Source organism: Sphingobium fuliginis (assembly GCF_004152845.1).
Classification (GTDB): domain Bacteria; phylum Pseudomonadota; class Alphaproteobacteria; order Sphingomonadales; family Sphingomonadaceae; genus Sphingobium; species Sphingobium fuliginis.
The window spans coordinates 779838-835912 of the sequence record NZ_SEON01000001.1; the positions used below are offsets into that span (position 1 = coordinate 779838).

The window sequence follows — 56075 nt, forward strand, 5'->3', positions numbered from 1 at the left end:
GATGGAGCAAGGGGCAAGAGTGGAGAGCGGACGTTGATGTTGGTCTGGGTAAAGCATGCTCCTGCGCAGGAGCACCGCGCGCCTAATGGCGGAACCCGACTATCTCCGTCGCCCCACACCCAGCCATCCTGACCCGCCTCGCACCCTCAGGATGCCATGGAACGAGGCACGGCGCGCAATGTCGACGGATTGATCGCCTGGACGAATTCCACCCCCAGCCGGTCGTCCTTGGACCATCGCGCGATAGCGTTGACGGTCTGGTTGTCGCCCAGTTCGATGGCGAACAGCGTGCCCTCCGGCACGTTCCACAGGCCCTCCAACTGCGCACCCGTGGCGGAGATGTTGCGGATGCGCCCGGTATAGACATGACCGTCATGGTGCACGGCCACGGTACGCAACATGGTCTTGCGTTCCGTCCGGCTCGACTGGAAGCCCTGCGGCGCGACCACGCCGCCATGGCGATGTTGCTGTACCAGCACGTCCGCCGCCGGCAGCGGGCGGCCATAGACATAGCCCTGGATATGGCTGCACCCCAGGTTGCGGATCAGCGCGAGTTCATCCTGCGTCTCCGCCCCTTCGGCCGTGGTGTCCATGCCCAGCGCTTCGGCCAGGCTGACGATCGCCTTGATGATCGCGCTGTTGGGGCTGCCCTTGATCGCGGCGCCGCGCACGAAGCTCTGGTCGATCTTGATCTTGTCGAACGGCGCTTTCTTGAGATAGCCGAGCGAGGAATAGCCGGTGCCGAAATCGTCGAGCGCCAGTCGCACCCCGATGCCCTTCAGCCGGGAGAACATCGAGTCCGTGCCATCATCGTCGTTCAGGAACACGCTTTCGGTGATCTCCAGCTCCAGTCGCTGGGCCGCCAGCCCGGAGGCGGCGAGCGCATTCATGACGATCGAGGGCAGGCCGTGATTGGCGAACTGGATCGGGGAGACGTTGACGGCCACCCTAACCCCGTCGGCCCATTGCGCCGCATCGCGGCAGGCGGTGCGGAGCACCCATTCACCGATCGGGCCGATCAGGCCGCTTTCCTCCGCAATGGGGATAAACAGCGTGGGAGAGATCGCGCCGCGCACCGGATGCTGCCAGCGCAGCAGCGCTTCATAGCCGGTAATCTGCTCGGTCCGGGAGGAAACCACCGGCTGATAGACGAGGTGCAGGGCGTTTTCGACCAGCGCCTTGCGCAGATCCTCCTCCAACTGGCGGCGATCCTCGGCATCGGCATGCATCTCCGGGGAATAGAAGCGATAGATGCCGCGCCCGTCCCCCTTGGCGGCGTAGAGCGCAAGATCGGCATTGCGGATAAGCTCCTCGGCCGTCACGCCATCCTGCGGGCAGAAGGAAATGCCGATCGACACCCCGATGACGACCGCCGTTCCCTCCACCGTATAGGGCTGGGACACATCGGTGATGATCGCCCGCGCCAGATGGTCCAGGGTGATCTTGTCGGGTCGGCCGGGCAGCAGGATCTTGAATTCATCGCCGCCCTGGCGTCCGACCAGCCCCTTGTTGCCGACCACGCGCCGGATACGCTCGCTGACCTGGCGCAGCAGCGCATCGCCAGCCGGATGGCCCAGCGTGTCGTTGACGATCTTGAACCGGTCGAGGTCCAGCATCATCAGCGTGCAGTCACGCGGCTGCCCGTTCTTGCCCGCGACCGCCTGCTCCAGCGAGCGCATCATCTGCACCCGGTTGGCAAGGCCGGTCAGCGAATCATATTGGGCGAGCCGTGTCACCTCCGCCTGGCTGCGGCGCATTTCGGTAAGGTCCGTGCCGCTGCCCCGGAAGCCGTGGAACTGGCCGAATTCGTTGAACACCGGCTGGCCGGAGATCGACCACCAGCGTTCGTCCTTCGCCATAGCGGCGCGGACGGGAATTTCGGCAAAGCCGGTGCGCGCCGACAGGTGGAACCCCAATGTGCGCTCGCCATCGCCATCCTGCCGGTCGCCGGGACGGATGATTTCCGTGATCGGGCGGCCGATCAGCGCATCGTTGCCCAGCCCCAAGGTGCGGGCCAATGTGTCGGAAATATAGACGATGCACCCGTGGCGGTCGGTTTCCCAGAACCAGCCGCGACCTGACTGTTCATAGTCATGGAGCAGCCGGTCGGAGCGCTGGGCCCTCAGATCCCGCTGATGGAAGGCGATGGCGCGGTTCATGTCGGCATGCGCCTGGCGCAGCGCGGCGACCAGCATCGCGGCTATGCAACTGATCAACAGGCCGACCTGCGCGAAATCGCCCCGATGCAGGATGGAGGCGATCAGCAGGCCGCAGAAATAGCTGACACCCAACAGGCGCCGGTCGCCGAAGATCGACACGGCCATAAACGCGACCGCCATTTCCGCGGCCAGATTGCGCGAAGGCTCGCCGGCGATCAGCGACGGCCCCAGCATCAGGCTGAAGCTGAGGCCCGAGAGCAGCACCATCGGCAGCATCAGCCATTTCTGGTGATGTGGCCGCAAAAGCTGGAACCGGGCTCCGCGCGGCACGACGATGGCAACGCCGTCGACCAGCAGCATGGCCGCCAGGGCAACGGCATGGCCGACATTGCCCTCATCATAGAAAGGCACATGCAGCAGAGCGGTGATGCAGAGCTTCCCCAGCAGGACAAGCGGCCAGAGCCGGGCAATATGGACGAAGGTGCCGGAAATCCAGGAAGCGTCGACGGCAGCCCCGCTTTCGGCAAGGCCAAGCGCCGCGACCAGATCGGTCCGCCGCGTATGCAGTTCTGCCAGGTTCGCCCGCAAGGAAGTCATATTCCCTGCGTAACGACAAGAGATTGAAAGAAACTTACCCGACAGGCAAGGTCTGCGGCGGGTGGTTTCCCGCCACTAATCCCCGCCCCTGAAGGGGAGGGGAAGCGTCAATGTCCGCAACCGGGCAAAACCCTCAAACGCGCATGGGCATCAGCACATAGAGCGCGGGGCTGCGATCATCTTCGCGGATCAGCGTCGGCGCAGCGGCGTCGGCCAGGTGCAGTTCGACCAGATCACTGTCGATCTGGCCCAGGATGTCGAGCAGATAACGCGCGTTGAAACCGATGTCGAAGCCCTCGCCCTGGAAGGCCCCGGGGACTTCCTCGGCTGCCGTGCCGTTTTCCGGGCTGGTGACGGAAAGGGTGATCTTGTCGCGGTCCAGCGTCATCTTGACGGCGCGGGTCTTTTCGGTGGCGATGGTCGCCACGCGGTCCACGCCTTCCTCGAAGCTGCGCGGATCGATCTTCAGCAGCTTGTCGTTGGCGGTCGGGATGACGCGGCTGTAATCAGGGAAGGTGCCATCGATCAGCTTGCTGGTCAGGATGGCGCTGCCCAGGCCGAAGCGGATCTTGCTCGCCGACAGCGAAATCTGCACAGAGCCTTCCACCTCGTCGAGCAGCTTGCGCAGTTCCCCGATGCACTTCCTCGGCACGATGATGCCCGGCATGCCGTCCGCGCCGTCGGGTCGCGGCACGGTGACGCGCGCCAGGCGATGGCCGTCGGTCGCCGCCGCCTTCAGCACGGGCTGTCCCTCGTCCGAAACGTGGAAATAGATGCCGTTCAGATAATAGCGCGTCTCTTCGGTCGAGATGGCGAAGCGCGTCTTGTCGATGATCTGCTTCAGCGTTTCGGCGGGCAGTTCGAAGCTGGTCGGCAGGTCGCCTTCCGCGATCACCGGGAAGTCGTCGCGCGGCAGGGTCGACAGGTTGAAGCGGGCGCGGCCTGCCTGGATCAGCATCTTGCCCTCGGCCGCCTGCAGCGAGACCTGGCTGCCTTCGGGCAGCTTGCGCGCGATGTCGAACAGGGTGTGCGCCGAAATGGTGGTCGCGCCGGGCTGTTCCACCTGGGCGGCGACGCTTTCGACGATCTGGAGGTCGAGGTCGGTCGCCATCAGCTTGATCGCGCCATCGGCCGATGCTTCGATCAGCACGTTGGACAGGATCGGAATCGTGTTGCGCCGCTCGACCACCGACTGGACGTGGCTGAGGCTCTTGAGCAGCGTTGCGCGTTCGATGGTGGCCTTCATGTCCCTGTTCTGTCCGTTTCTTTTCTGCGCAAAGCCCGAACTCGGTCGAATCCGGGCGACAATGATGGATGATCCTTCATAGCCGCTGTGACGGCCCCTGCAAGCGCTGGGTGATCGTTTCGTTTGCCAAAGGGTTGCAAAAGGGAACAGCATGCGCTTTGCCGGGGATGTGAAAGCTCCATGGCCCCTCGCCCTCCCCCTGATGATCATGGCCACGGCCGCGCAGGCGCGGGACTCTCTGGGCGTGTTCGAGGCGTGGGGGGCGTTTCGCGATCCGACCCCATCCCAATCCGGTGGCCCCCGTTGCTATGCGATCGCCATGCCCGTCGCAGCGGGATCGGAGGGCTTTGCGGCGGTCGGGAGCTGGCCGCGCCAATCGGTGCGGGGGCAGGTGCATTTCCGCTTGAGCAGGATGCGAATGGGGGACGCTGCGGTGATTCTGAATGTGGGGGATCGGCGCTTTACGCTGGTGGCGGGGCAGGTGGATGCCTGGGCGCCCGATGCGCGGGCGGATGCGGCAATCATCGCGGCGATGCGCTCCGCCACCAGCATGAGTGTGCAGACGCGGGATGCGCGTGGGCGGGGCTTCGCGGACACCTATGCGTTGCGCGGGGCGGCCACGGCGATCGATGCCGCGGCGCTGGGGTGCGCGCGATTACGGTGAGGGGCGTGCGCCATTCACCGCCCTTCCAAAATCCTCCAAAATCCGCTATGGGCGCGGGCATGCAGACAGCCGCCAACCCCTTGATGCCGATTCCCGGCGCTATCGACCCTGTGCCCGTGCCCCGCGCGGTGACGCCTCGTGAGGATGGGCGCGTCGACCTGATGGGGCTGTCGCGGCCGCAGATCAAGGGCGTGCTGGAGGAATCGGGGCTCGATACCAGGCAGGCGAAACTGCGGTCCAAGCAATTGTTCCACTGGCTCTACCATCGCGGCGAGACCGATTTCGACGCCATGACCGACCTTGCCAAGCCGATGCGCGGCTGGATGGCGGAGCGCTTCGTCATCGGTCGTCCGCAGGTCGTGGAGGCGCAGGTCTCAAGCGACGGCACGCGCAAATGGCTGCTGCGCTCCGACGACGGGCAGGATTATGAGATGGTGTTCATCCCGGACGCGGACCGGGGGACGCTGTGCGTGTCGAGCCAGGTGGGCTGCACGCTCAACTGCCGTTTCTGCCATACGGGCACGATGCGGCTCGTGCGCAACCTGACGCCGGGCGAGATTGTGGGCCAGGTGATGCTGGCGCGCGATGCATTGGGCGAGTGGCCCAAGGGCAGCATGGCGTCCGCCAATGACGATGAAGCCGACGATGCGCCGCAATATACGACCGATGGCCGCATGCTGACCAACATCGTGATGATGGGCATGGGCGAGCCGCTCTATAATTTCGACCATGTGCGCGATGCGCTGAAGGTCGTGATGGACGGCGATGGACTTGCCCTGTCGAAGCGGCGCATCACCCTCTCCACCTCCGGCGTTGTGCCGATGATGGCGCGGGCGGGCGAGGAGATCGGCGTCAACCTCGCCGTGTCGCTGCACGCCGTGACGAAGGATGTGCGCGACGAGCTAGTGCCGCTCAACAGGAAGTTCGGCATCGATCAGCTTTTGCAGGCCTGCGCCGACTATCCGGGGGCGAACAATGCGCGGCGCATCACCTTCGAATATGTCATGATCAAGGACAAGAATGACAGCGACGAGGATGCGCGCGAGCTGGTCCGGCTGCTTCGCCAGTACAAGCTGCCGGCGAAGGTCAATCTGATCCCGTTCAACCCCTGGCCGGGCACGGATTATGAATGTTCGGCGCCCGAGCGGATCAGGCGCTTTTCCGACATCGTGTTCGAAGGCGGGATTTCCGCGCCGGTGCGCACACCGCGCGGGCGGGACATCATGGCCGCCTGCGGCCAGCTCAAGTCCGCTTCCGAGAAGAAAAGCCGGGCGGAGCTGGACCGGCTGGAGGCGGAGAAGCAAGCGGCGCTCGGATAGAGCGGGGCCGATGACCTGCGCCTTTGCGGCGCGAGATGCAAACCCCGCCCGGACGGCGGGGTTTTTCTTGTCGGCCTCGTCCGGGCGGCATGAAAGGATGGATGACAATGACGGACGAAGAGATCGAGCGGATCGCCAGCGGCTTTTGCGCGCGGACGCTGCCCAAGGAGGAGTGGACGCATGGCGCGCATTTCGCGACGGCCCTGTGGCTCATGCTGCGGCGGACGGACATGCTGGCCGAGCGGGACATGCCCGGGATGATCGCGGCCTATAACGAGAGCATGGGCGGCGTGAACAGCGACAGCGCCGGCTATCATGAGACGATTACCATGGCATCGCTGAAGGCGGCGCGGGCAGTGCTGGCGGGCTTGCCGGGCGAACCGTCGCCGGCGGAGGCCTTTGCGGCGCTGATGCGTTCGCCCATGGCCGACAAGGACTGGCTGTTCGCCTATTGGTCGCGCGAGCGGCTGATGTCGACGGAAGCGCGGCGGCGCTGGGTGGAACCGGACCTGACGCCTCTCCCCTGGGCTTAGGGTTTGTGCTGTTTCTGTTGGGCCGTGTTCCTGTGAAGGCAGGAAAAATGGGGCGTATCATTGGAACGGTGTGAGCAAGCATAGGAAAAGGGCGGCCCCAGCCGGGACCGCCCTTTCCTGTTCTATCCGAGAGGAATTAGAAGCGGAAGCCGATGCCGACGACACCGGCATCGCGGCCGCCAAAGTCAGCTTCATATTCGGTGCGCTGATATTCAGCAGAGATGTAGGTGTTGCCGGTCACCGCGAATTCCACGCCGCCTCCGTAACGAACGCCTTCCAGGTTGCCGAAGTCGCCCTCAACCTTGCCTTCGAAGCGGGTGGTGGCATAGCCGACCTTGCCGAAGGCCAGAACGCGCGGAGTAACGACATAACCGAGGCGAATCGAAGCAGCCAGATCGCGGCTCACGTCCGTGCCGAAATTGTCATCGGCAGTGGAATCGCCGAACGACACTTCAGGGCCGAAAGTAATGCGCGGTGCGACAGCCAGATCGTAACCGGTGCTGACGCCATAGCTGAAGCCTTCTTCGCCGCCAACTTTGTCGTAGCCCAGCGTCACGCCGGCGCGCGGGCCGGTGAAGGGCGCGGCGTCCTGAGCGAAAGCGGGAGCGGAAACGGCGGCAGCAGCAAGGGCTGCGAAAATCACAGTCTTCATAAAATCCTCATGTCATCAGAAACGAACAGTCCGGTGATGTGGACTGCCGCTTGTTCTTTTTACGGGGATGACGTTGCGTGTCGTTATTTCATCGTCATTTGGAATACCGAGATAATTCGGTTCATCCCCCCGTCCTGCACGCAGCGACATGCATCGCTGACGGCGCGCATATGTAACGCGATCGTGATTGTTGCAATATGGATATGAACTTTACAAATGTATGATGCTTTTCCGCAACAGTATGAGTTTGCATGAAAATGGGGCGGCCCCAGCGGGACCGCCCCTTGTCATACCCAGCGGCACCCAACTCAGAAGCGGAAGCCGATCCCCACCACGCCCGCATCGCGGCCGCCGAAATTGTCTTCATATTCGGTCCGCTGATACTCGGCCGAAATATAGGTGCGCGGAGTCACCGAATATTCGAGGCCACCGCCATAGCGCACGCCTTCCAGCGTCTGGTGGTCGCCAGGGACTTCGAAGCGGCTGTTGGCGTATCCGACCTTGCCGAACGCCAGCACCTGCGGCGTCACGACATAGCCAAGGCGCACCGATGCGGCGAAATCGCGGCTCGCATCCACGCCACTGAACTTCGCCGTGGACTCGCTGAGCGAGACTTCCGGACCGAAGGTCACATGCGGGGTGACGGCCAGATCATAGCCGGTCGACACGCCATAGCTGAAGCCGTCGTCGCCCTGAACCTTGTCATAGCCCATGGTAATGCCGGCGCGCGGACCAGTAAAAGGCGCGGCATCCTGAGCAAAGGCAGGAACAGAAACGGTGGCAGCAGCAATCGCTGCGATAATCGCAGTTTTCATGGTATTCCTCATGACTTGTTCGATACCCTGAACCGGGTGAGATCGATTTATGTTCTCAATCGGTTTTTAAAAGAGACGGATCTAATAAATATTTTCATATCATCCCTATTGAACTTACAGGGCATCTATCCATAGGAGCTTCAAAAATCCGGAAACTTTACTCGATCCCGGCAGCGGCGCTTATGGACCCGCAATCTGGCTCCCACATGAACGGGATCATGAAAAATGATTCATGCGCGTAACGGCATCGTCCTTTTTGACGCTGTTGGTGCAAAAGGGTAACAGCAGCCTATGGAGAGCGCCTCATCCGAGCCGATAGCCGCCGAACCGAAGCTGGTGCTGCGCCACAAAGGACCGACGCGCCTGTGGCATTGGCTGAATGCGCTGCTGCTCTACGTGCTGTTCGCCAGCGGGCTTGGCATCTTCAATGCGCATCCCCGGCTTTATTGGGGGCATTATGGCGCGAATCTCGACCGCCCGTGGCTGGTGCTGGAGCGGTTCGGAAGCTGGATCACGCTGCCCGCCCACTATAATCTGGCGATGTCGCGGCACTGGCATCTGAGCGCCGCGCCGATCTTTGCCTTCGCGCTGCTCTTCTACATGGTCTGGAGCCTGTTCGGCGGGCATCTGGCGCGCGACCTGGCCTTCCGGCGCGACGAACTGGCGCCGCGCCATGTCTGGCAGGACATAAAGGACCATGTCCGGCTGCGTTTCCCAACCGGCGAAGCGGCGCTGCGCTACAATATGTTGCAAAAGGCCAGCTATATCGGCGTGATCTTCGTCGCGCTGCCGATCCTGATCCTGACGGGCCTCACCATGTCGCCAGGCATGAACGCGGCATGGCCCTGGCTGGTCGACCTGTTCGGCGGGCGCCAGTCGGCACGCTCGATCCATTTCATCACGGCCTTCATGCTCGTCGCCTTCTTCCTGGTGCATATGCTGATGGTGGTGCTGGCCGGGCCCCTGAACGAAATCCGCTCGATGATCAGCGGACGCTATCGCGTGCCGGAGGCGCGGCGATGAGCCTGATCCTCGACCGTCGGACCCTGGTACTGGGCGCCGCCGCGACGCTGGCGGGATGCGACCGGCTGGCGAAGAACGAGACGGTGCGCGAGGCGCTGTTTTCCGCCGGGAATTTCCACAAATGGGCGCAGCGCAGCCTGATGGCCCGCGACGCGCTGGCGCGGGAATTCCGGCCGGACCAGATTTCTCCCTTCTTCCGCCCCAACGGTACCGCCAATCCGAACACAGCCGAATATAAGGCGCTGTGGCGCAACGGCTTTGCCGACTGGCGGCTGCATGTGACCGGACTGGTGGGACGGCCGCTTTCCCTCTCCTTGGCGCAGCTCCACGCCCTGCCCCATCGGGAGCAGATCACGCGCCACGACTGCGTCGAGGGGTGGAGCGCCATCGGCAAATGGCGCGGCGTGCCGTTGAAGCCGATCCTCGACGCGGCGCGGCTGCGGGACGGGGCGCGGTACATCGTCTTCCACTGCGCCGACGATATGGGCGGCGGGCGCGGCTATTATGAAAGCATCGATCTGGAGGACGCCTTCCACCCGCAGACGATCCTCGCCTTCGCGCTCAACGACGAACCCCTGCGCGTGGCCAATGGCGCGCCGCTCCGGCTGCGGGTGGAGCGGCAACTGGGCTACAAGCAGGCGAAATATCTGATGAAGATTGAAGCGGTTGCGAGTCTTGACGGCATAGGCGGCGGCAAGGGCGGCTATTGGGAGGACCGCGCCGGCTATGACTGGTATGCGGGCATTTGACGGCAGCGGAATGACCTGACAGGGTGGCCCTATGAAATTGTTCGATCGCGTCATCAAGCGGCTGGTCACGCGGGGCCAGCTCAGCATCTATTATCATGACGGCAGGAAGATCACGGTCGGAACCCCCGAACCGGGCTTTCCGTCGCTGGCGCTGAAATTCCACGATGCGCGTGTGCCGTTCGACATCGTCAGGGACCCGCGCCTCGGCATGGCGGAGGCCTTCATCGATGGGCGCGTCGCGATAGAGGGCGGCGGGATCATGGAACTGATCTCGCTCATCCGCATGAACAATGCCTGGGAAACGGGCAAGTCGATCAGCGATCTCGGCTCCGTCAAGCGCGGCTTCAAGGCGATCCGGCGCAAGCTCTGGGCCGCCAATCACCGGGCGCGGGCGAAGGCCAATGTGGCGCATCATTACGACCTGTCGGGCGCTCTCTACGCCCTCTTCCTCGATCGGGACCGGCAATATAGCTGCGCCTATTTCCCCGATGCCGACAATGAGGCGGGGATCAGCCTGGAACAGGCGCAGGAGGACAAGAAGGCGCATATCGCGGCCAAGCTGCACCTGAAGCCGGGCATGAAGGTGCTCGACATAGGCTGCGGCTGGGGTGGCATGGCGCTGTACCTGCATCGCACCTGCGGCGTCGACGTGACTGGCATCACCCTGTCTGAAGAGCAGCTCAAGGTCGCGCGCCAGCGGGCGCAGGATGCCGGCGTGGCCGACCATGTGCGCTTCGAACTGATCGATTATCGCGACATGGACGGGCCGTTCGACCGCATCGTGTCGGTCGGCATGTTCGAGCATGTCGGGACCAAGGATTACCGCACCTTCTACACCAAGTGCCGCGACCTGCTGACCCCGGACGGGGTGATGCTGGTCCACACCATCGGCCGGGTCGACGGGCCGGGCATCACCGACGCCTTCACCCAGAAATATATCTTCCCCGGCGGCTACATCCCCGCCCTGTCGGAGATGATCCAGGGCAACGAGGGCACCCGCCTGATGGTCACGGATGTCGAGGTGCTGCGCATCCATTACGGCCTTACCATCCGCGAATGGTACAAGCGGACGCTGGCGCACAAGGCGGACATCGTCGCCCTGTACGACGAGCGGTTCTTCCGCCTCTGGACCTTCTATCTGGCCGGTGCGGCCACGGTGTTCGAACATGGCGGCATGGTGAATTACCAGGTCCAATATGTCCGCGACCGCCGCAGCCTGCCGATCACGCGCGACTATATGCTGGAGGCGGAAAGCGCCCTGCGGGGCCGATGATCCATCCATGAATATTGGCTGACGACGCCGTTCCCGGACGGTTCAGTAAGGCCGGTGCATCTTCCCTTCATGACCCCGGCGACGGGCGTGCATGCTGAGGAGAGAAAGACATGAACATCTTGTGGAAGGGCGCTGCCGCCCTGGGCCTGGCGATCACCGCCATGGGGGCGAGCGTGGCCCCTGCACAGGCGCAATATTATGGCGGCTATGGCTATCGCGACGGGTATCGCGGAGACCGTTGGGACGATAGGCGCTGGGACGGCAGGCGCGACTGGCGCCATGACGACCGCCGCTATTGGCGCGGCGACCGGCGCTCCTGGCGCGGGCATTACCGCCAGCGTTGCTGGACCGAATGGCGCTACAATCATTACCGCGACCGGCGCGTGAAGGTTCGGGTCTGCAATTGATCTGACCGCATCGGCTGGTTGATGCCATGCGATCCTCCCTGCGCGCAGCGTGGGGAGGGTGCAGGAGAGGCACCCGCCTCTGTTCGACACCCGCGAAGTGAATGGGGAGGGGAAGCTGCGCGGGTTGCGCCATTTTCCTCTCCACCCGTTTCGCCATCGACTGGCAATTGCGCCCGGCATCCGCTTGCGGCATTTTGACGCGATGACCGATCCCATGCCCGTCATTCAGAGCCTGCTGTCGGGCCTGCCCATCTTCCTGCTGCACCTGGGTTCCGCAACCTTGGCCTGGCTGGCGGCGCTGGCGCTTTATATGTGGATCACGCCGCATGACGAATTCGCACTGATCCGGGCAGGCAATGCTGCCGCGGCGATCTCGCTGGGCGGGGCGGCGATCGGGTTGGCGGTGCCGTTGGGCTTTTGCCTCGCGGGCTCGGTGAATGTCTGGGACATCATGATCTGGGGCAGCGTGACGCTGATCCTGCAACTCATCGCCTTCCGCGTGGTCGATTTCCTGCTGGGCTCGCTGCCGACCCGCATCGAGGCGGACGAACGGTCCGCCGCCATCTTCCTCGCCATGATGAAGGTCGCCATCGCCTGCCTGACCGCCGGCGCGGTCGCGGGTTGAGCCGTGGCGGGCCGGCGCTTCGGCTGTCTGCCCGGCCTGCTCGGCATCATCCTCGCCCTGCTGTGGATCAGCGAGGTCATCAGGCCAACGCCGCTGCATGTCGAGGCTTTCGACCCGCGCTCGCCGCGCCGTCCGATGCCGCAATGGAGCGATGAGAGCTTCGTCATCGAGGAACGGACGGAGGCGCCCGCCGACAGCATGGGCACGACCTTCGCCATCGACCGGGACGGCGCATGGCTGACCGCCGAGCATGTCACCCATGGCTGCACCCGGGTCGGCATAGAGCAGGGCGGCTTCGCCCGCCCCGTGTCGCGCCTGGTGGAAAGCCGGGAAGCGGATGCCGCGCTGGTGCGCGGGGGCGTGGCGAGCGACCACGCCCTGCCGCTGTCGGACCGCATGCCGCCGCCCGGATCGGTCGGCTATCATATGGGCTTTCCGGGCGGACAGCCGACGCTCGTCATATCCGAACTGATCGGCGCCGCCCGCGCCCGGCGCGGCGCAGGCGAGGAGACGCAGCCCGTGCTCGCCTGGGCGGAGCATGCGCGCATTCCGATGGGTGACGGCACGCTGTCGGGCATCAGCGGCGGTCCGGTCTTTGCCGAGGACGGCCATGTCGTCGGCGTCAACAGCGCCGCCACCGACCGGCGCGGACGCATATTGACCACGGCGCCCGATGCCATGATGCGGCTGGTCATCGCCAGCCGGGCGGTGGGGGAACGGCCGGTCGCCTATCCCTTCCTGGATCTGGCCGATGCGCATGCCCGCTTCGAATCCTGGCTGGCGCAGGGGGTGATCCGGCGCATCTTCTGCGATGTCGACGATGGACCGCAGCAGTTGACGGCGGGCAGGCCTAAGGGCTAGGTCGCGCCAGATTGACAGGATTTGGACCATCATGAGCGATACGCCCCCCGACCGCCTTTCCACCAACCCGAAGAGCCCCTTTTTCGACATGGACGTGCTCCAGCGGGGCATCGGCATCCGCTTCAAGGACCGCGTCCGCAACGATGTCGAGGAATATTGCATTTCCGAAGGATGGATTCGCGTGGCGGCGGGCAAGACCCGCGACCGCCACGGCCAGCCGCTGACGATCAAGCTCTCCGGGCCGGTCGAGGCGTGGTTCGAGAATGCGGACGAGGGCGCCGGGGAAGCAGCGGACAAGGCGGAATAGGGTTTCGCCTGCGCTGAAGAAAAAAGGGCGCCGCCTCGCCAGAGGGCCGCGCCCTTTAATTCAGCCGCGTTCCGATGAGACGAGAGGCTCATGAGAGCCCGTTCGGACGCCGTGTTTTCAGGATAGCCGGGACCGGGTTGCTGCCCGCGCGGGAGCATCGGGCCGCTTCAACGCAGCGCCGCGTCTCGCTTCACGTCCGCGATGATGTCGCGCAGCGAACGGGCGGAAGGCGCCGCATCGGCATAGCGGATGGCACGCAGGTCGACCGCCAGCCGCGGCTGGGCAGCGGACCTGCGCAACGGAGCGCTATCCTCCTCCGGATCGTCCTTGGTCACCGTCATGCTGGCGAAGCGCGTGCTGACGCCCAGCGCCGGATCGGTCCGGAACTCGCGCAATTGCGGCTTGTCGGGATAGATGAAGCCGAAGGTCGGGTTGCTGCGCGCGCCCATCCGGTTGGTCGGGCTGTGCCAGACGCGCACCTCGCTCCAGTCGCCTTCTTCGGATACGTCGACTGCGAGAACATCCTCCTCGATCGCGCCGGGCACCGACCAGTTGGCATGCCGGATCAGCACGCGCCGGTCGTCCAGCACCCTGCTGACCACCGCGACATGGCCCAGCACCATCGGGCCGACGGGACGGAAGGCCAGCACCGCTCCCCTGCGGGGCGCATGCCCGCGCTTATAATGGTTTTCCGCCTGGTCCCACCAGGTCAGCGCGTCGCCATAGATCTGGACGCCCGACACGGTGCGCGCATAGGGCACGCATTGCAGCACGGTCGCGCCCAGCACAGGCGTCGTTGTCAGGCCAGCCAGCAGCAAGGCCGCCCAGCGCATCATTCCCACTTTCATGCGACCCCAAAAGTCTCAGAATCGCCCCACCGCCGACGAAATTAGGCGGCGGCCATTAGGAAATGGTTAAAATGTCAGAAAGCACCCCGCGCGGCGTCGGAGCCTGCCGTCGCGCGATCCGCCATGGCGATCTGCACCGGAGCGTCGCTCGCCTTGTGCGCGTAGATGAAGCCTTTGGCGGGGTTCGGCCGCAGACCCAGATCCCCGATCGGGCCATACCAGACGCGCACATCGGTCCAGTCATTGTTCGGGGACACGTCGATGGCGCGGACATTGCGCTCTACGCCGCCGCGATAGGACCAGTTGGCATGGGTCAACAGCACTTCGCGTTCGCTGACCACCTTGCTGACCATGGCGACATGGCCGACCGGCATCGAACGGCTCGCCGAGAAGGCAAGGACGGCGCCGACACGGGGTTCATGGCCGCGTTCATAGCGGCCATCGGCCTGACCCCACCAGGTGTTGGCATTGCCATATAGCTCGATACCGGAAACCTGCCGGGCGAAGGGCGCGCACTGGAGGACGCCGGCAGCGGCCGGGGTCGTGATCAGGGCACCGAGTGCAAGCGTTGCCGCTGCGACAATAGCGCGAAAACCACCGATCATAGGAATGCGACCCCCGACTATTTGAACGACTTAACCCCGTGCCATGCTTTAGGGCAGACGCCGGACGCGTTGAAAAGCAGCCAGCGACGAGTCGTTGTTGCGGCGCGTCAATCTGCGGAACGAAAGACGTGCCCCGCCGTTACGCAAAACCGGCTGGCCACAGGCAAGCCGTTGAAAAGTGCGGATTCCGTCCCCGTCATCCAGACCTGGCCGCCGGTTTCCCGCAGCCGGTCGAACAGCGCGGCCCGCCGCGACGGGTCGAGATGCGCCGCCACTTCGTCGAGCAGCAGCACCGGCGGCTGGCCGCGATGAGCCGCCACCAGAGCCGCATGGGCGAGGAGGATGGAGAGCAGCAGCGCCTTCTGCTCGCCGGTCGAACAGAGCGCAGCAGCCTGCGCCTTGGCGGCGTGAACGACGGCAAGGTCCTGCCGGTGCGGGCCGGACAAGGTGCGACCGGCAGCGGCATCGCGGCGGCGTTCGCGGGCCAGGCGAAGCCCCAGGGGCTCGTCGCCCTCCCCCTCCCCCTCGATCGCCAGCAGCGGACGGGCGAAGGGATGGTCGGGCTGGTCCTCCAGCGCGGCCTGCAAGCGGCCGACCAGATCGGCGCGCGCGACGGCAAGCGCCGCGCCATGCTCGTCCATCTGCGTTTCAAGCGCGCTCAGCCAGGAAGGATCGGCGGCGGACAGATCGTTAAGCAGCCGGTTGCGCGCCCGCATCGCCGCCTCGTAGCGGGCGCTGTGCGCGGCATGGGCGGGGTGAAGCGCCAGCGTCAGCCGGTCCAGGAAACGACGCCGCCCGCCGGGACTGTCCATGAACAGCCGGTCCATGGCCGGCGTCAACCACACGATGGACAGATGATCCGCCAGCGCATTGGCGGAGGAGGCGACGCCCCCGATCCGCACCTGACGCCGGTCGGGGGCCGAAGCGAGAACCCCTGTACCCAGCATCACGCCGTCCACTTCCGCCGCTATGCCGAAACCGCCCGCCCCGTCCTGCCGGACCATGTCGCGCAGGGCCGCGCCGCGCAGGCCGCGTCCCGGCGCCAACATCGACACGGCTTCCAATATGTTGGTCTTGCCCGCGCCATTATCCCCGGTCAGCACGATGAAACTGTGATCGGGCATGATCAGCGCATCCGCATGATTGCGGAAATCGCTCAAGGTAAGACGGCCGATCATGAGGCGGCTCTAACCAGTGCGGCGGCTTTGGGAAAGCTTGGAGTAAGCATTCCGCGCTCCTCCGCAGGCAGGAACCCAATTCTGCCGCCCGATCCCGTTTCCCGCCTTCGCAGGAACAGGCCGAAGATCAACTACACCGCTTCCGCGTCACCGCCCGGCCGTCGTCGATCACCGTCAACTCCCGCCCGCTGGCCGAGGGCCGCAATTCCAGCTTCCTGTTCCAGCTCTGCCCTTCGCCGGTGAAGGCCGCGTCGATGCGGATGCGGCCGTCTGGGCCGTGTGACACGCCGGTCGCCTTCCCCTCGCTCTCCAGAAAGACCAGGCTGGTCGGCGTGATCGTCAGCTCCAGCTCGGTCGCGCGGTCGGCACAGCTTTCGTCCAGGCCCGTCCATCGCCCCTGCACGCTGGCGGGGATGGTCGACCCCACCGGCACGGGCTTGGATGGAATCTCCGGCGCGGGTTCAGCGGTCTGGATACCGTTCGCGCCTTCCGGCACCTGCTGCACTTCGTTCATCGCTTCGTCGACGATATTGGTGGCTATCCCGGGCTGATCGCCCGGCTTGTCGCCGCACGCCGCAAGGACGAGCAGCGGCAGGAGAATCATCGCGCGCATGGGAGGAAAACCGGCATTCGGCCAATGGGTTCCGGCCAGCGCGCGTTCCTGCTTCATCCCTGCCACACTCCTTCTCGGCCACTTCTCAGCCACGGCTTATGCCATGGCGCGCCGGAAAGGGGCTGACTTTTCTTCCCCCGCGATCCGGCTGGGCCACTGGCGGACTTGCGCGCGGCGAACGTTGCAGTCATCACCATGGCCGAAGGGATGGACTATCGGAAGCCCCCCACCGCCTGAATGAAGAGGAAGCCGATGATGAGAAGCCTGAAGATCGCTCTCGCCCTTGCCGCTGCCGCCGTCGGTTCGCAGGCCGCCATGGCGGCGCTGGCCGTCGGGGCCAAGGCGCCCGACTTCACCACCCGCGGCGCGCTGGCGGGGAAGACCTTCACCCTGACCCTGTCGCACCAGTTGAAGCGCGGGCCGGTGGTGCTTTATTTCTTCCCCAAGGCGTTCACCCCCGGCTGCTCCGCCGAAGCGCGGGAATTCGCCGAACATATCGAGGATTTCAGGAAGGCTGGCGCGACCGTGATCGGCATGTCGGCCGATCCGGTGGACGATCTGGTCGCCTTCTCCACCAAGGAATGCGCGGGCAAGTTCGCCGTGGCGTCGGCTGGTCCCAACATCGTGTCGGGCTATGACGTGGCGCTGAAGATGCGGCCGGGCATGACCGACCGCACTTCCTATGTCATCGCGCCCAGCGGCCGCATCGCCTTCGTCCATAGCGAGATGAACTATGCCGGCCATGTGAAGAGCACGCTCGCCGCCGTCGAGGCGATGAAGCAGAAATAAGGGCAGCCGCCGCCCTGCAAAGCCGTCATGCCGAACTTGCTTCAGCATGGCGGTAAAGAATGAACATATGGCAAGGGCGCCGCTTTCAGCTCAGCCCAAGCCGAACGATCCCTATCGCTTCACATATTTGCCGAACCAGCCGAGCGTCGCGTCCCACGCGGCCTTGGCGGCGGCTTCGTTGTAGCTGGGGCGATAGTCGGCCATGAAGCCATGGTCGGCGCCAGGGTAGACGGTGATCGCGTCCGGCGGCGACTTGCCCGCGATCTTCAGCGCTGCCTGCATCTTCTCGACGTCAGCCACCGGAATGCCCTTGTCCAGCGCGCCATATTGGCCAAGCACCGGGGCCTTGAGCCGGTTCACCTGCTCGATGACGCTCAGCGGCTGCAATTCGGTCTTGTCGCTGACCAGCCGGCCGTAAAATGCGACGCCCGCGTCCAGTTCCCCGCTGTGGGCGGCGTAGAGCCACACGACCCGCCCGCCCCAGCAAAAGCCGGTGATGCCGCGCCGCCTGCCGTCCCCGCCATGGCTGCCCGCCCAGGCATAGGTGGCGTCGATGTCCTTCAACACCTGCTCGTCGGAGGCCTTGGACACGATGGTGCCGACCAGTTGCCTGAAATCAGTCACCTTGGTCGCATCGCCATGGCGCGCGAACAGGTCGGGAGCGATGGCGTAATAACCCGCCTTTGCAAAGCGGCGGCAGATATCGCGGATCCATTCATGCACGCCGAAAATCTCATGCACCACGACGATGACGGGCGCAGCCTTGCCGGCGGCGGGACGAGCGACGAAAGCAGGCATGGCAAAGCCGTCGCTCGCCCCGATCGAGACGCTTTCTTCCTTCAACCCTTCGCCGGAGGTCTGGACCGCGCTGCTGGACACAGGCCGGCAGGCTGCGGCGAAGCCCGCAGCGAACGCCCCGCCCACCAGCAGCTTGCGCCGGTCGAGGCCGGTCGAACCGATCCAGTTGCTGTCTTCGGGCAAACGTTCCGGCTGATCCCGTTCATCGGTCATGCGCGTCTCTCCTCAAGCCATGGCGGGAGAGCCTAGAGCATCATGCAGAAAAGTGGGAACCGGTTTTCTGCATGATGCCCAGGCTTTTGTTTTGCTGCGTTTTCCGAGCCAGCAGATCATTCTATCCGCCCGGAAAACGCTCCAGCCGCGCCCGGGCCTCGCGCAAGCCATTCTCAACTCAGGAAATCACCGCTCTCGATCCGTTCCAGCCCGACGACGTCGCGATTGTAGATATAGGTCCATGCCTCCACCGGCCCATGTTCGCCCAGGACGATCAGCCGTTCGCGACGATATTCATGCGGCTGGGGGAAGTGGGCAGCGCATTCCTCATAATCGTCGAGCGCGGCAAGCACCGCCTCCGGATCGGGGAGCGCGAACAGGTCGCCCGTCACGTCACCGGTCCCGCCAGGCACGAAGCCCGGATAGGCCGCCACGCGATAAAGCGCGCCTTGCGCGACGGCTGGGCCGACAGGACGGGCCGCATCGCCCAACCAGCGGGCCATCGGTTCGTCGCAACCGGGCCGGAGCGTGCCGTAGACGAAGAGAAGCGGCCCCTTCAGACGATCACCCTGCAAATATTCCCGACTTGCAGGAAATTTGCCCAATTAGCGGAAAATTTCCCGCCCAAAAATGAGGAATGGGCCGCGAAAATGCCTGAAAATCGGGTCGAAATCGAAATTGGCACGGCTCCTGCAATCTTCCTTGCATCACGGCCGGACTGTCCGGCCAAGCACAAATCAGGGAGTATATCATGTTCGCCAAGCTTCAAAACGCCGCCTTTGCCCTTACCGGCGCCCTGCTGGTTTCCGCGCTCTTCATCGGCGCCGCCGTTCCGATCGCGCCGATCGCCTGATCCCGCCATATCTCTTCAAGAAGGCCAGATTCATGAACAACAGCTTCACCCTCGACCGCCGCAATGGAAAGATCATGGGCGTGTGCGCCGGGCTTTCCAACCGCACCGGCCTGGATGTCACGCTGATCCGGATTGCGCTCGTGCTGCTGACGCTGTGCGCCCTGGGTCCGGTCGGCCTCGTCGCTTATCTGCTGGCGGGCTGGCTGGCGGAGGGTTGATCAAGTCCCGCGATAATGAAAGAGCCGCCCATGGCAATATCCAGGGCGGCTCTTCCGATGTCCATCAAGGACTCTTTGGATCGGGTCATGTTGCGCTCAGGCAAACAGCACCGAATAGAAGGTCAGCATCTGCGCGCCGACCGCAACCATAAGGGCAACGCCCTGAACCGTATGTCGCATATCATTCGTCCTGCAAGTCATTGTTATTTATCGCCACCAGGGGCGAGCGGGCCTATGCGCCCGACATGATGTTGTAACAATCGCAAAGGACGATTTCGCAGTTGCAGCAAATGCAACAGTCGATGTTACTGCAAAGCCACAATCATGGCCTGCGCTGCGGCGGGGGCGCGGACCTTCGCCCCGCTGATGAAGAAGGCGTAGACGTCGCCTCTGGCGGCCCGTTCGCACGCCACCTCCGCCCAGCCCTTGATCTCCTCCGCCGAATAGCCAGTCGGCTCCTCCTCCCGCGTGCGCATCAGACGGGCATAGGAAAAGCCGACCTCCTGGCCTTGCAGCGCCGGATATTCCGGATGGTCGGCATAGACCACGGCCGCGCCGGCCCGCCGCGCGAGGTCGAAAAAGACGGGATCATCGAAACTCTCATGCCGCACCTCCAGTGCGTGGCGCAAAGGCACGCCGTCGATGCTGGCCGGCAGCAGCTTCAGGAAAGCGCCGAAATCCTCCGCATCGAATTTCTTGGTCGGCATGAATTGCCAGAGGATCGGCCCCAACCGGTCGCCCAGCTCGACCAGACCCTGGTTGATGAACTTGGCAATGGATTCGCCCCCCTCCGCCAGCACGCGCCGATTGGTGCAGTAGCGCGACGCCTTCACCGCGAACTGGAAGCCATCCGGCACGGCCTTGGCCCAGCCGGCGAAGGTCGCCGGCTTTTGCGTGCTGTAATAGGTGGCATTGATCTCCGTCGCGGTCAGATGCTGGCCCACATAGGCCAGTTCGTCCTTCTGCCGCAGCCCTTCGGGATAGAAGGTGCCGCGCCATGGTTCGAAGATCCAACCGCCGATGCCGACCCTGATCTTTCCGCTCATCCTGGACTCTCCTTTCCCGCCATCCTGATCGGCAAAGGCGATCAGAGCCAGAGGGAAAAGCTGTTGGCACCTATTGCGAACGAATCTTAATTGAGCGGCAACAGGAGCACAGAGCCATGTCCACAGACCTGATCAAGACCGCCACCTATCTCAGCATCCACCTGACCGTGGGCTTCTCGGTCGCTTATCTGATGACCGGTTCCGTCGCCATGGCTGGCGGGATCGCGCTGATCGAACCGATGATCAACGCCGTCGCCTTCTTCTTCCATGAGCAGGCGTGGAAGAAGATCACCGCTCGTCCGCCACGCGGCGCGGGGCGGGAATGGGTTCGCGATCAGGCCGCCTTCGCCTGAAAGCCGCAACCTTCGACGGAATCCTGGGGGCGGCCTGCCCGTCCGGCCATGGCGCTGCCCATCACGCGCCGCTGCCGGGCAAGGGCGCAAAAACGATCCGCAAACGCCCGATCCGATCACTTTGCGGATCGAATTCGAAAAGGTCGATCAGGTCGGTATCGACATCGGGCTGGCCATGCCGGCTCCAGCGATAGGCGAAATGGGCAATCAGCCGCTCGGGCTGCGTCGGACTGACGTACAGGCTGTGCAGGTCGACGCTGGCGCTGATCGTGTCCGCGAACAGCTTTTCGTAAAATGGGCGGACGGGCTCTTCCCCATAGACGGGCGAAATCACCTTGCCATCGGCTGCGAAGCATTGGAGCACGCCGTTCAGGTCGCCCTTTTCCATGGCGGACAAATAGGCGCGCACGATCCGTTCGCGACGGTCGGACATGATTTCCTCCTTCTATCGGGCTTGGTCTGTTCGCGGGCGGATCAGCCCATCTGCGGGTCCGGGGCGTAGGCGATGGCGCGCATCTCGACCAGCAGCAGCGGATGGGGAAGCTGATGGACGGCGACCGTCGTCCGGGTGGGGCCGGTCTCGTCGAAATATTCCGCCCACACTTCGTTGAAGCCACCGAAATCGTTCATGCTGACGAGAAAGCAACTTACCTCGACAAGATCCGACAGGTCGAGGCCGGCGGCCGCCAATATATCCCTGATATTCTCGATGACGGCGCGGGTCTGCGCCTTGATGTCCAATTGGGTGACGCCCATTTCGTCGACATCGGAACCCTCGATGCTGTTGTCCGGCTTTCGCGCGCTGGTGCCCGATATGAAGATGAAGTCCCCGGCCCGCCGATAATGGGGAAATTGCCCGCGCGGCTTCGCCTTGCCCTCCACTATGCCGGCCGGCGCCGCCGCAAGACGGCCATTGGGTGCCGGCTGCAGGCCGATCTTCAATTCATCTGTCATCTTCATTGCACCGTAAACTCTATCGAACCGATCTTTCGAACGCGAAGCCCATGATGAACGCCTGGCCGCCCCGCTTGTGCCGGACGGGCCATTTGCTGCCAGAACCCGCCCCCGGGGCCTAGCGCCAATCGACATTCAGCCCTGACGGCCTGCAAATGACGCTTTTCCGTGCTTCCGGTGCTCACGTACTTTGAGTACGCTGCGCGCCGGGTCACGGAAAACCACCATTTTCGGCTCGTCATCTTCTGAATGTCGATCGGCTCTAGCGCCTCTCCCGCCGCCGCCGCAAGCGAAGGGGGACAAGCGCGGCCTTCAAGCGCGAAGTCCGAACCGCCCGGCGCGTCCGGCGACATGGAGTCAAGGGAATGGCGATGCCGGCTGACGGCCATGGTCCGCCGGATCAGGCCAGCTTGAACTCGACCACGGCCGCACCCGCGCCATAGGTCGACCCATAGCCATGGACATGGGCATTCTTGAAATCGCCCACGCCCCCCAACAGCCAGGCCAGATGCTTCATCCCCATGTCGGTCTTCGCCGCCGCGGCGAAGTCATCCAGTCCGGCGCGCAAGCGGTCCGCCCCGCCCTGCTCCATCGCGGCAAGCAGCGCGCGATTGGCGGCGTCGCTCTGCTCATCCACGATACGATCCTCGGCTATGTCGATATCCTTGTCGAAATAGCCGGCGGAAAGGCCGCCGACCGCGATCACCGCCGCGCGCTTGCCCTGAAGATCGGCCTGCTCCGCCGCCACCCGGCCCAGCGCCTCCGTCGTGGCGAAATCATGATAGAGGTTGTTGGCGGCGACCACCGTCGGAATCGTTCCGCCGGGGTTTAGGAAGGCGTTGGCGACGATCGTTCCGCTGTCGATCGGAAAGCCTTCATAATCGACCGCCTTGGATCGATGGCCCGCCGCATTGGCCCCCGCGACGCACGCCTGAGCCAGCGAAACATCCGCACGCAAGTCCATCTGGAGGTCGCCATAATCATACCAGTTCTCATCGACATGGACGCCCGTGCTGTGCGGACGCGCCTGCCACAGTTCGTCCAGCACGGCGAACCATTGGGTCGAATAGATCAGCAGCACGTCGGGCCGGCTGGCGCGCAGCGCCTCGCCCGCCGCTTTCGCCGCCGTGGCGAGCGGAGCCCAGGGCGGATTGTCCTGGCGCAGGAAGGGCAGCGGATTGCCCGGCATCAGAAATGCGGAAACGACCGGCATGATATGTCCTCGTATCTCGATTGGGGCTCAGGCCGCCAGGCGCCATTCCATGACGGCGTTGCCGGTGCCGATGACCGTGCCGTAGCCGTGAAGCTCCGCAGGCGTGGTGGGATATTCCATGGCGGAGATCATCCAGGGGAAGGCCCCGGACTTCACTTCGGCAAAGGCTTCCTCCACCCATTCGGGGAACAGGCGCATCACCTCCCGGATCTCGCCCCTGCGCATGAGTTCGATCATGCGCATGTCCCATTTGTAGCCCTTGTAGCTTTGCGGATGCTCCCGGCTCATATCCTCGGGAATCTCCGGCTCCTCATGGAAATGATAGTGCGAGAAGGTGTTGGACGCGAGCAGCACGGCCCGCTTGCCGCTTTTCTCGATCGCCCGCCGCGTCGCTTCGCCCAGCCGCTCCATCTCCTCCACGCCCTCGTCGAGGGTCAGATAATAAGGCGAATTATTGGCCGAAATGCCGACGACCGGGATGTCCCATTGCGGACGGACCATGTGCAGCGTGGTGATCGTGCCATAATCCACCCGGAAGTTCGGATTGCGCATCATCTTGGCGGTCAGGCCAAGCGCCTGCGCCTCGCCGCAGCAGGCTTCGGCAAGGTCGACGTCGACGTTCAGGTCGAAGGCAAAGCGGAAGAGGTTGGGGAAGATCGGATCGACCGACTTGCCCGACAGACGCTCCACGCCCAGGAAATGGTGGCCGACTGTGGTGATCCAGTGCGGCGAATGGACGAGCAGCACGTCGGGCTTCAGTTCCTCGATGCTCTTGCGCGCCTTTTCATAGGCCCAGCGCAGCGGCTCCCACCCGCCCTCCGAGCGCGGCTCGTTCTGCGGGGGATTTTCGGCATAGACGAGATGGGGAGGATGCGGCGCCACGAAGCCCGCGAGAATCTTACCTTGGGACATGAGCTCTCTCCGATTCTCATTAAGTAAGAAAAATAATTCGTCTTGTAAGATTGGTATCAAGCCTGCAGGAAGCCGTCAACGAAAGTCTGCGGGCCTTGCAACGGGCCGATCATTCGGAATCGGGCAGCCCTTCATGGCTTCGGCCGCTTCACATGCCGTTCTAGCATGCGGCGGCCAACGACCGCGCCATAGACATTGCCCTGATCGTCGACACCCACGCCTTCGGCCCCGGAATGCCTGGGTTCCGCCGCTTCGGCATCCTCGATGAAGGCGTCGACCCTTCCGGTCCGGGCACTGCCGATACGGATACCGCGACGGATGCGGGCATCCTGATTGCGGCCCTCGACCGGACTGGATTCGGAATCCGCGACATAGAGCCTGTCCTTCCCGTCGATATAGATGCCGCTGGGGCGACCGAACTGATGCCATTGGGCCAGGAACTTGCCGTCCGGGCTGAAGATCTGGATGCGGTTATTCTCCCGATCGGCCACGAACAGCCGCCCACGGGAATCGAGCGCCAGACTGTGAGGCTCGCTGAACTCGCCAGGACCGCTCCCCTTGCGCCCCCATTGCCCGATGAACTTGCCGTCCTTCGAGAATTTCAGCACCCGGTTGTTCTTGCCGCCGGGCGAATGACTTTCGGACACGAAGAAGTCGCCCTTGCGCGTGACCACGACGTCATTGGGCTGATCCAGAAAGTCTGTGGCGGAACCCAGCGCATCGTGACCCAGCGTCATCAGCACCTTGCCGTCCGGATCGAATTTCACGATCTTGCCGCCATTGTCGCCCGATCCACGCTCGGCCAGGAAAACGGAACCCAGATCGGTGACCCACAAATTGCCCTGCGGATCGACGGTCGCCCCATGGGGGAAGCGAAACAGGCCCTGGCCGAATGCCTTCAGAAGTCGGCCCTGCGCATCGAATTTCAGGATCGGCGGTTCGGGCCGGTCGATGCAGGAATTCTCAAAGCAGCGATGGATGACGTAGATGACGCCGCCCGGGGCCGATTCCACCGCCGTCACCGCCGCCCATTTCATGCCCGCGGGCAAAGTGCCCCAATCCCGGGTCGTTTCATAAGGCTGAGGCAGGTCGTTGCGCGGAGCCGCATCGCGCGCGACCGCAACGGCGGGCAGCAGCATCGTCGCCGCGAAGGCCAATAATCCGGAACCCAGTCGCAATGTCGCCTCCTCCCATCGATGCATCATCCCGACGCCTTCACGCATCGGGCCGTCCAGCCGCCCCCTTCAGCGGGGCGGGATTTCGTAGGTGACAGGCACCCAGGCATAGCCGCGTTCGGCCTTGCGGATATGCCCCAGTCCGGGAAAGGGCAGGTGCGCGGCGGCGACCAGATAGCGCCCGTCCGCTGCATCCTTCAGCGCCGCCAACCGGCTCGCCGTCGCCTTTGCAGGATCGATGTCGGAATACATGGCCACTTCCGGCAGCTCGAGCTGGACCTGCCCGAAATGCATGATGTCGCCCCAGAAGAGCAGGCGCTCGCCCTTCGATTCCACCTCGAAAAAGGCGTGGCCGGGCGAATGTCCGCGAGAGGCGATGGCGCGTATGCCGGGAAGCACTTCCCCCGTGCCGTCGAAATATTGGAGCCTGCCGCGCCGGCTATAGGCGTCCATCGACTCCTTGACCGCCCGGAAGCGATATTTGCCGAGCTTGCCCTGATCCTCCGGCGCCTTCGCCGCTTCGGCCGGGTCCAGCCACAGCGCCGCATCGGTCTTGTCGGCATAGACGGTCGCATTGGGGAATGCCGGCTGCCCATCCTTCACCAGGCCGCCGATATGGTCGGGATGCATGTGCGTGATCAGCACGGCATCGACCTGATCCGGCCGGTACCCCGCCGCCCGCAGGCTTTCGGCAAGCCCGCCCAGACGCGGCCCCAGAACCTTTCCGGCGCCCGTGTCCACCAGCATCAGGCGGTCGCCCGTGTTGATCAGGAAGGCATTGACGGACGTGGGCACGGCATCCGGCTCGAACCGCTTGCGCAGCATCGCGGCCACCTCGCCCGCCGTCGTGTTCGTCAAGAGCTTTGCCGGCGGGAAGTCGACGACGCCGTCATTGAGCGCCGTGATCTCATAGTCGCCCAGCATCATGCGATAAAAGCCCGGCGCCTGGCTTTTCACCATCGGCACCTTCGCCGCCGGAGCCTGCGCCGCGCCACCGCCCGCCGCCGCCAACAGGGCGAGGGCGGCTGCCCGCCAGAACCGGCGACGCGCCCGCCCTCCGGGCATGGCGGACATTGCGGACCTTCGGCTCAAACGAACATCGGGCATCCACGTCTCTCCCTTCCCGGAACCCTGCATGAAATATATTATCTCGATATGCAAGATATAAAAGTCGTTAGATGAGAATTTATGTCACACAGCCACGGCTGGCGCTCGCGCGACATCGCACGATGGAACGGACAAGGATCAAACAGCAGGCGCGCGATCCCGGCACCGGGCCGGAACCGCCCTGATTTCCGTCCTAACGCGATTTCTTAATCAGCGATCGATTGCGTCGCCTGGAAATCGCTCCGGTCGAGGGCCATGGCGTCATTCGTCCGGGGCGATATGGGAACCCGGCTTGAACGCGATGGCGGTGATCATGATCCCCTGATGGGGATGGGGCAGTTCCTTGACCGCGACGGTGTTGCGCGCAGGGCCTTCGAAGCCGAAATAATCGGCATAGACGCGGTTGAAGGTCTCATAATCGGCCATGTCGAGCAGGTGGACCTGAATATCGACGATGTCCGCCAGCGACGCGCCCGCCGTTGCCAGCATGTCCCGGATCGCGTCGAAGATGAAGCGCGCCTGCCGCTCTATGTCGATCACGACCTTGCCGTCTTCTCCAACGGTCGCGCCCTCGAAACTGTCATCCGGCCGCCGCGCGCTGGTGCCCGAAATGAACAGGAAATCCGCCACGCGCTTCAGGTGCGGGAAATTGCCGCGCGGCTTGGCGCGCGACGGGAAAACCCGGCTTTCGATCGACAGCGACCGTTCGATCTGGGTCACGCTGCCGGCGATCGCGGACCGCGCCTTCGCCAACTGCTCGTCGCCCAGCCGCGAACTGGGCGCGGACAGCGCGATCGCCGCCACCACCTGGCCCCGCATGTTATGCAGCGGCAGGGCGATCGAACGAAGCCCCTCCTCCCATTCCTCATTGTCCACCGCATAGCCCTGCTTCGCGATGCGGCCGAGTTCGGCCATGAGCTGCCCCGGATCGACGATGGTGCCGGGCGTGTAGCGCCTGAGCTCCGCATTGGCGAGGAAGCTGGCGCGGTGACTCTCGCTCATCGAGGCGATGAACAGCTTGCCCGCGGAGGTGCAGTGAAGCGGAAACGGCTCGCCCACCGGATGGCTGATGACCAGCGAACGGTCGGGCCGCGCCACGGCCGCATTGATCGCCTGGTTCCCGCTGCGCGCGACGCAGTGGACGGCTTCGCGGAATTCATCGGCCAGAGCCTCCAGATGCGGATGCGCCGCATTCACCAGCAGCACGTCGCCTTCCACCCGGGCGCCAAGGTCGGCCAGGGCCGGCCCCAGATGGAAACCGCCCTTGCGCCCGCGCGCGACCGCACCCTCACCTTCCAACGTCAGCAGGAAGCGATGCACCGTCGCCATATTGCTGCCCACCGCGCGGGCAACCTCCGTCGCGCTCAGATCACGACCCGCGCCCGCTATGGCCCGCAGGATCGCAAACGCCCGCGTCACCGAATTATTCTTCGGCGTTAGAACCGGTCCGCGAATGAATACTTCTCCCAATCCAAACCCAAGGCGCCACCCCGGGCGCGAAACTCCAGCTAGCAGCTTCCTTCCACAGGGGAAACCTTCCTGAACAGATGCCACGCACCCTGATTGCGCCTTGACAGACGCTGCAAATCACCATCATATCGCGATATAGGCAATTGAAATCTTATTAATTAAGATAAATAATGGCTATCATCAGGGCGCGCAACCGCCTGCTGCCACGGCGCTTTCGGAATAACAATATGTTAGGACGCGGGCCCTTTGCTTGAGAGCCTTATTCGGTCGACAATGGGCCCGGAGGGATGACTATGCGGCGCTGTTTCCTTGCCATGGCGATGCTGATCGGCTGCATCGGCTCAGCGCCCGTTCCCGCCCAGAAACCCGCCGCCGACGCCCCCCGGTTCGAACCCGACGCGCAATGGCCAAGGCCCCTGCCCGGCAACTGGATATTGGGCCAGGTCTCGGGCGTCGCCGTCGACAAGGACGATAATGTCTGGATCATCCAGCGGCCGGGTTCGCTGCTCGACGACGAGAAGGGCGCGCAGAAATCTCCGCCTGAGTCGCTTTGCTGCTCGGCTGCTCCGCCGGTCATGAAATTCGACCAGCAGGGCAATCTTCTCGCCGCCTGGGGCGGAGCCAGGCAGGGCCATCCATGGGTGCAGATGGAACATGGCATCCATGTCGACGATGCGGGCCATGTCTTCATCGCCGGCAATCTGGACGGCGACCAGGTGCTGGAGTTCACCGGCGACGGCAAGTTCATCCGCCAGTTCGGGGCCGACGACGGCACCAAGGGGTCGAATTCCACGACGCGGCTGGGACGCCCGGCGCATATGATGACGGACAGCGCGGCGAACGAACTCTATGTCGCGGACGGATATGGCAATCGCCGGGTGATCGTCTTCGACCTGTCGACCGGTGCATATAAGCGGCATTGGGGCGGCAGCGGTTCGGTGCCCAATGACGACAAGCTGCCGCCCTATTCGCCCGCTTCGGTATCGCAGGGATTCAACAACCCGGTTCATTGCGTGCGCATCGCCCGCGACGGTCTGGTCTATGTCTGCGACCGGGCCAACGACCGGATACAGGTGTTCCGCAAGGACGGCACCTATGTGCGCGAGTTCAAGGTGGAGCCCCAGACGCTGGGCAGCGGATCGGTGTGGGACCTCGTCCTGTCCGAAGACGCCGCGCAACGCTATATCTTCGTGGCCGACGGCGGCAACGGACAGGTCGTCACCCTGCTCCGCCAGACCGGCGCGTTCGTCACGAAATGGGGCCGCGCGGGCCGCCAGCCCGGCCAGTTCAAGTCGATCCACAACATCGCGATCGATTCGAAAGGCAATCTCTACACGGCGGAAGTCGGTTATGGCCGCCGGGTGCAGCGCTTCAAACGCCAGCATTAAGCCCGGCGGGAAATATCGGCCTCGGCAGGGGAGGGGGCGCTCCTTGCCGCATCGCTCCTTTTAAGCACGACAAGCCAGAGGCAAGCCCCGGACCGGATTTCCGACGGCCCGGATAGCGGCGCGATGACCTGACGGTCCGTCGAAGCGGCCGTTCGCGGGCGGCATCGCATCGCCCCGCCGCCATGAACCGGCGCCCCTCCATCCTGCCGCAGCCGCCTGCAAAAGGCCCGCGACCGGCCGGAATGCGAAATCATGTTGCCAAGATTTGCGCGCGGGAAGAGAAAGGCCTGTCAAAGGAGACTATTTTGCCGCGCAGTAGCACCAAATCCCGGACCGTGACGATCAAGCAGGTCGCGGAGGCCGCTGCGGTTCACCCGTCGACCGTCTCCCGCGCGCTCAACCCAGCGACCCGCTATCTGGTCGCGGAGGAAGTGGCTGAACGCGTGCTCGCGGCGGCGCAGCGCCTTGGCTACCGGCGCAACCTGCTCGCCGCGGGCCTGCGCACCGGCCGCTCGCATCTTGTCGGCATGCTCGTGCCCGACATCGCGAATACCGTCTTTTCCCCGATCCTCAGCGGCGCGGCGGAAAGGCTTGCGGCGGAAGGCTTCTCGACCGTGGTTGCCGATGTGGGGCGGGATTCCAGCCGGCAGCTGGAGATCGTGCGCGAGCTGGCGACGCGGCAGATCGAGGGATTGATCCTGGCGACCGTCCAGCGCGACGACCCGGTGGTCGATTTCTGTCTCGAACAGGGGCTTCCGGCGGTTCTCGTCAACCGGGCGGAGGAAAAGCGCCGATTGTCGGCCGTCGTCTCCGACGACGCGCTGGGAATGCAACTTGCGGTCGACCATGTCGTGGAACTGGGACATCGCAGGATCGCACATCTCGCAGGACCGGAGACGGTGTCCACCGGCCATCTGCGGCGGCGCGCCTTTTATGGCGCGATGGAGCAGCACGACCTTCGTTCGACCGAGCCGCTGCACGAAGCAGCCGAAGGCTATTCGCGGGAAGAGGGCGCGATTGCGACCCGCCGCCTGCTGGACCGTGACCCCGACATCACCGCGATCGTCGCCGCAAACGACCTTCTCGCACTGGGCGCCTATGATGCGCTGAAGGAACGCGGCCTTCGGTGCCCGGAGGACATATCGATCGTCGGGCATAACGACATGCCCATGATGGATCTGGTGACGCCGCCGCTGACGACGATACGCATCGGCCATAATGCCCTGGGGCGGGAGGCGGCCGACCTTCTGCTGCAACGCATTCGCGGGGATGATCCGGAGATCCGCAACATCGTGCTCGCGCCTTCGCTCGTCGTGCGGGAATCGACGGCTCGACCCCGGCAGGGGCAGGCAAAGAGGACGCGATCGGCGAAGGCGACGAGAACGGCCGTGGCGGGATAACCGGAAGGTCCAGCCGAACCGAGGCTGGACGTCAGGCATGGAGCGAAACGCAGACGGGTGAATGCCCAAGCCTTCAGGCGGGGCGACAATAGTTCCAGGAGAATAGCCGAAAGCCGACTGGCTCAATCCGCTGGCCGCGCGCGCCCAGATCGGCGCCAGCCACTATCCAACCGCCTCGCAAGGCATTGATAAATGGTGACCCCTACGGGAATCGAACCCGTGTTTCAGCCGTGAAAGGGCCGCGTCCTAGACCGCTAGACGAAGGGGCCACATGCAGGTCCGCTTGGGCGTCGCTGCGAAGCGAGGCGGGCATTAGGCGGTGGCTCTGGAACGGTCAACCCCCTTTTCGTCATGAAAAGGGCGCGGGGCGAAAATTTGCCGATCCGCTTCTCAATCGGCCCAGGCGGCATCCTCCAGATGCAGTTCGGCGGCAGGACGGGGGCCCCAATCGTCGATCTTCGCGCGGCCCGCTATCCACAGGCGCCGGTCGCGCGGCGCGCCGAGAATGGCCTGGCCCAGATCGGATTCCGCCTGGCGGAAGGCGATGGTCTTGATCGACCGGCCATCGTCGCCCGCCATGATCGCGCGCAAATGGCCGTTGCCGACGACATCGGCCTTGACCACCCGCATCGGGCCGGAGGCGATGAGCGGCGCAGGCCACCCCGCCCCATAGGGACCGCCGGCGTCGATGGCGGCGACGAAATCCGGATTGACCCCCGCAGGCGCCAGCACGGCGTCGATCAGCAGCGCCCGGTCGTCCCGCGCCCTCGCGACGGCGTTGGCGAGCCGTTCGTCGAGGAAGTCGGCCAGCGCATCCACCTTGTCCGCCGCGACCGTCAGGCCCGCCGCCATGGCATGACCACCACCCGCGACCAGCAGGCCGCTATCCTTCGCCGCCAGGACCGCCGCGCCCAGATCGACGCCGGAGATGGAGCGGCCCGACCCCTTGCCGACGCCTTCCTCATCCAGGGCGACGACGATGGCGGGGCGCCCCGCCTTCTCCTTGATGCGCCCGGCGACGATGCCGATCACGCCGGGATGCCAACCCGCGCCCGACACCAGCGCCACCGCCCGATTGCCCTGCGCCGCGAGCAGTTCCTCCGCCTCCGCCTGCACCGCCGCCTCTATGGCGCGGCGTTCCTCATTGAGCCGGTCCAGCTCCTGCGCGATCTTCGCCGCTTCCGCCGGATCGTCGGTGATCAGCAGCCGCACCCCCAGATCCGCCTTGCCCACGCGCCCGCCCGCATTGATGCGCGGGCCAAGCGCGAAGCCCAGATCGTGGCACAGCGGCGCGCGCGTCAGGCGGCTGGCGTCGATCAGGGCGGAAAGGCCGATATTGCGCCGCTTCGCCATGATCTTCAGCCCCTGCGCGACGAAGGCGCGGTTGAGGCCCTTCAGTTGCGCCACATCCGCCACCGTGCCCAGCGCGACGATGTCGAGCAGTTCCATCAAGGGCGGCTCGGCACGCCGGTCGAACCAGCCGCGTCTGCGCAGCACGCGGATCAATGCCGCACCGAGCAGGAAGGCCACGCCCACGGCCGCCAGATGACCGTGCGCCGCCGCTTCCTCCGCTTCGTCCAGGCGGTTGGGGTTCACCAGCGCCAGCGCCTCGGGCAGGGCGGCGGCGCATTTATGATGGTCGACCACCACGACATCGACTCCTGCCGCCTTCGCCATGGCGAGCGCCTCGAACGCCTGCGCGCCGCAGTCCACCGTGACGATCAGCGTCGCCCCCTCGCCCGCCAGCCGCACCAGCGCCTCGCCGGAGGGGCCGTATCCCTCCATCAGCCGGTCGGGAATATAGGGCCGCGCCGCCAGCCCCAGATCGCGCAGCAGGCGTATCAGCAGCGCCGCGCTGGTCGCGCCGTCGACATCATAATCGCCGAAGATGCGCACATCCTCCCCGCGCACCACCGCATCGGCCAGCCGTTCGGCGGCGGCGTCCATGTCTCGGAACAGGCTGGGGTCGGGCATGAAATGGCGGATGGTGGGGTTGCGGTGCGCCTCCACCGCCTCACGCGGGCAACCGCGCGCCAGCAGCAATTGCGTGACCAGATCGTCGGGCCGATAACCGGGATCGCGCCCGTCGCCATTGCCCCCGCGCCACCGCCAGGGCTGGCCAAGGATAGAGCGGGTGATGTTGAGCGCGATGGTCATGCCGCCGGTCTAGACCGGTTGGGATTCGGAGGGAAGCACCTGCCTTCATGACGCAGGCGGAACCGAAGCAACCGCTTGCGCGTATTGCCTGTTCGCGCCCTGAACGGGCGAAGGACAAAGGGGCAAAGCGGGTTTCCATGGGTTCAAGGCAGAAGCGGGTCCGGCGAGCCTTGGGTCTGATGATGATGGCGGCCTCTCCCCTCCCTCTGATGGCGCAGACGCCTTCGCCGCAACAGCAGGAAGAACCGATCCTGCCCGACAGCGAGTTCGAGGCGCGCCTGCCCAAGACGGGGGAAACGCCAACGGGCACCGGCGCGCCGCTGCCCTCCATAGACCAGTGGATCGACCAGCAGATGCCCGAAGCCGGCGCGGCGCAGCAACTGCCGCCAGCGGTCGAGCCGCAGGAGGAGCGTGAACTGGCCCAGCCGCTGCCGCCGCTCGACAGCGTGCAGGTGCCGGCGCAGGTCGCGACTGACGGCAACCCCGATGAAAAGACCCAGGCGGTGCGCTATTCGGTGGCGTTGGAAGGCTTCGGCAAGACCGGGCTGGAGCCGGCGTTCCGCGATTCCTCCGCCCTGATCGACGGCGGCGGCAAGGCCGACACGGCGGCAATGGTGCAGGCCCGCGCCCATGAGGATGAGGCGCTCGCCATAAGGCTGCTCTATGCTGAGGGCTATTATGACGCGACCGCGCTCGCATCGCTCGACCAGACGGGCGACGGGGCGTTGAAGGCCGTCCTCTCGGTCACGCCGGGGAAGCGCTACAGGATCGGGGACATCGTCATCAACGCCGGGCCGACCGTGCCGCCCGGCCTGATCCGCGACAGCCTGCCGCTCAAGACCGGCGACTATATCGTCGCGGCGGCGGTCGAGGGGGCGGAGGCCAATGTCGGCGTCAAGCTGCCGGAAAATGGCTATCCCTTCGCGAAGGTCGGGCAGCGGGACATATTGCTCGACCCCGCGACGGTGACGGGAGACTATACCCTGCCGGTGGAGACGGGCCCGCGCGGATCGTTCCGGGGGATCACCACCACCGGCGAGAAGCAGGCCTTCGGCGCCGATCATATGAAGGTCATCAGCCGCTTCAGGCCGGGCGAGCTTTACGACAGCCGCAAGGTCGACGACCTCCGCCGGGCGCTGGTGGCGACGGGGCTGTTCTCCAGCATCTCGGTCGATCCGGTCAGGACCAGCGAGCCGGGACCGGACGGCACAGAATATGTCGACCTGGAAGTCGCGCAGGAGGCCGGCAAGCCGCGCACGCTGGCGGGCGAGCTGGGCTATGGCACCGGCCAGGGCTTCCGCGCGGAGGGAACATGGACCCACCGCAACCTCTTCCCGCCCGAAGGCGCGCTGATCGCCAGCGTGATCGCCGGAACGCAGGAACAGGGCGCGTCGGGCACCTTCCGCCGATCCAATGCGGGCAAGCGCGACAAGACCTTCCAGACCGGCATCACGCTCAATCACCAGAATTACGACGCCTATGAAGCCTATACGGCGGGTCTCAACATCGGCTGGTCGCGGCAGTCGACGCCGATCTTCCAGAAGCGCTGGACCTACAGCTATGGCGCGGAAGTGCTGCTGACCAACGAACAGGTGGTGGTGGATCCGGCGACGGCGGACAAGACGCGGCGGACCTATTTCATCGGCGGCCTGCCGGTGCAACTCGGCTATGACCGGTCCAACGACCTGCTGAACCCGACCAGGGGTTTCCGCGCCAATCTGCGCGCGGAACCGGAAGGATCGTTGCAGGGCAGCTTCTCCCCCTATCTGCGCGCGACATTCGACCTCACCGGCTATTATCCCCTGTCGGACAGCCTGGTGATCGCCGCGCGCACGCGGGTCGGCACGATCAGCGGGGTGAAGCGCGACGATGTGGCGCCCTCACGACGGATCTATGCCGGCGGGGGGGGATCGGTACGCGGCTATGGCTATCAGGAACTGGGGCCGAAGGACGCGAACAACGATCCGATCGGCGGCCGGTCCGTCAATGAATTCGCGGTCGAGGGCCGTTACCGATTCGGGGACTATGGCGTGGTCGCCTTCGTCGATGCGGGCCAGGTCTATGAAAGTTCCATGCCGCAATTTTCCGACATCCGGTACGGCGTGGGCGTCGGCGGCCGCTTCTACACCAATTTCGGTCCCTTCCGCGCAGACATAGCCATGCCGATCAACCGGCAGCCGGGCGAATCCAAATTCGCGCTCTATATCGGCATCGGACAGGCATTCTGATGGCCGAGGAAACCGCCACCGTCGTCGTCAGGCGTCCCCTCTGGCAGAAGATCGTCCTGTGGGTCGTCGGGCTGGTCGTCGCCCTGATCGTGCTGGTCGCCGGGCTGCTGCTGTTCCTGAACACCCAGCCGGGCAAGAAATTCCTGATCCGACAGATCGCCGCGCTGAAGCTGGAATCCGGCATGGGCATATCGGTCGGGCGGATCGAAGGGTCGATCTACAGCGACATGGTGATCCACGATCTGGTGCTGCGCGATCCCAAGGGGCCGTTCGCCGCCTCCCCGCGGGTCCATGTGGTATGGAGCCCGTTCCGCTACATCGACAACCATATTTCGGTGCGGCTGCTGGAAAGCCCGCTGGTGGTGCTGGCGCGCAGCCCGCAGTTCAACGTGACGAAAAGCGATCCCAATGCGCCGATCCTGCCCGACCTCGACATCGACGTCGATCGGCTGAAGATCGCGAGGTTCCTCGTCGCCAGGCCGGTGATCGGCCAGAAGCGGGAGATCGCCATCGACGGCGTGACCCATATCGCGGACGGCCGCGCCATATTGTCGGCCAATGCGGTGGTGGACAGCGGCGACCGCCTGCAGGCCAATCTGGACGCCGTGCCCGCGCAGAACCGCCTGTCCATGAAGGGCACGCTGACCGCGCCGAAGGGCGGCGTCATCGCGGCGATGAGCGGCCTGACCGACGGCTTCACCGCGACGCTGGACGGCCGGGGCACGTGGCAGGCGTGGAACGGGCGGCTGGTCGCGACGTCCGGCAAGGGCGAGTTGGCGAATATCGCGCTCGCCGCTCGCGACGGCAATTTCACCGCCAAGGGGCCGCTGCGGCCCGGGCTGGTCTTTGCGGGGACCGTCGACCGGCTGACGACGCCGTCGCTTGACGTCGACCTGTTCGCGGGCCTGAACGAGCGGCGGGTGAACCTCAAAGGCTCGCTGAAATCCCCCGCCCTGTCCGCCACCGCGCAGGGTCTGGTCGACCTTGGCCAAAGCCGCTTCAGCGCGCTCAGGATCGACGCCGCCCTGCTCACCCCCGGCGCGATCATGGAGAAGGTGAAGGGCCGCGATGTGCGCGCTTCGGTGATCCTCGACGGGCCGATGGCGACGCCCTTCATCGACTATGACATCACGGCGAAGCATATCGCCTTCGACGCCACGGGGATCGAAAATCTGAAGGCCGGCGGGCGCGCCGTGATCGACGCCGACCGCATCCGCATTCCGGTAAGCGCCACCGCCAGCCGCGTCACCGGCCTCAATGCCGCGGCGGGCGGCCTGCTCAACAATCTGCGGGTGAAGGGCGACTTCGCCTATGCCGCGGGCAAGCTCATCAGCGACAATCTGAAGATCGACAGCGACCGGGTGGACGCCACCGCCATCGTGCTGGCCGACATGGAAAACGCCATCTATCGCGGGGCGCTCAAGGGCCGGGTCAACGACTACAGGATCGACGGCGTCGGCATCGTCAATCTCAACACCGATGTGAAGCTGGTGCCGGGGCCCCGGGGCGGCTTCGGCCTGTCCGGCCGTTTCGGCGTCCGCACGGCCCGTTGGGAGAACGCCTCCGTCCGCGATTTCCTGGGCGGCAATGCCGTCGCCTCCGGCAGCATCGGCATGACGCCGGAGGGGAAGTTCACCCTCACCGGCCTGAAAGGCGCGGCGCCCAATTTCCGGATCCACAGCGGTTCGGGCAGCTATGATACCGACGGCCGGATCGCCTTCGACGCCAGGGCGACCTCCAACCAATATGGCCCGCTGGCGCTGACCGTGCGCGGCACGATGGAGCGGCCCAATGCCGTGCTCCGCGCCGCCCGGCCCAATGTCGGCGTGCAGCTTTACGACGTGGTGGCGAAGCTGAATGGCGAAGCGGCGGGCTATCGGCTCGAGGCCACGGGCGGGTCCGCCTATGGCCCCTTCTTCGCCAATGTGCTAATCCGCACTGCCAGGGGGCCGCTCACCATCGACATAGCCAGGGCGCGTTTCGCCGGCATCGACATGAACGGCCGCGTGCAGCAGAGCGCCGCCGGTCCCTTCACCGGGCAACTTGCCATGAACGGTTCCGGCATCACCGGCGCGGTCCGGCTGATGGCGGTGGGCAAGGCGCAGGGCGCGCAGTTGAGCGCTACCGCCAGCAATGCGAAACTGCCGGGCGAAGCGGATGTGGTGATCGGCCGGGCGCTGATCACGGCGAACATGGTGCTGACCGAACAGCCGCAGATCAACGCCGACGTGCAGATGGCGAACGCCGCCTATGGCGACTATATCGTGCGCAAGGCGCGCGGCCGGATCGACTATCGCGGCGGACGCGGCCGGGCGCAGTTGGTCGCTGACGGATCGACCGGCGTGCCCTTCTCCATCGCCATGAACGCCGCGTTGCGCCCGACGCTCTACGCCGTCGCGCTGGAGGGACGGGCGAGCAACATTCCCTTCCGCTTCGCCCGGCCTGCCATCATCCGGATCGAGAAGGAAGGCTATCGCCTCGAACCCTCAACGCTGGTGCTGCCGCAGGGCCGGGTCGACCTGGCGGGGCGCTTCGGCCGGCAGACGGCGATGCAGGCGCGGTTCAAGGATTTCGACCTCGCCATCGTCAACATGGCCTCACCGGGATTGGGAATTGGCGGGAAAGCGACCGGCACGCTGGATTTCGCGCAGAATGGCTCCGCCTTCCCCACCGCGACCACGCGCCTCGCGATCAACGACTTCCGCCGCTCCAGCCTGACCGCCGTGTCCGATCCGGTGTCGATGGCGATCGAGGGCAAGCTGTCGAGCGCAGGCGGCGACATGCGTGGCCTTATCCGGCGCGGCAATGCGACGCTGGGCCGTTTCGTCGCGACGCTGGCGCCGCCGGGACCCGGGGCGAGTTGGGCGCAGCAATTGCAATCCGCGCCCTTGGGCGGCGGCATCCGCTATGCCGGGCCGGCCGATGTGCTGTTTTCCTTCGCCGGGCTAGCCGACCAGCAATTGACGGGGCCGATCGCCGTAGCGGCGGATTTCGGGGGGCGGCTGACTGCCCCGCGGCTCAACGGGCTGGTCCGCGCCAATGCCCTGACCTATGAGAATGAGACCTTCGGCACGCGCGTCACGCAGATGCGGCTGGATGGGCGCTTCACCAATGATCGGCTCGACCTGCGCGACTTTTCCGGGCGGGCAGGCGAAGGCACGGTGCAGGCCAGCGGCACGGTGGGGCTGGCGGCGGAGAGCGGCTATCCGATGAACATAGCCGTGAAGCTGAACCGCGCCCGCCTCGCCCGCAGCGAAGCGATCACCAGCGTGGTCAGCGGCACGCTGGCCATCACCAACAGCCCGGCCAATGGCGGCCTGATCAGGGGCGATCTTTCGCTTCCGGAAACGCGCTACCGCGTCGCCTGGCAGGGAGGCAGCGACATCCGTCAGTTGACGGGCGTGCGCCGCAAGGGCGAAGGGACCGACCTGCTCGACCAGCGCCTTGCGGCACGGCAGGCGGCCGCCAGGCCCACCCCATGGAAGCTGGACGTGCGCGTTCGCGCCGATAACGAAATCTATGTGACCGGCATGGGCCTCGATTCCGAATGGAAGACGAACATGCGCGTCACCGGCACCGCGAACGATCCGCGCGTGGTTGGCAAGATCGAGGTGATACGCGGCCGCTACAGCTTCTCGGGCCATCAGTTCGATCTGGAGCAGGGCATCATCACCTTCAACGGACCGATGATGAATCCCACGCTGGCGATCCGCGCCGAAACCCGGATCGACGATGTGACGGCAGGCATAGCCGTGGGCGGCACGGCGCAACGGCCCGACATCGCCTTCGTTTCCACGCCGACGCTGCCGCAGGACGAGATATTGGCGCGCATCCTGTTCGGGGACAATGTGGCGAACCTGTCGGCCACCCAGGCGATCCAGTTGGCGGCGGCGCTCAACGGTCTGCGTGGGGGCGGAGGCGGACTCAATCCCATGGGCAAGCTGCAAAATGCGTCGGGCGTCGACCGGATCGGCATCGTCGGCGGCGATGAGGCGACGGGGCGCGGCACTTCCCTCGCCGTCGGGCAGCATATCTCCAACAACATCTATGTCGAGGTGATCACCGATCCCAAGGGTTTCACCGCCACCCAGCTCGAAATCTCCCTGTCCAAGACGCTCAGCCTTTTGTCGAAGACCGGCACCAATGCGGGTTCTTCAGCCAATCTGCGCTATTCGAAGGATTATTGACGCCATCAGCAGTCGGATGGAAATGTCCGGGGCGGGTTCAAGGGGCGACTTTGCTGGATACTTACGGGCAGAAAACCGGGTCTCAATGTAGGGCGAGATTCCTGAGATTCACTACGCTCCTGAAGGCAGGAGCCCAGATCTCTCCCTCATCTATCACGGCAGCGTCTGGCTTGGGTTCTTACGAGGCACTTGTCTGTTCGAGGAACCTTTGCAGGGGCGCGGAGTGTTGGACGGCAGCATGACCAATCATCACCCAACGCCTCTGCCTGCAAAGAGAATTCCATGGATAGGACATCCCATCCGGACACCCGGGCCGAAGGTAAAAGGCCCGCTGCGCCAGTCGCGCAGCGGGCCTTTTCAGTGCGTGAAGCGGCAGGCGGGCAGAGCCGCGCTGGAGCCTTCCGGTTGATCCGGCCGGAAAGCCCGTCAGCGCTTATTCGCCATCATCCTCCGCTTCGGGTCCGGCCATCATCCCTTCGGCGACCTCCTCGGTCTTCCCGCGGATCGCCTTTTCCAGCTTGTCCGCCATTTCGGGATGTTCTTTCAGAAAGGTTTTTGCATTCTCGCGACCTTGCCCGATGCGAACCGAGTCATAGGAGAACCAGGCGCCCGACTTCTCGACCAGCCCAGCCTTCACGCCGATGTCGAGCAGTTCGCCGATCTTGGACACGCCCTCGCCATACATGATGTCGAATTCGACCTGCTTGAAGGGCGGCGCGACCTTGTTCTTGACCACCTTCACGCGGGTCGCGTTGCCGACAATGTCCTCGCGATCCTTGATCTGGCCGGTGCGACGGATGTCGAGGCGAACCGAGGCGTAGAATTTGAGCGCGTTGCCGCCCGTCGTCGTTTCGGGATTGCCGTACATGACGCCGATCTTCATGCGGACCTGGTTGATGAAGATCACCAGGCAGCGCGAGCGGGAGATGGAGCCGGTCAGCTTGCGCAGCGCCTGGCTCATCAGGCGGGCCTGCAGGCCGACATGGCTGTCGCCCATCTCGCCCTCGATTTCCGCACGCGGAACCAGCGCGGCGACCGAGTCCACCACCAGCACGTCGATGGCATTGGAGCGCACCAGCGTGTCGACGATCTCCAGCGCCTGTTCGCCGGTATCCGGCTGCGACACGATCAGTTCGTCGATGTCGACGCCCAGCTTCTTCGCATAGACAGGATCGAGCGCATGTTCCGCATCGACAAAGGCCGCGATGCCGCCGGTCTTCTGCGCTTCTGCAATGGCGTGCAGCGCCAGCGTGGTCTTGCCCGAGCTTTCCGGGCCATAAATCTCCACAATACGTCCGCGCGGCAGGCCACCAATGCCAAGCGCGATGTCCAGCCCCAGCGATCCGGTCGAGATCGCCTCGATCTCGATCTTCTCGCGGCTGCCCAGCTTCATGGCCGACCCCTTGCCGAAGGCACGGTCGATCTGGGAAAGGGCCGCTTCCAATGCTTTCTGTCTGTCCATTGTCCCTGTCTTCTTGGAATCGATGAGTGAGAGCATTGCGGTCATCGGCCTATCCCCTGTCAAGCGGAACGCGCCGGTCCGGATGGCGCGTGGCCACCATGTATCCTGTTTGTTCTAATGGAACAAGAGGGGAACGAAATTTTCTTATGCGGCGCTCAGCGCCTTGTTCAGCGCGCGCTCGACCGCGCCGATCGTGAAGGGCTTGGCCAGGGTCGGCCGGTCGGCATGGCTGGTCGGCAGATCGTCCGCCATGCCGCCCGTCGCAAAGACGAAGGGTATGCCGCTCTGCGCCAATATGTCCGCAACGGGCCAGCTTTTCTCGCCATGCAGGTTGCAGTCGAGCAGCGCCGCGTCGAAGCCGCCCTCGCGCGCCTTGGCGCAGGCATCATCGACCGATTCGGCAATGGCGTGCAGCCGGTATCCGAGCGTGTCGAGATAATCCTCCAGCATCATGCCGATCATTGCCTCATCCTCGACGATCAGGATGGTCTTGCCGTCAGACATGCTTGCGGTCCCCAATCTTACCCATCGCAACCCCAAAGGCCTTTTCCCACCGGCATAATCGACAAGCCGCGCGGAAGTTCATTCTTCAAATTCATTCCGCCGCAGGACGCATCGCCAGAGCATCCCGCGCCGCTTCCGCCAACTGGCTGACGGAAAAGGGTTTCGGAAGGAAAGCCACATTGGCGATGTCGATCGATTTGCGCAACTGTTCCTCGGCATAGCCCGACATGAACAAGACCGGCAGGTCCGGATGGCTCGCCCGCGCCCGCGCCACCATCGATGGGCCGTCCATGTTCGGCATCACCACATCGGAAATCAGCAGGTCGATCTTCTCGTCTCCGGCCAGCACTTCCAGCCCCTGTTCGCCGTCATTGGCTGTCAGCACCTTATAGCCCTGGCGCGATAAAGCCCGTTCCGCGACGGCGCGCACCATATCCTCATCCTCTACCAGCAACACGGTGCCGGTGCCCCAGGTTTCGCTGCGGCGCACGGGCGCCTTGGGCTGGGCGGCCTGATCGACATCGGCGCCCTGATAGACGGGCAGGTAGATGACGAAGCTCGCCCCGCGGCCAAGCTCCGATTCCGCGAAGATGAACCCGCCCGACTGCTTGACGATGCCGTAGACGGTGGAGAGGCCAAGGCCCGTCCCCTTGCCCAGTTCCTTCGTGGTGAAGAAGGGTTCGAAGATCTTCGAAAGAATGTCGGGCGGGATGCCCAGCCCCGTGTCGGACACCCGCACCGCCGTATAGTCGGCTGGCGGCAATATGTCCGACCGCATCTCCCGCACCTTGGCGGCGGGCACGCCGTAGGTCTGGATATTGAGCGTGCCGCCGTCCGGCATGGCGTCGCGGGCGTTGACGGCCAGGTTGACGATCACCTGCTCCAGCTGGCCGGGATCGGCCCGCACCGCACCCAGATTGCGGCCATGGCTGACTTCCAGCTTGACGCTCTCGCCCAGCAGGCGCTTCAGCAGGTTGGAGACGTCCGCGACGATGTCGGGCAATTGCAATATCTGCGGCCGCAACGTCTGCTGGCGCGAGAAGGCGAGCAACTGCCGCGTCAGCCCCGCCGCGCGGTTGCTGTTCGACTTGATCTGCTGGATGTCGTCATAATCGCTGTCGCCCGGCGTATGGCGCATCAGCATCAGGTCGCAATGGCCGATGATCGCGGTCAGGATATTGTTGAAGTCATGCGCCACGCCGCCTGCAAGCTGGCCGATCGCCTGCATCTTGGTCGCCTGCGCGACCTGGCGCTTGAGCTTGCTCTCCTCGCTATTGTCCTTGAGGGAGAGCAGCACCGCCGCCTCGCCCAACCCGCGCACGCCGGCCAGGCTGAGCGCGATCGGCTCGTCCGGTTGGTTGCGCATGCGCACGGCGACATCGCCCGACATTTGCGGCCCGACCGCAAAGCGCCGCACGGCGTCGGCCACCGCCGCCTGATCTTCCCGCACCACCAGGTCGCCGGGATAGCTCGGCTTCTCCTCGGGCTTGACGCCCGCCGCCCGCGAAAAGGCCTTGTTCATGAACAGGACGCGACCGTCGCGATCCGCCATGGCAAGGCCGAAGGGCAGCAGCGACAACAGCGTCTCGATATAGGAAAGCGCCGACGTGCCGCCCGCATTGCCCGCCGGCTCGTCGATCAGCAGCAGCAGCATCGGCCCGTCCTGCGCACCCGATTGCGCGCCCGCCGGCTGGGCGGCGCGCTTCAGCGGCACCTGCAACAGCCGCAGCGGAATGCCGCCCGATTCCTCCCGCGCCAGGAACAGCCGCGCCTTGTCGTCCACCCGCATGTGGGCGGCGAAATCGCGCCCGGTGATATTGGCGTCGATCCGTCCGGCGGCGCGCAGCAGGAAGGCGCCGTTGGCGGCCCGGATGCGCCCCTCCCCACCGATCATCACCGCCATGATGCCCGCTTCGCCCAATTGCCGCCCCGCTTCCCCGGTCAGCAGGCGGTGCACATCGTCCAGCGCGCTCGGCTGGCGCACCGGGGAAAAGCGCCACAGCAGATAATCCTCCGACCGGCCGGTACGGCAGAGGAAGGCATCCAGTCGCAGCGCACCCTGCACGATCCCTTCCACCCGCGCCTCGCCGTCGCGCCAGGCGGCGCGGGCAGCGTTACCCAGACTGTCGGACAGGCTGCTGTCGCCGGTGACATGGGGCGGCGTGGGGAAACCGGGAAACCATTCCCCGAACAGATCGCTGGCGCAGACCAGCCGCCCGGCGCGATCGGTGACGGCGATCGCCATATTGGAGGCATCCGCCGCCGCGCGCGCCACGGTCCAGTCGGGCACGGCCTCACCCACGGCCACTTCCTGCGGATAGAGCCGGCGATACCACCCCAGCAGCGCCGCCCCGGCCAGCAGCGCGGCGCCGAACCCGGCGCCCAGCGCCCAGTTGCCGGCGGCATAGACCACCAGCCCGGCGGACATCAGCGCCAGCAGAATGAGTAGCGGCAGGGCCAGGGGCGACGACCTGTCGGCCGCCCAGGCGTCTCCATCCCTGATCACACGCGCGGACACGGCCCGGCTATCCCCCTGCATTCACAATGGATTGCCCGCTCCCGCCGATCAGGCCGAAGCGACCTCCTCCAATGCGCTGCTTTCGCGTGCCTTGCCAATCCTCAATTTGCGGGCATGCCATTTCCGGCCCATGCGATGACGCCAGATCCAGTCGGCCAGGAAGTAGCCGACCACCGCAAAGGCCAGGGAAATCAGCGCCAGCCCCAGCAGCATGGCGGGCGCCGCCTCCGAAAAGAGCCAGGCGCACCATTCGCGGATCGAGGCATGCCGGTCGATCAGCGCCATGAAGCCCGATGCATCCGCCGACCGTCCGAGCAGCCAGTTGCCCATATAGACCGACGCCATCAGGAACAGCGGCGTGGTCGCGGGATTGGAGAGGAAGGTCATCGCCGCCGCCAGCGGGATGTTCGCCCGGAACGGCAGCGCCAGCAGCGCCGCGCCCGCGATCTGCACGCCGGGGATCAGCAGGAAGATGCCGACCAGCAGCCCCAATGCCACGCCGCGCGGCACCGAACGCCGGGTGAAGCGCCACAGCGAGGGTTCCAGCACCCGGTGCGCCACCGGGGCCAAAAAGCGGTTGTTTTCCAGCGATTCGCGGGTAGGCGCATTGGCGTGCCACCAGCGGGAGAGCCTGTTGTCCATCAGCGATGCGCCTTCATGATGCGCTGCTGATCGCGCTTCCAGTCGCGTTCCTTGATCGTGTCGCGCTTGTCATGGGTCTTCTTGCCCTTGGCCAGCGCCAGCTCGACCTTCGCCTTGCCCCGGCTGTTGAAATAGATCGACAGCGGCACCAGCGTCATTCCCTTGCGCTCGACAGCGCCATGCATGCGGGCGATCTCCCGCTGGTGCAGCAGCAGCTTGCGGGGGCGCTTGGGCTCATGGTTGAAGCGGTTGCCATGGCTGAATTCGGGGATGTTGCTGTTGACCAGCCACACCTGCTCGCCCTTCACCTCGGCATAGCTTTCCGCGATATTGCCCTCGCCGAAGCGCAGCGACTTCACCTCGGTCCCTTGCAGGGCGATCCCAGCCTCGAACACATCCTCCAGGAAATATTCGAAACGGGCGCGCCGGTTCTCGGCGACGATCTTCTTCTTGTCGAAGGCTTCGGGACGGGGACGGGCCATTATTCTCTAACTAACTCGCTTCACCATATAGGCCCGCGGGACGATCAAACCAGTCCCGCGATCTCCAGAGCCCGGTCGACGGCGGCACGGCTCGATTCCGACGGCCAGGTGATCGGCAGGCGGACCTCGCCGGACATGTCGGGCCGAACGCGCGTAAGGGCATATTTGACCGGGCCGGGTGAAGAATCGCTGAACAGGGCATCATGCAGGGGGTAGAGACGATCCTGAAGCGCAAGGGCGCCATGCCAGTCGCCGTTTGCCGTCGCCCGCTGGAATTCGGCGCAAAGGCGCGGCGCGACATTGGCCGTGACCGAAATGCAGCCCCTGCCGCCCATTGCATTGAAACCCAGCGCCGTTTCGTCATTGCCGGAAAGCTGACAGAAATCGGCCCGGCAGGCGAGGCGCTGTGCGCTGACCCGCCCCAGATTCCCGGTGGCGTCCTTGATGCCGACGATGGTCTGGAATTCCTCCGACAGGCGGTGGATGACCGGCACGCCGATGTCGGTGATCGTGCGGCTGGGCACGTTGTAGAGGATGATCGGCAGCGAACAGCGCTCCGCCAGATGCGCGAAATGCCGGTGTACCCCCTCCTGATTGGGCTTGTTGTAATAGGGCGCGACCACCAGCGCCGCATCGGCCCCCGCCGCCTGCGCCGCGAACATATGCTCCAGCGCGATGCGGGTGTCGTTGGAACCGCAACCCGCGATCACCGGCACGCGGCCCGCCGCCTGGTCGACGCAGATGGCGATGACGCGATTATGTTCCTCGACCGTCATGGTCGCGCTTTCGCCCGTCGTGCCGCAAGGGACGAGCGCGCTGCTGCCTTCCCCGATCTGCCAGTCGACGAAGGCGCGAAAAGCCGCCTCGTCCACCGCCCCGTTGCGGAAGGGCGTGATCAGTGCCGGAATCGACCCGGAAAACATGCAACAAACTCCTTCAATTCACCGGGATTCCGGGGCATGATAGCGTGAAACACGCGAACGGGGCGCTATAGCGCGTCATTCAGGGCCTGATAAGGATGCAATTGCGATAATGTCCAGTAGGGTATCGCTCTCCTGTCTTGAAACTGCCCCGGAAGCCCTCACGGTTCGTATGCCACTGATTGCTCTTTTGCTTTTCACAGCCGGCGCCAGCGCCCAGACCGAAACCACCGGCCCCGCGCCAGCCGCGGCCTATCCGCCCGGCGCCGTGGTGCAGCCTGTTCCCAGCTCCAGCGAGCCCAGCCCGTGGCAGCGCGCGCAAAGCCGAATCGGCGTGGCGAGCGATCCGTCGATCTCCGGCACGATCAGCCAGTGGCGCGCGCTCCAGCAGAGCGATGGCCTGGGCTCCTCCACCTATATGAGCTTCATCATGGCCAATCCCGGCTGGCCGGGCGAGGACCGGATGCGGCGGCTGGCGGAAACCGGCATCAATCCCAACAGCTACGATCCCGGGCAGGTCATCGCCTTCTTCACCCGCTTCCCGCCGCGCACCGCAACCGGCAATGCCCGCTATGCGCTGGCGCTGATGCAGCAGGGCCGCATGGGCGAGGCGCGGGTCGCCGCGCGCAACGCGTGGGTCGGCGGCACGCTTTCCCCCGATGACGAGGCGCGGCTGCTTTCGCTCTTCGGCGCGGGATGGACATCGGTGGAGCATGACCTGCGCGCCGACGCGCTGCTGTGGAAGGGCGACATCATGGGCGCGCAGCGGAGGCTTGCCTATGTCTCGCCGGCCCGCCGCCCGGTCTATGAGGCGCGCATCGCCTTCCGCCAGAAGGCGCCCGACGCGGCGATGAAGATGCAGTTGGCGGAGGCCGTGGGCGCGACCGACGCCGGATTCGTCGCGGACAAGGCGACATGGCTGCTCAACACGGGCAACTGGATCGCCGGCCGCCAATATCTCGCCAACCGTCCGGCGTTGACCTTCCGTCCCGGCGACGCGGAAAAATGGTATGAAACGCTGCTGACGCAGGCGCGCGCCGCCGCCAATGACAGCCAGTGGAGCTTCGCCTACGGCATCGCCAGCAAGCTGGACGACGCCTATCTGCCCGGCACCGACGTCAACAGCCGGCCCATTGGCGAGCGCGACGATTATACCAGCCTTGCCTGGCTGGCGGGATCGACGGCCTTCTACAACCTTGGCAAGCCGCTGGACGCGATGGAGATGTTCCGCCGCTACGCCACAGCCGCCAAGTCGCCGCAGACCCAGTCCAAGGGCTTCTACTGGGCGGGTCGCGCCGCGCTCCAGGCCGGCGACGCTGCGACCGCGAACAGCTATTTCGCCCGCGCGGGGGCCTTTCCGGACCAGTTTTACGGCCAGCTTGCGCTCGAACGGCTGGGCCGGCCGATCCCTGCCCCAGCGGCCGTGGAACGTCCGGTCGAAATCTCCGCCGCAGAGCGCACGGCCTTCGCCAGCCGCTCGGTCGTCCGGGCGGTGAAGGCGCTGGGCCAGATGGGCTATTGGGAAGATCAGAGCAAATTCGCCCGCGCCATCGCCAATAATGCCGACAGCGATGCCGACCATTATCTCGCCGTCGAACTCGCGCAGAGCATCGGACGGCCCGATATGGGCGTGATGGTCGGCCGCCGCGCCGTGTCGAGCGGCCTCACCGGCTATGGCGAGAGCGCCTTTCCCCGCGTGCCCGTGCCGTCGGAGGCGCAATATAACTGGACGATGGTCCACGCCATTGCCCGGCAGGAAAGCCAGTTCGACCGGCAGATCGTCAGCCATGCGGGCGCACGCGGGCTGATGCAACTGATGCCCGGCACCGCCCGCGAACAGGCGGGGAAGCTGGGAATGAGCTATGACGCCAGTTCGCTCAACGACCCCAGCTACAACATCATGCTCGGCTCCTCCTATTTCCAGCGGATGCTCGATTATTATGGCGGCAGCTATCCGCTGGCGGTGGCGGCCTATAATGCCGGGCCGGGCAATGTGAACCGCTGGATCGCCGCCAATGGCGACCCGCGCCTGCCCGGCGCCGACATGCTGCGCTGGATCGAGCAGATTCCGCTTTTCGAAACGCGCAACTATGTCCAGCGCGTGCTGGAAAACGCCGTGGTCTATGAGGCGATGAACCCGCAACGCGCCCGCTTCCGGGGCACGACGACGCCGCTGTCCAAATATCTCGGCAAGCAGACGCCGGGCTGAACTTGCGCTATGGGCGGGGCATGAGCACTCCCCATCCCAACTATATCACTCCGGAAGGTTTCGCGAAGCTGCGCGCCGAATATGACCAGCTCCTGGGAGTCGAGCGCCCGAAGATCGTGGAAGTGGTAAGCTGGGCGGCCGGCAATGGCGACCGCAGCGAAAATGGCGACTATCTCTACGGTCGCAAGCGGATGCGCGAGATCGACGGCCAGTTGAAGCGCCTCTCGCGCAAGATGAAGGACGCCAGGGTCGTCGACCCGCGCCAGCAGCCCGACAAGAGCAAGGTCTATTTCGGCGCCACCGTCACCATCGCGGACGAGGACGACAACCACCGCACCGTCACGCTGGTCGGCAATGACGAGACGGACGCCGCCGCCGGCCGCATCGGCTGGAGCACGCCCATCGCCCGCGCCCTGCGCGGCGCTGCCGTGGGCGACCTGCGCCGCGTGGTGCTGCCCGCGGGCGAGCGGGAATATGAGGTGATGGCGATCAGCTATCCGGCGTGATGATCGGCCATGCCAAGACAAACCGCCGGAGCAGCCCGCTAATCGTCCCGCCGCAATATCACGTTGAGCCGCTCCATCACCTCGGCGATCGGCTCGATCACGGTGACGCTGCGTCCCTCTCCGAAGCGGATGCGGGTGCCGTCCGTCACCGATGACACGAAGGTGACCTGCGCGGCATTGACGGCGGTTTCGGTCCGGTCGGCGCCCACGAACATGACGAGCATGCATCCTCTCCTTCTTTCTGGAAGGAGAGCCTAACCCGAATTCCGCCCGAAGCCAGCCCTTTTCCCTTCAGGCGGCCTGAATTGCGCGGATGAAGGCGCTGGCGCGGTCATCCAGCCGATGCGCCTCTTCCGACAGGCGGCTCGCCGCGTCTCGCATCGCCTGCGCATCCGCCACCGCATCGCCTGCATTGACGCTGATCTGACTGGCGCTGGCGCGGACATGCCCGCTCGCCTCGCCCGCCTCCGCCACGCTGTCCGCAATCGCCCGGCTGAATGCGCCATGCCGCGCCACCGCCGTAAAGACGGAGGCCGAAAGCCGATCCGCCGTCGCGATCGCCGCATCCATATGCGCATGGCCCTGCGCGACATGGCCGACGGTCGCGCGGATATGGTCGATCCGCCGCGCAATCTCCGCCGCCGCATCGCGTGTCTGGCCCGCCAGCGTCTTGACCTCCCGCGCAACCACGGCAAAGCCCCGCCCGGCGTCCCCGGCCCGCGCCGCCTCTATCCCGGCGTTGAGCGCCAGCGTCGTCGTCGCCCGCGCAATCGCGTCGATCAGCGCGGTCACTTCCCCGATCCCGTCGGCCTGCGCGCTCAGCATCCTTGTCTGCGCCGCACCCGATTGCGTCTGGTCGACGGCGGCGCGAATGGCGGCCCCCGCCTCGCGCACTTCATCCTCCATCGCCTGGAACAGCAGCCCCAGTTCCCGCCCGGACACGGCGATGCCGGCCAGATTGTCGGCGGTCTGCGCCGCCGCCACCGCCATGCCGGCCGACGCATGCCCGTTATGCGCGGACCGTTCCGCCGCATCTTCGGCCAGACGCGACAGCATGTCCGCCATCGCCACCATGTCCCCTGTCAACGCCTGGACATCGGCCCGGAACGTCGCGCTCTCCCGCGTCACCCGTTCCAGCCGCTCGACCCTCGCCAGCGCCACCCGCGCGTCCCGCTCCGCCGCCAGCCGGAGCAGAAGCTGCCCACCCGCGACCCCGGCATAGCGATCCCCGTCCACCACGATCAGGCCTTCGCAGCCCTGCCCCTGCGCGGCATAGAGGTCGATCAGCGTCTCGATGCTGGCGCGCCGCTCGACCGTCGCGCAGTGCCGGACATGATCGTCCAGCCGCCCACCGAAGCTGGGATTGCGCAACAGGGCATGGCCGAAGGGATTGAACAGGATGCGCCGCATGTCGCATTCGTAGATCGCTCCCACCGGCCTGTCGGCGGCATCGAGTACCGGCAGCAGCCGCAGCGCCGGGTCATGCTGGAAATGATCGACCGCCTCGCTGAGCGGCCGCCCCAGCCGGATCGCCGGGCTGGGCGTCATGAGGAGCGGACCGGCCGAATGGTCCAAGGATCGGTCGAGCATTGGGGGTGCGTACATAGGGGCCGGTTAAGCCCATAATGGTAAATGAGCCGTTAGATTTTGATGACAATTTTGTTACAAGATGTTGATTTTCAGTGATTTTATTACGGAACCCTATAGCCGTAGGCCTTGGCGGCCAGCTTCACCACTTCCGGATCGGCTTCCGGAAAATCCATCGGCACCAGCTTTTCCAATCGCTTGGCGACATAGGAGAGCGCCGCGATCCGACCCGCCCGACGGTGATTATTGTCGATGGCATGCCAGGGCGCCACCTTGGTGTCGGTCTTGCGGAACATGTCGTGCATGGCGTCCAGATAATCGGCCCGCCTTGCGCGGTTGCGATAATCGTCCGCGCCGGTCTTCCACCGCTTCCACGGCGTGTCGAGCCGCTGGGCGAGCTGTTCGTCCTGCGTCTCTTGCGTGATGTGGACGAACAGCTTGACGATGTTGGTCCCGGCGTCGACCTGCTGCCTTTCGAAGGCGTTGATCTCTTCATAGGCGCGCTTCCATTCGCCCTTCGAGCAGAAGCCCTCGACCCGCTCGACCAGCACCCGGCCATACCAGCTCCGGTCGAAGATCGCGATGTTGCGCCCCGCCGGCAGCCGCGTCCAGAAACGCCAGAGGAAGTGGCGGTCGCGCTCCTCCTCCGTCGGGGCGGAAATGGGATGAACCTTGTAATAGCGCGGGTCCCAGTCGGCGGTCATGCGCTTGATGATGCCGCCCTTGCCCGCCGCATCCCACCCCTCCAGCAGGATGACGCTGCGCCGGTCGTGGATGATGTGCGCGACCTGGATCTTGGCGAGCCGCTCCTGCAATTCGGCCAGCTTCGCCTCATAATCGCCCTTGAACGTCGCGCCCTTCTCATAATCGGCAAGGTCGATGGTCATGTCTGCACCTTCCACTGGCCCCGGCGGCAAAGCACGAGCTTATACCAAAGCACCGAACCCGCAATCTGGGCGGCGGTTGCAATCAGGCCGGGCCGCCCCTCTCCGGCATCGAGCCAGCTGGTCCAGACCACATAGGCCAGCGCGAGCAGGGTGACGACCGGCGCAAGCGGATAAAGCGGCATGCGATAGGGCGCATGGGCGCTCGCCCCGCTGCGCCGCCCGGCCATGGCGGCCAGCGCGATGCCGCCATAGATCGCCACCAGCCCGGTGCCGTTCAGCACCAGCAGCATCGATAGCGGCAGGAAGCAGGCGAGCGTTCCCATCCCGCCGACGATCAGCGTCCCGATCCAGGGCGAATCGAAGCGCGGATGGATCGCCACCAGCCAGTCGTCGATGCGCGGAATCCAGGCCCGGTCCCGCCCGGTCGAATAGAAGAAGCGGGCGCAGGCCAGCACGCAGGCGATGATCGCGTTCACGATCGCAAGCACGATGCCGACCGACACCAGCGCCGAAAGGCCGGCGCTCCCCCGCTGCCGCACCAGCAGGCCAAAGGGATCGTCGACGGTCAGCAGGGTCGCAAGGTGGATCCTCGCCAGCAGCAGCGCGAGCAAGGGCACGCCTTCGAACAGCAGCGCGAGGCCGAGGGCGGCGAGGATGGTTCCGGCGATCCGTCTGGGCGCCTCGCGCATCTCCTCCCCGAAATAGACCGCCATGCCATAGCCGTTGAGCGCGAAGATCGCGATGGTCGTCGCCACCCCGATGGAGGCGGCGCTGGCCGGGACGAAGCCCTGCCCCGTCTCTGCCACCACCGGATGGGTCAGGAATTCCAGCGCCGGCCGCGCATGGTCGGCAAAGCCCAGCACCATCACCACGGCCACGGCTGCCAGTTCGACCAGCAGGAACAGCCCGGTGATGACCGCATTCACGCGGATATTGAGGACCGCGACCAGCGTCGATCCGATCATCACCGCCACCGCGACCGGCACGGCGGGCAGGCCCGGCGCCACCGTCGCCATGACCGATGCGATGCCCAGCGCCGCGACGGGCGGGAAGAGCACATTGTTGAAGACATTGACGCCCAGCATGACGAAACCGGCCATCGGCCCCAGCGTCTGCGCCACCGCGGCATATTCCCCGCCTGCCACCGGCCAGGCGGAGGAGAGTTCGGCATAGATGAAGGCGGTGGTGACGCAGATCAGGCTGGCGAGGATCATCGCCCAGATCGCGCCGGTCCCGGCCTCCTGCAACATGCCGGGTATGATGACGAAGACGGAGGATGCCGGGGTGGTCGCGGACAGGGTCAGGAACAGGACGCCCGCCACGCCCAGGCTGCGCGCCAGGGCCGGCGGTTTGTCCGGCAACATCTGTTCGTCGAGCATGGCCTGTCCCCCTTGCCCGTCCTTACATCGAAGGTTCAGCGGGAGTGCAAGCCTCTCCTGTCGTTGGGGCTCAGGGCGAACGGAGGTGGGGGAATCAGGCCTTCGCCTGCGGCTCCACGACGCGGATGTGCAGTTCGCGCAACTGCTTGAACTCCGCCGGGCTGGGCGCCCCCATCAGCAGGTCTTCCGCGCGCTGGTTCATCGGGAACAGCGTGATCTCGCGCAGGTTCTGCGCCCCGCAAAGCAGCATCACGATGCGGTCCACGCCCGCCGCCATGCCGCCATGGGGCGGCGCGCCATATTGGAACGCGCGATAGAGGCCGCCGAAGCGCTCCTCCACATCGGCCTGGCTGAGGCCCACCTTCTCGAACGCCTTGACCATCAGTTCCGGCGACTGGTTGCGGATCGATCCCGAGGCGATTTCATAGCCGTTGCAGACCATGTCATATTGATAGGCCTTGAGGCTCAGCGGGTCCTGATTCTCCAGCGCATCCAATCCCCCCTGCGGCATGGAGAAGGGGTTGTGCGCGAAATCGATCTTCTTCTCATCCTCGTCATATTCGTAGAAGGGGAAGTCGACGATCCAGCATAGTTCGAAACGATCCCTGTCGATCAGGTCGAGCTGCTCGCCCACGCGGATGCGCGCCAGACCCGCCAGCTTGGCCGCCTGGCTTTCCTTGCCCGCCGCGAAGAAGACGCCGTCATTGGGGCCAAGGCCCAACGCCTCGATCAGCTTCGCCGTCCGTTCCTCGCCATGGTTCTTGGCGATGGGACCGCCGGGCACGCCGTCCTTGATGTTGATATAGCCAAGGCCCGAATAGCCTTCGCTGCGCGCCCAATTGTTCATGTCGTCGAAGAATTTGCGGCTGCCCGCGCCAGCGCCCGGTGCGGGAATAGCGCGGATCACGCTGCCGCTCTCCACCAGCGAAGCAAAGATGCCGAAGCCGCTGCCATGGAAATGCTCGGTCACATCGCTGATCAGGATCGGGTTGCGCAGGTCGGGCTTGTCCGACCCATATTTCAGCATCGCCTCGGCATGGGGGATGCGCGGAAAGCTGCCCGCTGGCGTCACCGGCCTGCCGTCGGCGAACGCCTCGAACACCTGCGCGATCACCGGCTCCATGGTGTTCCAGACGTCTTCCTGGGTGACGAAGCTCATCTCCAGGTCCAACTGGTAGAACTCGCCCGGCAGGCGGTCGGCGCGGGGGTCTTCGTCGCGGAAGCAGGGCGCGATCTGGAAATAGCGGTCGAAACCGGCGACCATCAGGAGCTGCTTATATTGCTGCGGCGCCTGCGGCAGCGCGTAGAATTTCCCCGCATGGATGCGGCTCGGCACCAGAAAGTCTCGGGCGCCTTCGGGGCTCGACGCGGTCAGGATCGGCGTCGAATATTCGGTGAATCCTGCATCCTCCATGCGGCGGCGCATGTCCCGGATGATCTGCGTGCGCTTGACGATGTTCGCGTGCAGCGTCTCGCGCCGCAGATCGAGGAAGCGGTATCGAAGGCGGATGTCTTCCGGATATTCCTGCTCGCCAGCCACGGGCAGCGGCAGGTCGGCGGCGGCGGACAGCACCACCGCGTCCAGCGCGCGAATCTCGATCTCGCCGGTCGGCAGGTTGGGGTTCACCGCTTCCTTCGCCCGGGCGACGACCTTGCCCGTCACGGTCACGACGCTTTCGGCCCGCAGCGACTCGATCACCCTGAACACCGGCCCATCCACCTCGGTGACGATCTGCACCATGCCATAATGGTCGCGCAGGTCGATGAACACCAGGTCGCCATGGTCCCGCTTGCGATGCACCCAGCCGGACACCCGCACCTCATTGCCGACCTCCGCCGTCGTAAGGGCGCCGCAGGTGTGGGTGCGATAGGCATGCATGGCGTTTTTGGTCTTTCAGCTTCGTTTTACGGAAATGACAAATTGTTGCAGCGCCGCTATGGGCAGTCCTGTCAAGCATTGACGAGCCCGTGCGCGACGGGCCAGCCCATAATAAGATCGAAGACCATATGCAAATCCATCCGCTGATTACCGACAGCAAGACTCTCGCCCAATTCTGCGCCCGGATCGCCAAATCGCCCTATATCGCGGTCGATACCGAATTCATGCGCGAAAACAGCTATTGGCCCGATCTCTGCCTGGTGCAGGTCGCGGACGAGCATGAGGCGGCGGCCATCGACCCCAAGGCGCCCGGCCTCGACCTTTCGCCCCTGCTCGACCTGATGGTCGACAATGAGGATGTGCTGAAGGTCTTTCATGCGGGCGGTCAGGATCTGGAGATCATCTACAACCTGACCGGCAAGACCCCCCATCCGATGTTCGACACGCAGATCGCAGCGATGGCGCTGGGGCTGGGCGAACAGATCGGCTACGGCAATCTGGTCGACGCCTGGCTGGGCGTGCAGCTCGACAAGGGCGCGCGCTTCACCGACTGGGCGCGCCGGCCGCTCGACAAGCGGCAGATCGATTATGCGATCGGCGACGTCACCTACCTGATCCAGATTTTCCCCAAGATGCTGGAGGAACTGCGCCGGACCGGCCGTGGCGACTGGCTGGATCAGGAGATGGAGCGGATCAGCGATCCCTCCAATTATGAGAACAGGCCCGACGAGGCCTGGCAACGCGTCCGCATCGCCAGCCGCAAGGCCGATGTGCTGGGCCGCCTGAAGGCGCTGGCGGCATGGCGCGAGATGGAGGCGCAGGACAAGAATCTGCCACGCGGCCGCATCGTCAAGGACGAGACGCTGGCCGACATCGCCAGCCACCCGCCGCGCACGCAGGAGGATCTGGGCAAGGTGCGCGGCCTGTCTGCCACCTGGAAGACCAACGACATCGGCAATCGGCTGATGCTCGCCCTTGCCGCGCACAAGCCGCTGGCCAAGGAGGAAATGCCGGAGCGCGACCCCAAGCGGCCGGGCCTGGGCAAGGATGGCGCGCTGGTGGCGGACCTTCTGAAGCTGCTGCTGAAAATCCGTTCGCGCGACATCAATGTCGCCGCGCGCCTCATCGCCCGCAGCGACGACATCGACGCGCTGGCCGCCGGCGTGCGGGAAGACCTCGCGATCCTGGAAGGCTGGCGCTATGAACAGTTCGGCCGCGATGCGGTCGACCTGGTCGAGGGCCGCCTTGCCTTCGCGGTCAAGAACGGCCGCCTCAAGATGACCCGCACGCAATAGGAGTTCAGGACGGATGCGAACCGCCATGCTCCCCCTTCTCTCCCTGCTTGCCGCCTGCGCCGGCGCGAACGGCGAAGGCCCCGCCACGCCGCCGCCCACCGCCGAAGGACCATGCCGCGACGAGGGGCTGGACCGCTTCATCGGCCAGACCGCTAGCGAGGCGACCGGCGCCGAATTGCTCAGGCTTTCAGGCGCGCACACGCTGCGCTGGGGCGCGCCGGGCATGGCGATGACCATGGATTTCCGCCCGGACCGGTTGACCGTCAGCTATGACGGGAAGATGGCGATCACGACCGCGCGCTGCGGCTGAGGATCGCAATGGAATAAACCATACCGCACAGCCGTATCCCATCCGGCGCCGGTCGCGATCCCCCTGATCGCGGGCGGCCAGCCCCACGGGTGGTCCCCAAAGGGCGGCGTAGCGGTGGCGCGGGGAGGCAGGCCCCTCCTGGCACCATCGCTACGCCATTCCCGTTTCGTTGCGATCCGTTTAGGGTGCCGGGCAAGAGGAGCGGCCCGATGAACGACACTGACTCTCCCTCCGCGCTGATCGACCGGCGCATCGCGGAACTCAGCGATTGGCGGGGAGAAACGCTTGCCCATGTCCGTGCGCTGATCAGGGAAGCCGATCCGCAGGCGGTAGAAGAATGGAAATGGCGGGGCGTCCCGGTCTGGTCGCATGGCGGCATCCTCTGCACCGGGGAAAGCTACAAGGCGGTGGTCAAGCTGACCTTCGCGAAGGGCGCTTCGCTGGAGGACCCGGCAGGCCTGTTCAACGCCAGCCTGGACGGCAATGTGCGCTGCGCCATCGACATAAGGGAAGGCGAGACAATCGATGCCGACGCGTTCAAGGCGCTGATTCGCGCCGCC

Annotated in this window: 52 protein-coding genes and 1 tRNA gene (1 of these 53 only partly in view); 22 read left to right on the forward strand and 31 right to left on the reverse strand. The window is 65.1% G+C overall.

What is annotated here, in order from left to right; all coding sequences use genetic code 11:
* Nucleotides 1–146: 146 nt before the first annotated feature.
* A complete protein-coding gene (locus EWH10_RS03980) occupies nucleotides 147–2756 on the reverse strand; it encodes an EAL domain-containing protein (protein ID WP_044660340.1) in 2610 nt (869 codons plus the stop codon).
* 133 nt (nucleotides 2757–2889) lie between these two features.
* Nucleotides 2890–4002 (reverse strand): DNA polymerase III subunit beta, encoded by a 1113-nt coding sequence (gene dnaN / locus EWH10_RS03985; RefSeq protein WP_044660341.1) that lies wholly within the window; start codon nucleotides 4000–4002, stop codon nucleotides 2890–2892.
* Between the two features lie 151 nt (nucleotides 4003–4153).
* On the opposite strand from dnaN, the gene EWH10_RS03990 reads away from it, so the two are divergent.
* The 3 genes from EWH10_RS03990 (at nucleotide 4154) to EWH10_RS04000 (ending at nucleotide 6518) form a co-directional block, all read left to right on the forward strand.
* Nucleotides 4154–4666 (forward strand): hypothetical protein, encoded by a 513-nt coding sequence (locus EWH10_RS03990; RefSeq protein WP_044660342.1) that lies wholly within the window; start codon nucleotides 4154–4156, stop codon nucleotides 4664–4666.
* 59 nt (nucleotides 4667–4725) lie between these two features.
* Entirely contained in the window at nucleotides 4726–5985 is a 1260-nt protein-coding gene (rlmN, locus tag EWH10_RS03995) for a dual-specificity RNA methyltransferase RlmN (RefSeq protein WP_044662811.1), read from the forward strand.
* 107 nt (nucleotides 5986–6092) lie between these two features.
* On the forward strand, nucleotides 6093–6518 hold the full coding sequence (locus EWH10_RS04000) for a hypothetical protein (protein ID WP_025549671.1): 426 nt from the start codon (nucleotides 6093–6095) through the stop codon (nucleotides 6516–6518).
* 136 nt (nucleotides 6519–6654) lie between these two features.
* On the opposite strand, the gene EWH10_RS04005 is transcribed toward EWH10_RS04000, so the two are convergent.
* Together EWH10_RS04005 and EWH10_RS04010 are read right to left on the reverse strand one after the other, a co-directional pair.
* A complete protein-coding gene (locus EWH10_RS04005; RefSeq protein WP_044660343.1) occupies nucleotides 6655–7170 on the reverse strand; it encodes an outer membrane protein in 516 nt (171 codons plus the stop codon).
* Nucleotides 7171–7478: 308 nt separating this feature from the next.
* Nucleotides 7479–7985: a porin family protein gene (locus EWH10_RS04010; RefSeq protein WP_065846152.1), complete on the reverse strand. Its 507-nt coding sequence runs from the start codon at nucleotides 7983–7985 to the stop codon at nucleotides 7479–7481.
* A gap of 291 nt (nucleotides 7986–8276) precedes the next feature.
* Between EWH10_RS04010 and EWH10_RS04015 the strand changes: the two genes are divergently transcribed.
* The 7 genes from EWH10_RS04015 to EWH10_RS04045 all read left to right on the forward strand — a co-directional run bounded on the left by EWH10_RS04015 (nucleotide 8277) and on the right by EWH10_RS04045 (nucleotide 13230).
* A complete protein-coding gene (locus EWH10_RS04015; RefSeq protein WP_044660345.1) occupies nucleotides 8277–9008 on the forward strand; it encodes a cytochrome b/b6 domain-containing protein in 732 nt (243 codons plus the stop codon).
* Nucleotides 9005–9757: a molybdopterin-dependent oxidoreductase gene (locus tag EWH10_RS04020; RefSeq protein WP_044660346.1), complete on the forward strand. Its 753-nt coding sequence runs from the start codon at nucleotides 9005–9007 to the stop codon at nucleotides 9755–9757. Before EWH10_RS04015 ends, EWH10_RS04020 begins: the two co-directional genes overlap by 4 nt.
* 31 nt (nucleotides 9758–9788) lie before the next feature.
* A complete protein-coding gene (locus EWH10_RS04025) occupies nucleotides 9789–11030 on the forward strand; it encodes an SAM-dependent methyltransferase (RefSeq protein WP_065846153.1) in 1242 nt (413 codons plus the stop codon).
* A gap of 110 nt (nucleotides 11031–11140) precedes the next feature.
* Nucleotides 11141–11437, forward strand: a complete 297-nt coding sequence (locus tag EWH10_RS04030) for a hypothetical protein (RefSeq protein WP_044660348.1) — start codon at nucleotides 11141–11143, stop codon at nucleotides 11435–11437.
* Between the two features lie 202 nt (nucleotides 11438–11639).
* Entirely contained in the window at nucleotides 11640–12062 is a 423-nt protein-coding gene (locus tag EWH10_RS04035; RefSeq protein ID WP_025549678.1) for a DUF350 domain-containing protein, read from the forward strand.
* Nucleotides 12063–12065: 3 nt separating this feature from the next.
* Nucleotides 12066–12923: a S1 family peptidase gene (locus EWH10_RS04040; RefSeq protein ID WP_025549679.1), complete on the forward strand. Its 858-nt coding sequence runs from the start codon at nucleotides 12066–12068 to the stop codon at nucleotides 12921–12923.
* A gap of 31 nt (nucleotides 12924–12954) precedes the next feature.
* On the forward strand, nucleotides 12955–13230 hold the full coding sequence (locus EWH10_RS04045; protein ID WP_025549680.1) for a DUF3297 family protein: 276 nt from the start codon (nucleotides 12955–12957) through the stop codon (nucleotides 13228–13230).
* A 167-nt stretch (nucleotides 13231–13397) separates the two neighbouring features.
* On the opposite strand, the gene EWH10_RS04050 is transcribed toward EWH10_RS04045, so the two are convergent.
* The 4 genes from EWH10_RS04050 to EWH10_RS04065 form a co-directional block, all read right to left on the reverse strand.
* Complete coding sequence (locus EWH10_RS04050) at nucleotides 13398–14066, reverse strand: CHAP domain-containing protein (RefSeq protein WP_044660349.1); 669 nt, start codon at nucleotides 14064–14066, stop codon at nucleotides 13398–13400.
* An 86-nt stretch (nucleotides 14067–14152) separates the two neighbouring features.
* Nucleotides 14153–14683, reverse strand: coding sequence for a CHAP domain-containing protein (locus tag EWH10_RS04055; RefSeq protein WP_025549682.1), 531 nt, complete (start codon nucleotides 14681–14683; stop codon nucleotides 14153–14155).
* Nucleotides 14684–14790: 107 nt separating this feature from the next.
* Complete coding sequence (gene recF, locus EWH10_RS04060; RefSeq protein WP_044660350.1) at nucleotides 14791–15861, reverse strand: DNA replication/repair protein RecF; 1071 nt, start codon at nucleotides 15859–15861, stop codon at nucleotides 14791–14793.
* A 127-nt stretch (nucleotides 15862–15988) separates the two neighbouring features.
* The gene (locus EWH10_RS04065) at nucleotides 15989–16531 is read right to left on the reverse strand and encodes a hypothetical protein (RefSeq protein ID WP_044660351.1); all 543 of its coding nucleotides are present in this window, start codon (nucleotides 16529–16531) and stop codon (nucleotides 15989–15991) included.
* A 195-nt stretch (nucleotides 16532–16726) separates the two neighbouring features.
* Here EWH10_RS04065 and EWH10_RS04070 point away from each other — a divergent pair, with 195 nt between their 5' ends.
* A complete protein-coding gene (locus EWH10_RS04070) occupies nucleotides 16727–17263 on the forward strand; it encodes a peroxiredoxin (RefSeq protein ID WP_371873047.1) in 537 nt (178 codons plus the stop codon).
* A 111-nt stretch (nucleotides 17264–17374) separates the two neighbouring features.
* Here the strand turns inward: EWH10_RS04070 and EWH10_RS04075 are convergent, their stop codons facing one another.
* Nucleotides 17375–18274: a dienelactone hydrolase family protein gene (locus tag EWH10_RS04075; protein WP_044660352.1), complete on the reverse strand. Its 900-nt coding sequence runs from the start codon at nucleotides 18272–18274 to the stop codon at nucleotides 17375–17377.
* 173 nt (nucleotides 18275–18447) lie between these two features.
* Entirely contained in the window at nucleotides 18448–18834 is a 387-nt protein-coding gene (locus tag EWH10_RS04080) for a gamma-glutamylcyclotransferase family protein (RefSeq protein WP_083198935.1), read from the reverse strand.
* A gap of 325 nt (nucleotides 18835–19159) precedes the next feature.
* Here EWH10_RS04080 and EWH10_RS04085 point away from each other — a divergent pair, with 325 nt between their 5' ends.
* Complete coding sequence (locus EWH10_RS04085) at nucleotides 19160–19345, forward strand: PspC domain-containing protein (RefSeq protein ID WP_044660354.1); 186 nt, start codon at nucleotides 19160–19162, stop codon at nucleotides 19343–19345.
* Nucleotides 19346–19650: 305 nt separating this feature from the next.
* Here the strand turns inward: EWH10_RS04085 and EWH10_RS04090 are convergent, their stop codons facing one another.
* A complete protein-coding gene (locus EWH10_RS04090) occupies nucleotides 19651–20391 on the reverse strand; it encodes a DUF72 domain-containing protein (RefSeq protein WP_044660355.1) in 741 nt (246 codons plus the stop codon).
* Nucleotides 20392–20507: 116 nt separating this feature from the next.
* On the opposite strand from EWH10_RS04090, the gene EWH10_RS04095 reads away from it, so the two are divergent.
* On the forward strand, nucleotides 20508–20744 hold the full coding sequence (locus tag EWH10_RS04095; RefSeq protein ID WP_044660356.1) for a DUF2061 domain-containing protein: 237 nt from the start codon (nucleotides 20508–20510) through the stop codon (nucleotides 20742–20744).
* Nucleotides 20745–20805: 61 nt separating this feature from the next.
* On the opposite strand, the gene EWH10_RS04100 is transcribed toward EWH10_RS04095, so the two are convergent.
* From EWH10_RS04100 to EWH10_RS04130, 7 genes are all read right to left on the reverse strand, one after another.
* Nucleotides 20806–21177 carry a nuclear transport factor 2 family protein gene (locus EWH10_RS04100; protein WP_025549689.1) on the reverse strand — a complete coding sequence of 124 codons (372 nt, stop codon included), beginning with the start codon at nucleotides 21175–21177 and terminating at the stop codon, nucleotides 20806–20808.
* A 41-nt stretch (nucleotides 21178–21218) separates the two neighbouring features.
* Entirely contained in the window at nucleotides 21219–21704 is a 486-nt protein-coding gene (locus EWH10_RS04105; RefSeq protein WP_229742342.1) for a RidA family protein, read from the reverse strand.
* Between the two features lie 394 nt (nucleotides 21705–22098).
* Complete coding sequence (locus EWH10_RS04110; RefSeq protein ID WP_044660357.1) at nucleotides 22099–22911, reverse strand: DODA-type extradiol aromatic ring-opening family dioxygenase; 813 nt, start codon at nucleotides 22909–22911, stop codon at nucleotides 22099–22101.
* Nucleotides 22912–22938: 27 nt separating this feature from the next.
* A complete protein-coding gene (locus EWH10_RS04115) occupies nucleotides 22939–23823 on the reverse strand; it encodes a DODA-type extradiol aromatic ring-opening family dioxygenase (RefSeq protein ID WP_037482922.1) in 885 nt (294 codons plus the stop codon).
* A gap of 131 nt (nucleotides 23824–23954) precedes the next feature.
* Nucleotides 23955–25028: a peptidyl-alpha-hydroxyglycine alpha-amidating lyase family protein gene (locus EWH10_RS04120; RefSeq protein ID WP_165363313.1), complete on the reverse strand. Its 1074-nt coding sequence runs from the start codon at nucleotides 25026–25028 to the stop codon at nucleotides 23955–23957.
* A 39-nt stretch (nucleotides 25029–25067) separates the two neighbouring features.
* Nucleotides 25068–26072, reverse strand: a complete 1005-nt coding sequence (locus tag EWH10_RS04125) for an MBL fold metallo-hydrolase (protein ID WP_044660358.1) — start codon at nucleotides 26070–26072, stop codon at nucleotides 25068–25070.
* A gap of 294 nt (nucleotides 26073–26366) precedes the next feature.
* A complete protein-coding gene (locus tag EWH10_RS04130) occupies nucleotides 26367–27524 on the reverse strand; it encodes an IclR family transcriptional regulator domain-containing protein (protein ID WP_137710225.1) in 1158 nt (385 codons plus the stop codon).
* Nucleotides 27525–27868: 344 nt separating this feature from the next.
* Here EWH10_RS04130 and EWH10_RS04135 point away from each other — a divergent pair, with 344 nt between their 5' ends.
* Both EWH10_RS04135 and EWH10_RS04140 read left to right on the forward strand, forming a co-directional pair.
* Entirely contained in the window at nucleotides 27869–28963 is a 1095-nt protein-coding gene (locus EWH10_RS04135) for an NHL repeat-containing protein (protein WP_197565233.1), read from the forward strand.
* A 305-nt stretch (nucleotides 28964–29268) separates the two neighbouring features.
* Nucleotides 29269–30363, forward strand: coding sequence for a LacI family DNA-binding transcriptional regulator (locus tag EWH10_RS04140; RefSeq protein ID WP_037482940.1), 1095 nt, complete (start codon nucleotides 29269–29271; stop codon nucleotides 30361–30363).
* Between the two features lie 193 nt (nucleotides 30364–30556).
* On the opposite strand, the gene EWH10_RS04145 is transcribed toward EWH10_RS04140, so the two are convergent.
* Both EWH10_RS04145 and recJ read right to left on the reverse strand, forming a co-directional pair.
* A tRNA-Glu gene (locus EWH10_RS04145) sits at nucleotides 30557–30632 on the reverse strand.
* A gap of 121 nt (nucleotides 30633–30753) precedes the next feature.
* Nucleotides 30754–32520 carry a single-stranded-DNA-specific exonuclease RecJ gene (gene recJ, locus EWH10_RS04150; RefSeq protein WP_044660360.1) on the reverse strand — a complete coding sequence of 589 codons (1767 nt, stop codon included), beginning with the start codon at nucleotides 32518–32520 and terminating at the stop codon, nucleotides 30754–30756.
* A 137-nt stretch (nucleotides 32521–32657) separates the two neighbouring features.
* Here recJ and EWH10_RS04155 point away from each other — a divergent pair, with 137 nt between their 5' ends.
* Nucleotides 32658–34748 (forward strand): autotransporter assembly complex protein TamA, encoded by a 2091-nt coding sequence (locus EWH10_RS04155; protein ID WP_025547441.1) that lies wholly within the window; start codon nucleotides 32658–32660, stop codon nucleotides 34746–34748.
* Nucleotides 34748–38935, forward strand: coding sequence for a translocation/assembly module TamB domain-containing protein (locus EWH10_RS04160; RefSeq protein WP_044660361.1), 4188 nt, complete (start codon nucleotides 34748–34750; stop codon nucleotides 38933–38935). Before EWH10_RS04155 ends, EWH10_RS04160 begins: the two co-directional genes overlap by 1 nt.
* A 433-nt stretch (nucleotides 38936–39368) precedes the next feature.
* Here EWH10_RS04160 and recA read toward each other — a convergent pair whose 3' ends face one another.
* The 6 genes from recA to dapA all read right to left on the reverse strand — a co-directional run bounded on the left by recA (nucleotide 39369) and on the right by dapA (nucleotide 45466).
* Nucleotides 39369–40442 (reverse strand): recombinase RecA, encoded by a 1074-nt coding sequence (recA, locus tag EWH10_RS04165; protein ID WP_044660362.1) that lies wholly within the window; start codon nucleotides 40440–40442, stop codon nucleotides 39369–39371.
* 99 nt (nucleotides 40443–40541) lie between these two features.
* A complete protein-coding gene (locus tag EWH10_RS04170) occupies nucleotides 40542–40901 on the reverse strand; it encodes a response regulator (RefSeq protein ID WP_025547444.1) in 360 nt (119 codons plus the stop codon).
* A gap of 91 nt (nucleotides 40902–40992) precedes the next feature.
* Nucleotides 40993–43419, reverse strand: a complete 2427-nt coding sequence (locus tag EWH10_RS04175) for a response regulator (protein ID WP_044662815.1) — start codon at nucleotides 43417–43419, stop codon at nucleotides 40993–40995.
* A 48-nt stretch (nucleotides 43420–43467) separates the two neighbouring features.
* The gene (locus tag EWH10_RS04180) at nucleotides 43468–44061 is read right to left on the reverse strand and encodes a DUF2062 domain-containing protein (protein WP_025547448.1); all 594 of its coding nucleotides are present in this window, start codon (nucleotides 44059–44061) and stop codon (nucleotides 43468–43470) included.
* The gene (smpB, locus tag EWH10_RS04185) at nucleotides 44061–44543 is read right to left on the reverse strand and encodes an SsrA-binding protein SmpB (protein WP_007683053.1); all 483 of its coding nucleotides are present in this window, start codon (nucleotides 44541–44543) and stop codon (nucleotides 44061–44063) included. The genes EWH10_RS04180 and smpB overlap by 1 nt, the downstream gene beginning before the upstream one ends.
* A 44-nt stretch (nucleotides 44544–44587) precedes the next feature.
* Nucleotides 44588–45466 (reverse strand): 4-hydroxy-tetrahydrodipicolinate synthase, encoded by an 879-nt coding sequence (gene dapA / locus EWH10_RS04190; protein ID WP_065846154.1) that lies wholly within the window; start codon nucleotides 45464–45466, stop codon nucleotides 44588–44590.
* Between the two features lie 169 nt (nucleotides 45467–45635).
* Between dapA and EWH10_RS04195 the strand changes: the two genes are divergently transcribed.
* Both EWH10_RS04195 and greB read left to right on the forward strand, forming a co-directional pair.
* The gene (locus tag EWH10_RS04195; RefSeq protein ID WP_044660363.1) at nucleotides 45636–47672 is read left to right on the forward strand and encodes a lytic transglycosylase domain-containing protein; all 2037 of its coding nucleotides are present in this window, start codon (nucleotides 45636–45638) and stop codon (nucleotides 47670–47672) included.
* 20 nt (nucleotides 47673–47692) lie between these two features.
* A complete protein-coding gene (gene greB / locus EWH10_RS04200; RefSeq protein WP_025547457.1) occupies nucleotides 47693–48178 on the forward strand; it encodes a transcription elongation factor GreB in 486 nt (161 codons plus the stop codon).
* Between the two features lie 38 nt (nucleotides 48179–48216).
* Here the strand turns inward: greB and EWH10_RS04205 are convergent, their stop codons facing one another.
* The 5 genes from EWH10_RS04205 to aspS form a co-directional block, all read right to left on the reverse strand.
* Nucleotides 48217–48402, reverse strand: a complete 186-nt coding sequence (locus EWH10_RS04205; protein WP_025547459.1) for a hypothetical protein — start codon at nucleotides 48400–48402, stop codon at nucleotides 48217–48219.
* Between the two features lie 67 nt (nucleotides 48403–48469).
* Nucleotides 48470–49783 carry a methyl-accepting chemotaxis protein gene (locus tag EWH10_RS04210; RefSeq protein ID WP_065846155.1) on the reverse strand — a complete coding sequence of 438 codons (1314 nt, stop codon included), beginning with the start codon at nucleotides 49781–49783 and terminating at the stop codon, nucleotides 48470–48472.
* 86 nt (nucleotides 49784–49869) lie between these two features.
* Nucleotides 49870–50652: a polyphosphate kinase 2 family protein gene (locus EWH10_RS04215; protein ID WP_025547463.1), complete on the reverse strand. Its 783-nt coding sequence runs from the start codon at nucleotides 50650–50652 to the stop codon at nucleotides 49870–49872.
* Nucleotides 50649–52031, reverse strand: coding sequence for an APC family permease (locus tag EWH10_RS04220; RefSeq protein WP_083198931.1), 1383 nt, complete (start codon nucleotides 52029–52031; stop codon nucleotides 50649–50651). The genes EWH10_RS04215 and EWH10_RS04220 overlap by 4 nt, the downstream gene beginning before the upstream one ends.
* 94 nt (nucleotides 52032–52125) lie before the next feature.
* The gene (gene aspS / locus EWH10_RS04225; protein ID WP_044660365.1) at nucleotides 52126–53910 is read right to left on the reverse strand and encodes an aspartate--tRNA ligase; all 1785 of its coding nucleotides are present in this window, start codon (nucleotides 53908–53910) and stop codon (nucleotides 52126–52128) included.
* Nucleotides 53911–54038: 128 nt separating this feature from the next.
* Between aspS and rnd the strand changes: the two genes are divergently transcribed.
* The 3 genes from rnd to EWH10_RS04240 form a co-directional block, all read left to right on the forward strand.
* Nucleotides 54039–55205 (forward strand): ribonuclease D, encoded by a 1167-nt coding sequence (gene rnd / locus EWH10_RS04230; protein ID WP_025547468.1) that lies wholly within the window; start codon nucleotides 54039–54041, stop codon nucleotides 55203–55205.
* Between the two features lie 13 nt (nucleotides 55206–55218).
* Nucleotides 55219–55515 (forward strand): I78 family peptidase inhibitor, encoded by a 297-nt coding sequence (locus EWH10_RS04235; protein ID WP_083198933.1) that lies wholly within the window; start codon nucleotides 55219–55221, stop codon nucleotides 55513–55515.
* A gap of 209 nt (nucleotides 55516–55724) precedes the next feature.
* Nucleotides 55725–56075, forward strand: the 5' portion of a protein-coding gene (locus tag EWH10_RS04240) for a DUF1801 domain-containing protein (RefSeq protein ID WP_044660366.1). It continues 54 nt past the right edge of the window; 351 of the gene's 405 nt are visible here — the first part of the coding sequence; it begins with the start codon at nucleotides 55725–55727; the stop codon falls past the right edge of the window.

Bases quoted from the DNA above. Each gene is read 5' to 3' on its own strand.
- EWH10_RS04010 (WP_065846152.1), bottom strand. From the start codon at position 7,985: ATGAAAACTGCGATTATCGCAGCGATTGCTGCTGCCACCGTTTCTGTT.
- EWH10_RS03990 (WP_044660342.1), top strand. From the start codon at position 4,154: ATGCGCTTTGCCGGGGATGTGAAAGCTCCATGGCCCCTCGCCCTCCCC.
- EWH10_RS04215 (WP_025547463.1), bottom strand. From the start codon at position 50,652: ATGACCATCGACCTTGCCGATTATGAGAAGGGCGCGACGTTCAAGGGC.
- EWH10_RS04110 (WP_044660357.1), bottom strand. From the start codon at position 22,911: ATGCCGGTCGTTTCCGCATTTCTGATGCCGGGCAATCCGCTGCCCTTC.
- greB (WP_025547457.1), top strand. From the start codon at position 47,693: ATGAGCACTCCCCATCCCAACTATATCACTCCGGAAGGTTTCGCGAAG.
- EWH10_RS04155 (WP_025547441.1), top strand. From the start codon at position 32,658: ATGGGTTCAAGGCAGAAGCGGGTCCGGCGAGCCTTGGGTCTGATGATG.
- EWH10_RS04120 (WP_165363313.1), bottom strand. From the start codon at position 25,028: ATGATGCATCGATGGGAGGAGGCGACATTGCGACTGGGTTCCGGATTA.
- EWH10_RS04125 (WP_044660358.1), bottom strand. From the start codon at position 26,072: ATGTCCGCCATGCCCGGAGGGCGGGCGCGTCGCCGGTTCTGGCGGGCA.
- EWH10_RS04160 (WP_044660361.1), top strand. From the start codon at position 34,748: ATGGCCGAGGAAACCGCCACCGTCGTCGTCAGGCGTCCCCTCTGGCAG.
- smpB (WP_007683053.1), bottom strand. From the start codon at position 44,543: ATGGCCCGTCCCCGTCCCGAAGCCTTCGACAAGAAGAAGATCGTCGCC.
- EWH10_RS04005 (WP_044660343.1), bottom strand. From the start codon at position 7,170: ATGAAGACTGTGATTTTCGCAGCCCTTGCTGCTGCCGCCGTTTCCGCT.
- EWH10_RS04205 (WP_025547459.1), bottom strand. From the start codon at position 48,402: ATGCTCGTCATGTTCGTGGGCGCCGACCGGACCGAAACCGCCGTCAAT.
- aspS (WP_044660365.1), bottom strand. From the start codon at position 53,910: ATGCATGCCTATCGCACCCACACCTGCGGCGCCCTTACGACGGCGGAG.
- EWH10_RS04000 (WP_025549671.1), top strand. From the start codon at position 6,093: ATGACGGACGAAGAGATCGAGCGGATCGCCAGCGGCTTTTGCGCGCGG.
- EWH10_RS04180 (WP_025547448.1), bottom strand. From the start codon at position 44,061: ATGGACAACAGGCTCTCCCGCTGGTGGCACGCCAATGCGCCTACCCGC.
- EWH10_RS04170 (WP_025547444.1), bottom strand. From the start codon at position 40,901: ATGTCTGACGGCAAGACCATCCTGATCGTCGAGGATGAGGCAATGATC.
- recF (WP_044660350.1), bottom strand. From the start codon at position 15,861: ATGATCGGCCGTCTTACCTTGAGCGATTTCCGCAATCATGCGGATGCG.
- EWH10_RS04095 (WP_044660356.1), top strand. From the start codon at position 20,508: ATGTCCACAGACCTGATCAAGACCGCCACCTATCTCAGCATCCACCTG.
- EWH10_RS04090 (WP_044660355.1), bottom strand. From the start codon at position 20,391: ATGAGCGGAAAGATCAGGGTCGGCATCGGCGGTTGGATCTTCGAACCA.
- EWH10_RS04035 (WP_025549678.1), top strand. From the start codon at position 11,640: ATGACCGATCCCATGCCCGTCATTCAGAGCCTGCTGTCGGGCCTGCCC.
- EWH10_RS04020 (WP_044660346.1), top strand. From the start codon at position 9,005: ATGAGCCTGATCCTCGACCGTCGGACCCTGGTACTGGGCGCCGCCGCG.
- dnaN (WP_044660341.1), bottom strand. From the start codon at position 4,002: ATGAAGGCCACCATCGAACGCGCAACGCTGCTCAAGAGCCTCAGCCAC.
- EWH10_RS04045 (WP_025549680.1), top strand. From the start codon at position 12,955: ATGAGCGATACGCCCCCCGACCGCCTTTCCACCAACCCGAAGAGCCCC.
- EWH10_RS04195 (WP_044660363.1), top strand. From the start codon at position 45,636: ATGCCACTGATTGCTCTTTTGCTTTTCACAGCCGGCGCCAGCGCCCAG.
- EWH10_RS04015 (WP_044660345.1), top strand. From the start codon at position 8,277: ATGGAGAGCGCCTCATCCGAGCCGATAGCCGCCGAACCGAAGCTGGTG.
- EWH10_RS04135 (WP_197565233.1), top strand. From the start codon at position 27,869: ATGCGGCGCTGTTTCCTTGCCATGGCGATGCTGATCGGCTGCATCGGC.
- EWH10_RS04100 (WP_025549689.1), bottom strand. From the start codon at position 21,177: ATGTCCGACCGTCGCGAACGGATCGTGCGCGCCTATTTGTCCGCCATG.
- recJ (WP_044660360.1), bottom strand. From the start codon at position 32,520: ATGACCATCGCGCTCAACATCACCCGCTCTATCCTTGGCCAGCCCTGG.
- EWH10_RS04220 (WP_083198931.1), bottom strand. From the start codon at position 52,031: ATGCTCGACGAACAGATGTTGCCGGACAAACCGCCGGCCCTGGCGCGC.
- EWH10_RS04070 (WP_371873047.1), top strand. From the start codon at position 16,727: ATGATGAGAAGCCTGAAGATCGCTCTCGCCCTTGCCGCTGCCGCCGTC.
- EWH10_RS03980 (WP_044660340.1), bottom strand. From the start codon at position 2,756: ATGACTTCCTTGCGGGCGAACCTGGCAGAACTGCATACGCGGCGGACC.
- EWH10_RS04235 (WP_083198933.1), top strand. From the start codon at position 55,219: ATGCGAACCGCCATGCTCCCCCTTCTCTCCCTGCTTGCCGCCTGCGCC.
- dapA (WP_065846154.1), bottom strand. From the start codon at position 45,466: ATGTTTTCCGGGTCGATTCCGGCACTGATCACGCCCTTCCGCAACGGG.
- EWH10_RS04030 (WP_044660348.1), top strand. From the start codon at position 11,141: ATGAACATCTTGTGGAAGGGCGCTGCCGCCCTGGGCCTGGCGATCACC.
- EWH10_RS04105 (WP_229742342.1), bottom strand. From the start codon at position 21,704: ATGAAGATGACAGATGAATTGAAGATCGGCCTGCAGCCGGCACCCAAT.
- rlmN (WP_044662811.1), top strand. From the start codon at position 4,726: ATGCAGACAGCCGCCAACCCCTTGATGCCGATTCCCGGCGCTATCGAC.
- recA (WP_044660362.1), bottom strand. From the start codon at position 40,442: ATGACCGCAATGCTCTCACTCATCGATTCCAAGAAGACAGGGACAATG.
- EWH10_RS04025 (WP_065846153.1), top strand. From the start codon at position 9,789: ATGAAATTGTTCGATCGCGTCATCAAGCGGCTGGTCACGCGGGGCCAG.
- EWH10_RS04210 (WP_065846155.1), bottom strand. From the start codon at position 49,783: ATGTACGCACCCCCAATGCTCGACCGATCCTTGGACCATTCGGCCGGT.
- EWH10_RS04085 (WP_044660354.1), top strand. From the start codon at position 19,160: ATGAACAACAGCTTCACCCTCGACCGCCGCAATGGAAAGATCATGGGC.
- rnd (WP_025547468.1), top strand. From the start codon at position 54,039: ATGCAAATCCATCCGCTGATTACCGACAGCAAGACTCTCGCCCAATTC.
- EWH10_RS04050 (WP_044660349.1), bottom strand. From the start codon at position 14,066: ATGATGCGCTGGGCGGCCTTGCTGCTGGCTGGCCTGACAACGACGCCT.
- EWH10_RS04065 (WP_044660351.1), bottom strand. From the start codon at position 16,531: ATGAAGCAGGAACGCGCGCTGGCCGGAACCCATTGGCCGAATGCCGGT.
- EWH10_RS04075 (WP_044660352.1), bottom strand. From the start codon at position 18,274: ATGACCGATGAACGGGATCAGCCGGAACGTTTGCCCGAAGACAGCAAC.
- EWH10_RS04055 (WP_025549682.1), bottom strand. From the start codon at position 14,683: ATGATCGGTGGTTTTCGCGCTATTGTCGCAGCGGCAACGCTTGCACTC.
- EWH10_RS04115 (WP_037482922.1), bottom strand. From the start codon at position 23,823: ATGTCCCAAGGTAAGATTCTCGCGGGCTTCGTGGCGCCGCATCCTCCC.